Source organism: Alkalihalobacillus deserti (assembly GCF_020734105.1).
GTDB lineage: Bacteria > Bacillota > Bacilli > Bacillales > Bacillaceae_D > Halalkalibacter > Halalkalibacter deserti.
This window is the reverse complement of the sequence record NZ_JAJAFR010000007.1, coordinates 57,672-115,342: the sequence shown is the minus strand read 5'-3', so window position 1 is coordinate 115,342 and position 57,671 is coordinate 57,672. Positions and strand designations below refer to the sequence as shown.

Annotated in this window: 49 protein-coding genes, 1 tRNA gene and 5 pseudogenes (1 of these 55 only partly in view); 18 read left to right on the top strand and 37 right to left on the bottom strand. The window is 37.5% G+C overall.

All coding sequences use genetic code 11. From position 1 onward, the window contains the following. Window positions 1-365: 365 nt before the first annotated feature. The 3 genes from LDX58_RS14935 to LDX58_RS14925 form a co-directional block, all read right to left on the bottom strand. Window positions 366-836 carry a hypothetical protein gene (locus LDX58_RS14935; protein WP_227937623.1) on the bottom strand — a complete coding sequence of 157 codons (471 nt, stop codon included), beginning with the start codon at window positions 834-836 and terminating at the stop codon, window positions 366-368. 222 nt (window positions 837-1,058) lie between these two features. Next, window positions 1,059-2,165, bottom strand: coding sequence for a hypothetical protein (locus LDX58_RS14930; protein ID WP_227937622.1), 1,107 nt, complete (start codon window positions 2,163-2,165; stop codon window positions 1,059-1,061). Window positions 2,166-2,265: 100 nt separating this feature from the next. Further along, entirely contained in the window at window positions 2,266-2,892 is a 627-nt protein-coding gene (locus LDX58_RS14925; RefSeq protein WP_227937621.1) for a tripartite tricarboxylate transporter substrate-binding protein, read from the bottom strand. A gap of 608 nt (window positions 2,893-3,500) precedes the next feature. Here LDX58_RS14925 and LDX58_RS26735 point away from each other — a divergent pair. After that, window positions 3,501-3,713 (top strand): annotated as a pseudogene (locus LDX58_RS26735) (recombinase family protein); the annotation flags it as partial. Window positions 3,714-4,286: 573 nt separating this feature from the next. Here LDX58_RS26735 and LDX58_RS14915 read toward each other — a convergent pair. From LDX58_RS14915 to LDX58_RS26015, 13 genes and pseudogenes are all read right to left on the bottom strand, one after another. Beyond that, window positions 4,287-4,802, bottom strand: coding sequence for a transposase (locus LDX58_RS14915; RefSeq protein WP_308017526.1), 516 nt, complete (start codon window positions 4,800-4,802; stop codon window positions 4,287-4,289). Window positions 4,803-4,807: 5 nt separating this feature from the next. Continuing rightward, complete coding sequence (locus LDX58_RS26730; protein WP_372459199.1) at window positions 4,808-4,906, bottom strand: transposase; 99 nt, start codon at window positions 4,904-4,906, stop codon at window positions 4,808-4,810. Between the two features lie 92 nt (window positions 4,907-4,998). Next, window positions 4,999-5,344 (bottom strand): annotated as a pseudogene (locus tag LDX58_RS26020) (aminotransferase class V-fold PLP-dependent enzyme); the annotation flags it as partial. Window positions 5,345-5,828: 484 nt separating this feature from the next. Beyond that, a complete protein-coding gene (locus LDX58_RS14905; protein WP_227937620.1) occupies window positions 5,829-6,362 on the bottom strand; it encodes a chromate transporter in 534 nt (177 codons plus the stop codon). Window position 6,363: 1 nt separating this feature from the next. Continuing rightward, window positions 6,364-8,700, bottom strand: a complete 2,337-nt coding sequence (locus LDX58_RS14900; protein ID WP_227937619.1) for a molybdopterin-containing oxidoreductase family protein — start codon at window positions 8,698-8,700, stop codon at window positions 6,364-6,366. A gap of 1 nt (window position 8,701) precedes the next feature. Further along, window positions 8,702-9,304 (bottom strand): 4Fe-4S dicluster domain-containing protein, encoded by a 603-nt coding sequence (locus tag LDX58_RS14895; protein WP_227937618.1) that lies wholly within the window; start codon window positions 9,302-9,304, stop codon window positions 8,702-8,704. Next, window positions 9,297-10,388: an ABC transporter ATP-binding protein gene (locus LDX58_RS14890; protein ID WP_227937617.1), complete on the bottom strand. Its 1,092-nt coding sequence runs from the start codon at window positions 10,386-10,388 to the stop codon at window positions 9,297-9,299. Before LDX58_RS14890 ends, LDX58_RS14895 begins: the two co-directional genes overlap by 8 nt. Then, window positions 10,343-11,212 (bottom strand): ABC transporter permease, encoded by an 870-nt coding sequence (locus tag LDX58_RS14885; protein WP_227937616.1) that lies wholly within the window; start codon window positions 11,210-11,212, stop codon window positions 10,343-10,345. The genes LDX58_RS14890 and LDX58_RS14885 overlap by 46 nt, the downstream gene beginning before the upstream one ends. An 8-nt stretch (window positions 11,213-11,220) precedes the next feature. Further along, window positions 11,221-12,027 (bottom strand): molybdate ABC transporter substrate-binding protein, encoded by an 807-nt coding sequence (gene modA / locus LDX58_RS14880; protein WP_227937615.1) that lies wholly within the window; start codon window positions 12,025-12,027, stop codon window positions 11,221-11,223. 1,208 nt (window positions 12,028-13,235) lie between these two features. Further along, window positions 13,236-14,129: a selenium metabolism-associated LysR family transcriptional regulator gene (locus LDX58_RS14875; RefSeq protein WP_227937614.1), complete on the bottom strand. Its 894-nt coding sequence runs from the start codon at window positions 14,127-14,129 to the stop codon at window positions 13,236-13,238. Window positions 14,130-14,765: 636 nt separating this feature from the next. Further along, window positions 14,766-15,392, bottom strand: a complete 627-nt coding sequence (locus tag LDX58_RS14870) for an FAD-dependent monooxygenase (RefSeq protein ID WP_372459206.1) — start codon at window positions 15,390-15,392, stop codon at window positions 14,766-14,768. Continuing rightward, the gene (locus LDX58_RS14865; RefSeq protein WP_227937613.1) at window positions 15,299-15,739 is read right to left on the bottom strand and encodes an FAD-dependent oxidoreductase; all 441 of its coding nucleotides are present in this window, start codon (window positions 15,737-15,739) and stop codon (window positions 15,299-15,301) included. The genes LDX58_RS14870 and LDX58_RS14865 overlap by 94 nt, the downstream gene beginning before the upstream one ends. Before the next feature lie 23 nt (window positions 15,740-15,762). After that, a complete protein-coding gene (locus tag LDX58_RS26015; RefSeq protein ID WP_265416705.1) occupies window positions 15,763-15,885 on the bottom strand; it encodes a hypothetical protein in 123 nt (40 codons plus the stop codon). A 922-nt stretch (window positions 15,886-16,807) separates the two neighbouring features. Here LDX58_RS26015 and LDX58_RS14860 point away from each other — a divergent pair. Together LDX58_RS14860 and LDX58_RS14855 are read left to right on the top strand one after the other, a co-directional pair. Further along, on the top strand, window positions 16,808-17,743 hold the full coding sequence (locus LDX58_RS14860) for a LysR family transcriptional regulator (protein WP_227937612.1): 936 nt from the start codon (window positions 16,808-16,810) through the stop codon (window positions 17,741-17,743). A 586-nt stretch (window positions 17,744-18,329) separates the two neighbouring features. Next, on the top strand, window positions 18,330-19,532 hold the full coding sequence (locus LDX58_RS14855) for an MFS transporter (RefSeq protein ID WP_227937611.1): 1,203 nt from the start codon (window positions 18,330-18,332) through the stop codon (window positions 19,530-19,532). 493 nt (window positions 19,533-20,025) lie between these two features. Here LDX58_RS14855 and LDX58_RS14850 read toward each other — a convergent pair whose 3' ends face one another. Next, window positions 20,026-20,655 carry a DUF2397 family protein gene (locus tag LDX58_RS14850; protein WP_372459198.1) on the bottom strand — a complete coding sequence of 210 codons (630 nt, stop codon included), beginning with the start codon at window positions 20,653-20,655 and terminating at the stop codon, window positions 20,026-20,028. A 937-nt stretch (window positions 20,656-21,592) separates the two neighbouring features. On the opposite strand from LDX58_RS14850, the gene LDX58_RS14845 reads away from it, so the two are divergent. From LDX58_RS14845 to LDX58_RS14835, 3 genes are all read left to right on the top strand, one after another. Next, entirely contained in the window at window positions 21,593-22,828 is a 1,236-nt protein-coding gene (locus LDX58_RS14845; RefSeq protein WP_227937610.1) for a saccharopine dehydrogenase family protein, read from the top strand. Window position 22,829: 1 nt separating this feature from the next. Beyond that, window positions 22,830-23,957 (top strand): carboxynorspermidine decarboxylase, encoded by a 1,128-nt coding sequence (gene nspC, locus LDX58_RS14840; RefSeq protein WP_227937609.1) that lies wholly within the window; start codon window positions 22,830-22,832, stop codon window positions 23,955-23,957. A 235-nt stretch (window positions 23,958-24,192) separates the two neighbouring features. After that, window positions 24,193-24,438, top strand: coding sequence for a DUF2535 family protein (locus LDX58_RS14835; protein WP_227937608.1), 246 nt, complete (start codon window positions 24,193-24,195; stop codon window positions 24,436-24,438). A 515-nt stretch (window positions 24,439-24,953) separates the two neighbouring features. Here LDX58_RS14835 and LDX58_RS14830 read toward each other — a convergent pair. The 4 genes from LDX58_RS14830 to LDX58_RS14815 all read right to left on the bottom strand — a co-directional run bounded on the left by LDX58_RS14830 (window position 24,954) and on the right by LDX58_RS14815 (window position 34,342). After that, complete coding sequence (locus LDX58_RS14830) at window positions 24,954-28,169, bottom strand: DEAD/DEAH box helicase (RefSeq protein ID WP_227937607.1); 3,216 nt, start codon at window positions 28,167-28,169, stop codon at window positions 24,954-24,956. Between the two features lie 475 nt (window positions 28,170-28,644). Beyond that, window positions 28,645-29,292 carry an HAD-IA family hydrolase gene (locus tag LDX58_RS14825; protein ID WP_227937606.1) on the bottom strand — a complete coding sequence of 216 codons (648 nt, stop codon included), beginning with the start codon at window positions 29,290-29,292 and terminating at the stop codon, window positions 28,645-28,647. A 498-nt stretch (window positions 29,293-29,790) separates the two neighbouring features. After that, window positions 29,791-30,555 carry a hypothetical protein gene (locus tag LDX58_RS14820; protein ID WP_227937605.1) on the bottom strand — a complete coding sequence of 255 codons (765 nt, stop codon included), beginning with the start codon at window positions 30,553-30,555 and terminating at the stop codon, window positions 29,791-29,793. Then, complete coding sequence (locus tag LDX58_RS14815) at window positions 30,548-34,342, bottom strand: DEAD/DEAH box helicase (RefSeq protein WP_227937604.1); 3,795 nt, start codon at window positions 34,340-34,342, stop codon at window positions 30,548-30,550. Before LDX58_RS14815 ends, LDX58_RS14820 begins: the two co-directional genes overlap by 8 nt. A 398-nt stretch (window positions 34,343-34,740) precedes the next feature. On the opposite strand from LDX58_RS14815, the gene sstT (LDX58_RS14810) reads away from it, so the two are divergent. After that, entirely contained in the window at window positions 34,741-35,973 is a 1,233-nt protein-coding gene (sstT, locus tag LDX58_RS14810; protein WP_227937603.1) for a serine/threonine transporter SstT, read from the top strand. 94 nt (window positions 35,974-36,067) lie between these two features. On the opposite strand, the gene LDX58_RS14805 is transcribed toward sstT (LDX58_RS14810), so the two are convergent. Beyond that, on the bottom strand, window positions 36,068-38,191 hold the full coding sequence (locus LDX58_RS14805) for a glycoside hydrolase family 3 protein (protein WP_227937602.1): 2,124 nt from the start codon (window positions 38,189-38,191) through the stop codon (window positions 36,068-36,070). Window positions 38,192-38,477: 286 nt separating this feature from the next. On the opposite strand from LDX58_RS14805, the gene LDX58_RS14800 reads away from it, so the two are divergent. From LDX58_RS14800 to LDX58_RS14790, 3 genes are all read left to right on the top strand, one after another. Further along, entirely contained in the window at window positions 38,478-39,386 is a 909-nt protein-coding gene (locus tag LDX58_RS14800) for an AraC family transcriptional regulator (RefSeq protein WP_227937601.1), read from the top strand. Between the two features lie 277 nt (window positions 39,387-39,663). Next, complete coding sequence (locus LDX58_RS14795; protein WP_227937600.1) at window positions 39,664-39,927, top strand: hypothetical protein; 264 nt, start codon at window positions 39,664-39,666, stop codon at window positions 39,925-39,927. A 98-nt stretch (window positions 39,928-40,025) separates the two neighbouring features. Next, a tRNA-Gln gene (locus tag LDX58_RS14790) sits at window positions 40,026-40,100 on the top strand. Between the two features lie 258 nt (window positions 40,101-40,358). Here LDX58_RS14790 and LDX58_RS14785 read toward each other — a convergent pair. After that, window positions 40,359-40,538 (bottom strand): lipoprotein, encoded by a 180-nt coding sequence (locus tag LDX58_RS14785; RefSeq protein WP_227937599.1) that lies wholly within the window; start codon window positions 40,536-40,538, stop codon window positions 40,359-40,361. 380 nt (window positions 40,539-40,918) lie between these two features. Here LDX58_RS14785 and LDX58_RS26725 point away from each other — a divergent pair. Next, window positions 40,919-41,020, top strand: a pseudogene (locus tag LDX58_RS26725) (IS3 family transposase); the annotation flags it as partial. Window positions 41,021-41,093: 73 nt separating this feature from the next. Here LDX58_RS26725 and LDX58_RS14780 read toward each other — a convergent pair. The 6 genes from LDX58_RS14780 to LDX58_RS14755 all read right to left on the bottom strand — a co-directional run bounded on the left by LDX58_RS14780 (window position 41,094) and on the right by LDX58_RS14755 (window position 46,137). Next, a complete protein-coding gene (locus LDX58_RS14780; RefSeq protein WP_227937598.1) occupies window positions 41,094-42,617 on the bottom strand; it encodes a sodium:solute symporter family protein in 1,524 nt (507 codons plus the stop codon). 19 nt (window positions 42,618-42,636) lie between these two features. Further along, the gene (locus LDX58_RS14775; RefSeq protein ID WP_227937597.1) at window positions 42,637-42,867 is read right to left on the bottom strand and encodes a hypothetical protein; all 231 of its coding nucleotides are present in this window, start codon (window positions 42,865-42,867) and stop codon (window positions 42,637-42,639) included. A gap of 162 nt (window positions 42,868-43,029) precedes the next feature. Then, entirely contained in the window at window positions 43,030-44,121 is a 1,092-nt protein-coding gene (locus tag LDX58_RS14770; protein WP_227937596.1) for an LLM class flavin-dependent oxidoreductase, read from the bottom strand. A 182-nt stretch (window positions 44,122-44,303) separates the two neighbouring features. After that, a complete protein-coding gene (locus LDX58_RS14765) occupies window positions 44,304-44,759 on the bottom strand; it encodes a flavin reductase family protein (protein WP_227937702.1) in 456 nt (151 codons plus the stop codon). 57 nt (window positions 44,760-44,816) lie between these two features. Then, on the bottom strand, window positions 44,817-45,026 hold the full coding sequence (locus tag LDX58_RS14760) for a hypothetical protein (protein WP_227937595.1): 210 nt from the start codon (window positions 45,024-45,026) through the stop codon (window positions 44,817-44,819). Window positions 45,027-45,066: 40 nt separating this feature from the next. Continuing rightward, window positions 45,067-46,137: a 3,4-dihydroxy-2-butanone-4-phosphate synthase gene (locus LDX58_RS14755; protein ID WP_227937594.1), complete on the bottom strand. Its 1,071-nt coding sequence runs from the start codon at window positions 46,135-46,137 to the stop codon at window positions 45,067-45,069. A gap of 502 nt (window positions 46,138-46,639) precedes the next feature. On the opposite strand from LDX58_RS14755, the gene LDX58_RS14750 reads away from it, so the two are divergent. The 3 genes from LDX58_RS14750 (at window position 46,640) to yppF (ending at window position 48,983) form a co-directional block, all read left to right on the top strand. Further along, entirely contained in the window at window positions 46,640-47,404 is a 765-nt protein-coding gene (locus LDX58_RS14750) for an IclR family transcriptional regulator (protein WP_227937593.1), read from the top strand. 596 nt (window positions 47,405-48,000) lie between these two features. Then, window positions 48,001-48,165: a hypothetical protein gene (locus LDX58_RS14745; RefSeq protein ID WP_227937592.1), complete on the top strand. Its 165-nt coding sequence runs from the start codon at window positions 48,001-48,003 to the stop codon at window positions 48,163-48,165. A gap of 605 nt (window positions 48,166-48,770) precedes the next feature. Beyond that, complete coding sequence (yppF, locus tag LDX58_RS14740) at window positions 48,771-48,983, top strand: YppF family protein (protein WP_227937591.1); 213 nt, start codon at window positions 48,771-48,773, stop codon at window positions 48,981-48,983. A 195-nt stretch (window positions 48,984-49,178) separates the two neighbouring features. Here yppF and LDX58_RS14735 read toward each other — a convergent pair whose 3' ends face one another. Together LDX58_RS14735 and LDX58_RS26720 are read right to left on the bottom strand one after the other, a co-directional pair. Further along, window positions 49,179-49,403 (bottom strand): EAL domain-containing protein, encoded by a 225-nt coding sequence (locus tag LDX58_RS14735; protein ID WP_308017536.1) that lies wholly within the window; start codon window positions 49,401-49,403, stop codon window positions 49,179-49,181. A gap of 154 nt (window positions 49,404-49,557) precedes the next feature. Beyond that, entirely contained in the window at window positions 49,558-49,716 is a 159-nt protein-coding gene (locus tag LDX58_RS26720; RefSeq protein ID WP_227937701.1) for an EAL domain-containing protein, read from the bottom strand. Window positions 49,717-50,040: 324 nt separating this feature from the next. Between LDX58_RS26720 and LDX58_RS14725 the strand changes: the two genes are divergently transcribed. Beyond that, on the top strand, window positions 50,041-50,484 hold the full coding sequence (locus LDX58_RS14725) for a CHRD domain-containing protein (RefSeq protein ID WP_227937590.1): 444 nt from the start codon (window positions 50,041-50,043) through the stop codon (window positions 50,482-50,484). A gap of 124 nt (window positions 50,485-50,608) precedes the next feature. On the opposite strand, the gene LDX58_RS14720 is transcribed toward LDX58_RS14725, so the two are convergent. After that, a complete protein-coding gene (locus LDX58_RS14720) occupies window positions 50,609-50,767 on the bottom strand; it encodes a spore coat protein (protein ID WP_227937589.1) in 159 nt (52 codons plus the stop codon). Between the two features lie 17 nt (window positions 50,768-50,784). On the opposite strand from LDX58_RS14720, the pseudogene sstT (LDX58_RS14715) reads away from it, so the two are divergent. Then, a pseudogene (sstT, locus tag LDX58_RS14715) lies at window positions 50,785-51,317 on the top strand (serine/threonine transporter SstT); the annotation flags it as partial. Between the two features lie 146 nt (window positions 51,318-51,463). Here sstT (LDX58_RS14715) and LDX58_RS14710 read toward each other — a convergent pair. The 4 genes from LDX58_RS14710 to LDX58_RS14695 form a co-directional block, all read right to left on the bottom strand. Further along, complete coding sequence (locus LDX58_RS14710; RefSeq protein WP_227937588.1) at window positions 51,464-52,198, bottom strand: exonuclease domain-containing protein; 735 nt, start codon at window positions 52,196-52,198, stop codon at window positions 51,464-51,466. A 1-nt stretch (window position 52,199) separates the two neighbouring features. Continuing rightward, window positions 52,200-53,183: a DUF294 nucleotidyltransferase-like domain-containing protein gene (locus LDX58_RS14705; RefSeq protein ID WP_227937587.1), complete on the bottom strand. Its 984-nt coding sequence runs from the start codon at window positions 53,181-53,183 to the stop codon at window positions 52,200-52,202. A 32-nt stretch (window positions 53,184-53,215) separates the two neighbouring features. After that, entirely contained in the window at window positions 53,216-54,487 is a 1,272-nt protein-coding gene (locus tag LDX58_RS14700; RefSeq protein WP_227937586.1) for an ammonium transporter, read from the bottom strand. 712 nt (window positions 54,488-55,199) lie between these two features. After that, window positions 55,200-55,448 carry a hypothetical protein gene (locus tag LDX58_RS14695; protein WP_227937585.1) on the bottom strand — a complete coding sequence of 83 codons (249 nt, stop codon included), beginning with the start codon at window positions 55,446-55,448 and terminating at the stop codon, window positions 55,200-55,202. Between the two features lie 214 nt (window positions 55,449-55,662). Between LDX58_RS14695 and LDX58_RS14690 the strand changes: the two genes are divergently transcribed. Then, window positions 55,663-55,872, top strand: coding sequence for a hypothetical protein (locus tag LDX58_RS14690; RefSeq protein ID WP_227937584.1), 210 nt, complete (start codon window positions 55,663-55,665; stop codon window positions 55,870-55,872). An 84-nt stretch (window positions 55,873-55,956) separates the two neighbouring features. Here the strand turns inward: LDX58_RS14690 and LDX58_RS26715 are convergent. Further along, window positions 55,957-56,807, bottom strand: a pseudogene (locus LDX58_RS26715) (acyltransferase family protein). Between the two features lie 409 nt (window positions 56,808-57,216). On the opposite strand from LDX58_RS26715, the gene LDX58_RS14680 reads away from it, so the two are divergent. After that, a protein-coding gene (locus LDX58_RS14680) for a sigma-70 family RNA polymerase sigma factor (protein ID WP_227937582.1) crosses the window boundary here: on the top strand, window positions 57,217-57,671 show its 5' portion. The gene runs 49 nt beyond the window's last position; 455 of the gene's 504 nt are visible here — the first part of the coding sequence; its start codon is at window positions 57,217-57,219; its stop codon lies beyond the right edge, outside the window.

Sequence of the window (57,671 nt, the reverse complement as noted above, 5' to 3'; positions counted from 1 at the left end):
CAACCCACAAAAGAAACCGCTTACAAAATAAGTTAATTTACTAGTAGAACACTAATACGTGTTTTACTCCTACTAATGTATACCCCCAAAACACATAATATTACAAAAGTAGTTAAGCATATTCTCTCTTTAATTTTGAAAAATATGAGAAATGACTGAACTCTGTGATCTTATAGGTGAAAATATAGGAATTGTTCAAAGTTTGAGAATATAAAGACCTCTTGTAGTTTAAATAACATGATAATTTGTTCCAATAATCACTTAACTTCGAGGGTGAAAGTACCGTATCCGCAATAATGGCTAGTGCATTGAATGTAGGTATTTTTTAGAGGATTAGATGGCCAGAATAACCCATTAAAATATGATCATTCTGACTTATGATGAGTTGGATGTATATGATGACTATTCAATGTATTGTTACTTTCATAGAAAGATCCCACTATGATTGCCATAAAGATAGCAACCGTTACACATGGAATAAGGATCGATAATTTTTTAATTTGAGATCCATTCACTTTAAATTGCTTTAATATACCCGCTTCCTGTTTGACCATTCTTGTCAGCAAAAAGAACAAAAGAATGGTAATCATGATTAGGGCAAAGCTCAAGATGAATATGGAGTTTATTGGTAACATTTCTCCCATCATGGCTCCCATCAAACCGCCCATGACACCTCCCATAATTCCTTCGAGGATGGTCATCGTATTAAAAAGAATCCCGATAATGACGCCTGCACCAATCCCGATGATCATAGCAAGGAGAGAGCTAATCGTGTAACTCTGATTAATGGCAAGAATCATCCCGGATATTAAACCGGCCATAGAAGCGATAATCATGGTCGCCATCATACCCGTTGTACAGGATCTCGTAATGGCAAAATGAGTTGAAATGTTTTCAAAATAAGAAAGACAATAATAGCAAATACAAATACTTGTATGAGTAGATTCATAGTTATTTCCCCCTTCTTTTTGATAGATAAGCTAACCTGTTTTAGTCGTTTTATAAATCGGGTAGCTGATAAAGGCTACCCGATCCTATGCTAGATTCATAGAGTTTTATTAATTGTGATGGCCTCCGCAAGAGCATGCATCGTGAACATGCCAATGGCCAACAGGTATCCCCAATTTGGCAGCCTCACGTTCTACTGCACTCGAGATGATGGTTCCAAAACCTAAATGGATGACACCGCTACGCATACGCTCATAGAGGCAATTTAACCACCCATTTAAAAATCCTCTTCTTGGACGGTGAATATGAGGATTCGTACCAATTGACGCTTCCCACCAGCGAAATAGTCCTTTATCCGGGGAACCAGGATACTGTAAATGATCTGTCTCAGCTTTTAATTTACGAAGCTTATCTCCATATTCTCCACCTTCATTGATTTCAGTTATCTTTCCATTATCAACTTTCATTTGAATCCAAGGAACAGGACCGATGTGGTTACTTGTTCCTGCAATAACACCCGTTGCATCCTCTTTAGGAAGGTACATCCACGGTCTACCTAAAACGTGTCCAGGCAAGTAAGTTTTTCCAAATTCTTCATTCCCACCCCAAAATTTACTGACTAAATCTGGATGGAAGAACTCGCGATTTTCATCATAATACTCATCATGGTTTGTATAACTTAGATCTGTACCTTCTGGATCTGTGATACGGATTTTACTTGAATTTCGAATTTTATCCCATGTCCATTTATCAATAGCTTCGATAATTTCATATGGGATTGTATGAGCTGGTGAAGCGGTTAGTTCAGGTGTAATAAAAGGCATTCGTTGAATTTTGACACGATTAGCTCTTAATACAGGACCTCCATAACCCCAAAGAAGTTTATCAAACTTATTTTCTTTTTCTATTTTTTCCCACTCATCCATCCACTCTGCTAGCTCTTTCGTACGCGCTAAGTAATACTCTACTTCGTTATGTCCCTTCCACTTAACAATTGGTCCTTTATCAATGTATTTAACCTCGTACTTTGTATCATACTTTTCAAGAATGAGCTTAACTGCTTCGATAACCATAGGATCGTGCCAATTATCGACACGAAGCAATACACGTTCACCTGGTTGCAAATCCCACCCTGCATGTAAACCGTGATTATAAGGGCGTTTCGCCACTGCATCTAAATAAGGAATTAATTCTTCTGCACTATTAATATCAACCATTGGAGGACAGCGTGGAGGCTGTTTGTCAATTAACGGTGGGCTAGTAAATTGGGTAGACCTTTAGGAGCAATAAATAAATAGTTATGAATTAATGGATTTTCTACACCAAACTCACTGATTGTTGGACATCTCCTACTTGTTCTACGCTTTCTGAAGTAGTAAGAGCTAGAATACGCACATTTCCTGCTTCAAGATGTTCTTTTGCATCATTTAATGGCGTTACAACCACATCTGAATCCCCAGATAAAAGGCGTAACATTGCATCGTTTCCACCTGTTGAACTTAATAAGCCATAATCCTTTGCTCCAAAATGTTCAGCTACTAAATCCCACCAAAGATGAGTAATGCCACCTGTTCCCGATGGTGTAACCACGAGTTCACCTGGGTTTTCTGCCGCCCAGTTACCTAAATCCTCCAGTGTCTCCCATTCACTATCTGCACTTACACTAATTGTATTGATATACTCTCCCATTTGGGCAAGTACATCTAAATCCTCCAAGCCGGTAATGGCTGCTTCCGTTTGAGCTAACGTAATCTCTACGGCCAAAGCCCCTGTTCCAACTGTATATCCATCTGCTTCTGATTGTGCAACTTTCACATGACCGAGAACGGTTGCTCCACCAGGCAAATTGTCGACTACGATGGGTACGCCTAATTTTTTAGACATTTCTTCAGCTATTAATCTCGTACTTAGATCCGTTACAGAACCAGGGCCAAAAGGTACCACCCAGTTAATCGGCTTTTTAGGGAAATCTGATTGCTCACCACCAGCTTGAACTTGTTCATCTCCTCCACTTGGTTCAGATGTACTTTGATTACAGCCTACTAGTGCTTATAAAACTAAATGAGTACCAGCTTAATACCTATCGATCGTTTTTTCATCGTTCATTCCACCTTTTCTAATTAAGTTTTAGATTGGTTATAAGTTCATTGATCCTCTTGCGAATAAAATGATAGAATGGCTATCTAATATCGCCACAACCTCAAGAAACCGCTTTCAATAGTGACTCTATAAGAATAAAACTGAAACTTTCTTGTGTACTCTCCCTTCATTAGATTTGCACCATGAATATATTATCAATGTAGCGCATTTGTAATATTCTGAAAAATACTCTTTACATTCAGTATTTATATCTTAATCATATGAATTAATAAGCAGTTGATGTGTAGATGATAAGAATCCTAGCTTTAAATAACAAAGTAGAAAGACGTCAATCGTATGTTTGTTAAGCAGATTTTCAAGTGGTCTTTGGAAGGCAAGGGATTTGATGCAATGGACCGTTTGCTTTCAAATAAAGGGTACCAAACTCCCGCGAAAGTAGCTGGAAAAAGGATGCTGGGAAGTTTTGGCAAGGAAGCACTATACAGACTATACTCTCCAATCCACACTATACCGGAGACCTTGTTCAGCATCGAGAAACAGCAAGAAGTGTCACTGAAGAGTTAAGACAACCACTCCTACAAGTAGAACAAATTCAATCTTCGTTTCAGTTTATTTTTGTTTCTTATGCACCTTCAAATGAGGTTCCTTTATCATTGATAAGTTGATCTATTCGCATCATTGAGAACATTGTTGATTAAGAGTTGCTCTTTGACCACATGGTTGGTACACGCAATATTTCCGTGTCTAGCGTAACGTCTGCAAATATACCCTTTACGTTTTTGTCTAAATGCATGCCAAAGCCCCAGTCTGAACAATATAAAATATTTATAAACAGATGCCTTTTCCCTTTAGTTCTTTTCTTTGCTCTTCATCTAGGTATTAAAATTTATTGGCTGATGAAATAATTTCACATTCTGAGTAATGCGAAGTGGCTATTGAAGCCGAAGAAAAGATTGACGCTTTAAATGAAAAAGGAGTGAGCTAGAAGCATAAGTAGTTCCGATAATGTGGAGAAAAAGTAAAAGAACAGTATAAATAACGAATGAAATAACAAAACAAATTAGCACAACAAAAGCGCTTGGATTATTATTCTAATCCAAGCTTATATATTTTATTGTCTCTTCACCACTTTCTGTGGTACACGCACAATTCCAGAAATAAGTTAGCTAGATTAGGCACTAATCTAGTGTAACTCCTTCATCGGCTTAGCCACCATTAAGTTGGTAGAATGAAAGCGGTCAAGTGGTTTCATTGACGGGTTTCATTCTACCAACTACCCTAGGGCAAGCTGAAGAAGGAAGTTGGTAGGCCACTGGTTTTTTATTAGCTTTTCCAGTACACTCCAAAAATACACACAGGCGAAAATGATCTATATTTCGAAAACCATATGCTCTTCTTTTAATGTTTTTGATCTTATGATTTGTTCCTTCAATTCGACCGTTTGTGTTCGGAGTGAGAAAGTACTGGAGGATTGGAGCTTTCAACTTCTCTAGTGTTTTGGCAACCTCATGATAAACGGGCAATGGACTGGCTTTTGCTTGGTCAATCCATTCCTCCAGGAGTGCTTCACCAGTGTCATAATCCTTCGCATGATAGAATTCGCGAAAAACCTCTTTTAAGTAATAGGCCAAAGCCAGTTCGTCATGTTCATCTAGCCACTCTTCTAACCGCTGCTTTTGTCGTTCAGTTAGTTTTTCATAGCCTTTTAATAAGGCAAACCGACCCCTTTTAAGAGACGGAAATCTCTTTCTCACTTGGTCTAAGCCTGAGTCACTTTTTGAAAGACATGGTATTTATCGACGACTATACAAGCAGCTGGGAAAATGGTATGAACGGCTTTATGGAAAGGATTCCACATATCGACAACAACTGTTTCCACTACGTATGAGAGAGTACGTTCTTCGTTAGAAGTAGTTGAGTGGATTCATAGCTACGGTTCTGTTCCATACCTAGCACCCGGCCTGTCTTGGCATCCATAATGGAAGAAACACGAAATGAACCCCCAATTTCCACTAGTTCTCCTCTTGAAACGATAACTTCTTTCCCTTTAGCCAACTTTTAAAATAAGATAAACAGCCGCTGCATGATTATTTACAACCATTGCACCTTCAGCACCTGTAACTGTTTTCACGATGTCTTCAATCAGATCATGTCGTGAACCACGCTTTCCAGTTGAAATATTCTATTCCAAGTTAGAATAACTAGTAGCCGCCATGATCACCTGTTCAATCGCTTTGCGGCTTAATTTTGCTCTTCCTAAATTAGTATGTAAAATCGTACTTGTTGCATTGATAACTCATACTAACTAAAAACTGGGAAATTCTTCAATTTTCTCGGTTATTTTCTGTATTATCTCCTGCTCAAACGCTTTTGTAGATTTTTCGCCTTTCCATTTTCGGATACTATCTTGTCGTACTTCATTAACCGATTCCTTTATGAAAGTTGTAACTAGATTTGTAGCAAGTTAATTTTCCCCATGTTTCTGAATTAAGACCGGAGAATTTTTCAATTCATGAACCGCTGGTAAGTTTCTTACATCACTTTTCAAAAAGACACCTTCCATCTTTAAGAAGAAGCACCAACAGAGGTGCTTCTTCTATTTATTATCCATTTCTTCAGATAAAGCATAGACCAAAACCTATCGATACATCGAGTTATTGTATAATCGAAAGAGAATTCACAGTTTCATTAGCTACAGCCCCCCTTACAGTATCCAAAACAATTACTCGTTTTATTTGCTTAAATTGAGTGCTTAGGGTTGACCGCAAAAATCTCTTATTCTACAAAAAGATTAGAGCAAAAACAATTGCCAAGACTATAATTAGTAATGGGTGTAATTTAAAAACAAATATCGCTATAGTCGCTACAATAAAAATACAAATAGTTAATTTATCTGTAATTCCATTCTTACCTAACTCCCATGTTACCTGTAACAAAAGAACAACTACAACTATTTTTAATACATGAATGATTCCTTCTATTTTAGGAATATTTTTATGTTTCATATAAAGGTTTGTTAAAAGAACAACAAGTATTGCAGTAGGAACAACCATCCCGCTTATTGCTACTGTCATTCCTACGATGCCCCCGACCTTGTAGCCAACAATTGCTGCCAATTTTGTTGTGATAGGACCTGGTAACGAGTTACCTAAAGCAAGTGCTCCTAAAAATTCTTCATGTGTCATCCAGTTGTTTTTATCACACACTTCTTTTTGAATAAACGGGATCGAGGCAGGCCCTCCCCCAAAACCTAATAAACCAGGCTTAACAAAGGATATAAACAATTTCCAATAAAAGCTTATTTGTTCCAACATTTTATAATACCTGCTGCTTTTTTATCGTAACAATGGTATCGTTCCATGATTGCCCTCCGCCAACTGGATCCGTCTTACTCGGAATTAGAGGATTGGGGTTATATCCTATTTCATCCCACCACTTGTTTTCATTTATATCATTATCAACATACTTTGGATTAACTGCTTCTTTTGCTCCTTTGTCTAAATCCTCACCAGATGCTATCGGTCCGTACTTAAAATGTCCCATACTTGCTGAGATTGCAACAACCTTCGGGTGAATTCCTTCGGTAAGGTGTACCTTTATGTTCATCTTTGCTGAATTACTAGATACTTCTACTATGTCCCCATCTTTTATATGGAAAGAAGCCGCGGTGGCTGGATTTATCCACATTGGATTATCATGAACAATCTCTGCTAGCCATTTTTGATTCATTGTCCTTGATTGTGTATGTACGTTCCATTTAAATGTAGTTAAGATAAATTCATTTTCTTTCAGTTCCCTGCTCTTTATCGGAACATACATTGGCAACGGATTTGCCTCCGTTTCATGATTTTGATTCAACCTCTCTAATTCAGGTAAAAATATTTGAAACTTTCTAGATTCTGTCGCAAATCCTCGATAAGCTTTGCCATTTAACTGAAGTCCGATAGAAACCCCATCTCTTGTTTTGATAAGCCCTGTATCTTTTTCTATTAAAGCATCCTTCCATTCTTTTTCAGGTAAAACTTGTAAATAAGGTACGTAGTTTGGTTGCTTATTACTATCCCAATAGAATCCGTTTTCTTTTAGAAAAGGTAAGCCACCAGGTACACTTTTTGCCCATTCATGAACGTATTCCTCCGCTGAACAATATTTAAAGTATTTATCCATCCCACCCCCTATTGCATCAGCAATTAATTTTAAAATCTCGCGTATATCCCGGGATTGGCCTCTTGGTTGGACAACAGGTTGACGAAGCCCTACATAAGGAATTAGCTCATAGGAATTTCTAGCATCAAGATCCCACTTTTCAAGAAACGTGGCATCCGGAAGGATAATATCTGCTAAATGGGAGGACTCACTATAAAAGGCATCAATTGCCACATGAAACGGAATTTTTTCTTCATCTAAATATATTTCCTTAACAGTTGTCGAACCTTCAGGCCAACTCATCGGAGCATTTACATAGTATGTCAGTAATGCTCCAACTTTGACCTTACTTTCAGCTATATACGGATAAATTGTCGATGAAACCGCACGTGGATATATTTTATTTACAAAAGGAAACGCTGATGGATGTGAAAGTTCAGTCTTGACACTTGGTTTAGGTGGAATAGGTTTGGGCTGAGGAACAACTGTATCATCAAGTTTTCCAGCAATATAACACCATCCACCCTTTTTCCCAACGCTACCAACAATTGCATTTAATAAAATAATGGCTCTTTCATTATTAAACCCATTACTATGTGCTTGAGAGCCCCTATTAGAAACAGTCGTACAACGCGGTGCAGCCTTTGCAAATCCAATTGCAATACGACGAATTGTTGAGGCCGGTACCCCACTCTCCTTTTCAGCCCATTCTGGAGTATATAGTTCTAGATACTTTTTTAACTCTTCCGATGAATAGTTCGTCCATGTATCCAAAAATCCTTTATCATAAAGTCCTTCCTCCATGATTACATGCCCCATTGCTAGTGCAACTAATCCATCTGTTCCTGGGAAAATCGGCACCCACTCATCCGATTGTGCTGCTGTATTCGATAAACGCACATCAAAGGTTACTAGTTTTGCACCATTCTCAATTCGCCCTTCTACTACACGCTGTAAAAAAGGGACGTGACCTTGGTGTGCCTCATATAAATTACTTCCAAAATTTAATATATATCTCGTATGTGCGACATCATTAGTATCCCAATCGGTATCCCCAATTGTGGCTTTAATAGCCATTCGCTTATTTAAGGAACAAAGTCCACGATGACCGACTTTGTTCGGTGTTCCAAATGCATCTGTAAATCGATCTAATATACCATTCGTACAATCGCGTCCATATTGTAATACTAATTGTTCTGGCTTCCCTTGTTCACGAAGCGGCTTTAGGTGGCTTACGACCTCCTCGATCGCTTCCTCCCAGCTAATTCGTTTCCATTTTCCTTCTCCACGTTTTCCAACACGCTTTAAAGGATGAAGGATACGCGATGGATCATAAAGCATATTTATAGCAGCATGGCCTTTCGCACATATATGACCACGAGAGTTGGGGTCATTTGGATTTCCCTCTATCTTTGTTACATTCCCATTCTCGACATGTACAAGTAATCCACAAATCGTACTGCAATTAATACACATCGTGGGTATTCGTTTCTTTTTTTGTTCCATGTCACCCCTTCTTTCCCTTGCTGTTATTAATCCCACCGAGTAATGATTCTGTCATTTTATCCAACTGCAGATAAAACACATTCGGCTCTGTTGCAGCTTCTTCTTGTAATCTAAGTACATCATTGTCTTTAATCATAGAAGCGATTTTTGACGAGGAGTTATTAATGTCACCAAACACGAAAGCATCTGTTGGACATGTACTGACACAAGCCGGTTCTTCTCCTTCATTTAATCGATCCTTACAAAAATCACACTTACTTGCAATATTTGTTTGTGGGTGGAGGAAAATAGCCTCATAAGGGCAAGCTGGTACACAATCTGCTACTCCCGTACAAGATTCCTGATTAATTGTAATAATACCCATATTATCACGTTGAATTGATTTGGTGGGACATGCTGTAATGCAAGGTGCATTTGTACATTGATTACACATCATTGGGGTAAAATGACGCCTTACAGTTGGATAATGCCCTGTTTCGATCGACTCAACTCTTGTTCGAAAGGAACCAAGTGGTACATTATGCTCCGATTTACAAGCGACGGTGCAAGCATGACATCCTGCACAGCGCCGTAAATCAATTAGCATTCCATATTGCTTATGCATACACTTTCTCCGAATGAGAGAAAACTTGAACTGCTTCGTCCTCTAGAATTGCATAAACACTGTCCCCTTCCTGTAAATCAGAAAGTATATTCATCTGGTCCCTTGCAATTTCAGTTGTTAACGGTATTGGTCCTTCTACGTCCACTCTTAATCTATTTCCATATGATAGTATTCTAGTAACTTTACTAGGTAATATATTAACAAACTTTTCAACAGGTTTTTCTTTGCTTATCCGAATATCCCAAGGATGTATTAATATAGAAACTTCTTTTTCTTTATTATTTAGATTCTGCGTTTGTAGTATTGCATTCCCGTTAGATAAGCTATACTGGCCAATTCCATTTGTTTGACCAAGATAGGTAGCGTCAAAATAATTCGTCCCGCTAAAATCAGCAACAAATTCAGAACGAGGTTGAATAATTAATTCTTGTGGAGTTCCTTCCTGGATAACCCTTCCGCCTTCCATTACCATAATTCGATGTCCCAAGCTAATTGCATCCTCATAGTCGTGTGTGACAACAATCGCTGGTATTTTTAATTCGGCCAATGTTTTTTTCAATTCACGACGAACGCGATCCCTAGTTGTCACATCAAGTGCACTTAAAGGCTCATCCAGTAGTAATAATTTCGGTTTTAAAACAAGTGCTCTAGCCAAGGCCACGCGTTGCTGCTGTCCTCCAGACAATTCGTCTGGCATATTATCAGCATAAGCAAGAATATTTAATTGTTCTAATTGCTCTATAACTCGACGTTCAATTTCAATCTTTGATAGTTTACGAGCAGCTAACCCATAAGCAACATTTTCAAATATCGTCATATGTGGAAAAAGTGCATAGTTTTGAAATAAAAATCCAATCTGCCTATCTTCCGGTGAGAGATTTACCTTTTTATCGTGATCAAATAGCACCTTCTGATTAATAGATATATGTCCATTATCAGGAACAAGTAACCCGGATAACGCCTTTAATGTTGTACTTTTACCACAACCACTATGACCGACAATAACTAATGTCTCAGTATCCATAGAGAACGAAATATTTAATTCAAATTCTCGTAATTGCTTTTTGATGTTACATTGGACCATTTTGTATTCCCTCTTTTCTTTTTGTATTTTCGTTTTATATTAGGCCAATATTCTACTAGTTTTACACTTAATAAAAGGAAAAAGGCAACAAGGATCAATAAAGCCGATAAAGCAACAGCTATCCTTATATCCGACTCCATCGCCGAGAATATTGCCAGTGGCATTACTTGGGTTTTTCCAGGAAAATTACCAGCAAACATAATTGTTGCACCGAATTCACCTAGAGCGCGTCCCCAACTTAATGCAGCACCTGTAATAAGTCCTGGAAAAGCTAACGGCATTACTACTTTAAAGAACGTAAGTATCCTTGAACCTCCAAGTGTTCTAGAGACGTGGACCAAGTTATGATCCACACCAGAAAAGGCAGTACGTGCGTTCATAATATAAAATGGAGCCGAGATAAACACTTGGGACATGATAACCGCGACTGCAGTAAAGGCAATTTGGATCCCATACACGTCAAGGTGACTACCGAGCCAACCAAATCTGCCAAAAACCATAATTAAACCAACGCCCGCTACGGCAGGAGGAATAACAATTGGTAATTGAATAAGAACATCCAAGATGTTTTTCCCAGGAAAATTCTTTGTTGCCAAAAAGTACGCTAAAGGTGTACCAAATAACAAAATAATGACCAATGTAATAATGGTTGTATAAATACTAAGTTTTAATGATTCTAACGCAATAGGTGTCTGTAATTGCTCATATACCTCTTTCGGTGTCATGTCAAAAAAAACAGACAACATTGGTAAAAATAAAAATGCTAACGAAATTGCAATTAAAAGTGCAAATATCGGAATTTGTATCGAACGTAGTATTTTCATCTAATCACCTACTTCTGTACATTTTGTACTTTCATAAATTTGTGTTTTGCTAAAAGGTTTTGGCCTTCCTCTGACATAATAAAGTCAATCCATTGCTCTGCTAATTCCTTATTTTTGCTATCATTTACGATTGCCATTGTATTATTCGTAAGTACATTTAAATTATCTGGAATCTCAATCGTTATCACCTTATCTTCGATGCTTGGAATAACGTCCGTTACATAGACAATACCAGCATCTGCTTCACCTAATGTTACTTTACCAGCTACAGCTCTTGTATTCGTTTCCATTGAAACTACATTAGACATTACCTTTTCCTTATAACCTGAACCAAATGCAGCATTTGCATTATCTAAAAACTCTCGTGCATAAATTCCAATTGGAACAGCGTCAATTCCAATTACGAGGTTGTGTTTTACCTCGCTTAAGTCTTGTAAACTTGAAAGATTACCTGGATTTGATTTTGGCAAAAGAACAGTTAATGTGTTATGGGAAAAAGTTGTATCTTTCCCAACTAAGTTTTGGTCTTGAAGCGCTTCCATATGACTAAAATCTGCTGAGGCAAAAACATCGGCATATGCCCCTTGTTCTATTTGTGTTCGCACTACTTGACTACCAGCAAAGTTAATCATTACATTTGTTTCATATTTTTCTTCAAACACCTCTTCTGCTTCTGTATAAGCATCTTGCAATTGGGCAGCTGCAAACACCATAAGTTCTGGAGATTGACTGGAGCTTTCCTCAGCTGAACTAGTACATCCTGTTATTAATACTAAAATAAAGAATATTAAAGAAATCTTTAACCCAACTTTCATGATTCATTCTCCTTTTATTTTTACATTTTTATCAAACAATAAAGAGCCTGTCCGACGCGAAGCTTTTCTCCTGTCCACGTATTTAATTTTACTTCAACCTGTCTTGACAACGAAATGAGCTTTACTTTTACAATCAGTTAAGGTAACCAAAAATTTACAATCTTGGAAGTGCAAATATGAGCGTTAGCAGCTGAAATCACTACTCAAAGCATCGAAATACGGCAGCTTAGCAATGCGGAGGAAGTTCTTTACCTTTCCAAGCCAGCACTTAAGTACAAACCGACTCCCTACTCGTGTAAACACGCGATAGCATCTCACTGACATGCCTTGTTAGTTCAACTAAGTTTCTCCCAACTACCTTACATAAGCAGAAATACTGTTTTCCGATTTATTGATACTAATAGACTTTTTTCAGTTACCTCAACATTTTCTGTGCTGGTGAACAGTTGTATTTTCTGCCGAATTTTCACTACCACAACCAGTAATAATAAACACTAAAGTTACTAAATTAAAAAAGTAGTTTTTTCATTTTTTTCTCTCCTCTCCTCTTTGTATAATATTTTATAATATGAACAATAACAAAAAGTTATAATTAAGTAAAGAAAATTTAACCAATTCTTATAAATTATCCTTTTATTCTAGATTTCACACACTTTTTTAATAATTCGTGGATTGAGCCACTAAATAATTTCTTCCACCAATATAAATTAGCGTCTTGTTGTAAAATGGCTCCACGAGTTGGATAAAAATGAATTACTTTTGAGGCTGACTCCTGACAGTCAGCAGATGCTCACACATCTACTTACGACAAAGGTGTCACTACTTTTTCAGACCTCCTAGGGTAAGTACACATTCTTCCTCTCCGTGTCCTCTCCACAATTACTCGATGCACCCTTCGGCAGTTTGGACTTTGACTTGCTTGCAGTCTCATCCAAAGTGCACCTAGCCTCGGATGAAGTTCGGTTCCTAGAGGCGGAGATTTGCGCCGACTTCCTTCAGATTATGGGTCACCCCAGACACCTTGGCTTAAGCTAACCATTACTACTTCCTTCGTGGATCGGGACTATAATCCTAGAGATGAGAACTTGCCTGGCGCACCAAAAAAAGAGATACTAATATCTATTCGAATTAGTATCTCATATAAAGTACTTTCTATGTTTTCTACTCTACTACCAAACTTGTTTTGCCGTTCTCCTTTTTCCCTTACTTTAGTTCATTTCATTTTCAAAGATAATCGAAGAGAATTCTTTGATAAAAGGATAATTCTCACTACCTTTCAAACAAACAAAAAAGAATGTCTGCTCGAAGTCTTCAGAAAGTGGTACTATTTTGACCTTGCCTGCTTTAATTGCACGCGTTGCTGCTAAATTGGAAACAAAACTGATTCCTAAACCTTCTTCCACTGCACCAATAATTGCTTCTGTACTACCAAACTGAGCTACATATTTTAATTTATTTATGTCAATCTGATATTTGTTTAACCAATTTTCTAACGCTTTTCTAGTGCCTGAGCCAGGTTCTCTTACGACAAATTCATATTTGAGCAGCTCTTCTAAAGTCATTTCTGATATCTGCTCCAAAGGGTGACCTGTTGGTACAATTAATGTAAGTCTATCTGTTGCAACCACTTCTGTAAGAATACTTAATGATTCTGGCTTAGATCCTACTATTCCTAGGTCCAGTTTTCTATCTAAAAGACGTCCAATTATCTCATCAGAATCTCTAGTTTCAATTGTCACATTCACTTTTGGAAACAATCGTTTAAAATTTCCTATCCAACGAGGAATTAAATATGTTCCTGGTATGGTACTTGCTCCAATGTTTAACGTACCCGTTAATGTTCCTTGATACGCCTTTACCCCTTCGGACATTTCCTGCCATTTCTCGAGAATGTTTTTACCAACACTATAAACATAATTTCCAGCTGGAGTTATTGTTATCTGAGTATTTGTTCGGATTAAAAGTTGCACTCCTAAGTCTTCTTCCAAACCTCGTATCGCTTGACTGATACTTGGTTGAGATACACCTGCTGTTTCGGCTGCTAAAGAAAAGCTACCTTTTTCAATTACTAATATAAAAGCTTGAATTTTCTTTAGTTTCATTATATTTTATCCCTCTAAAAAGAATTTTAAATTGATTATTAAGCTATTATATCATTTAAGAAAACGGTCTTTAAACAAGGCAATTTCATATGTTAAAAATGAATAATCATTAACTCAACTTCCGCAGTATAGAATCTATCTAAATCCCTTTCTGTGCAAGGGATTGTCATAAATATTCATCTAAATAAACAGAAAAAGACATCCTTTTTGGTAAAATAGAGTCACCACAACACTAACCCAAAGAAAGGATGTCTTTTATGGCTTCTATTTTACCAAAGTTAAACGAAAATGAACAGTCTGACTCTTATGTGAAACGTTTTTTCAAAGAATCTAAAATTAGTTCTTTCCTTCATAAATATAAAAAGGATTGTAAAAACCCAATCACTATGCATTTTGGGCTTTTAATTGATATGTTATTTCTTGTGTTTCTCCACAAAAACAGAACTACTTACTAGAAGCATCACGCCTTTTTGATGTATTCTGGAAAAACCGCAATGTTAAAGGGAATCCTTCCCGCCTCTTACCATTGATCAAGGTGACAAATGAAGAATGGGAATAACAGCATAATTATTTGGAAATATACGAAAAACCCATTTCGATAGTTTGATAAGCTATGATGCAATAAGACTGATTATTTTACCCATTCAGCCGATCAGCCTCAGCTTTTTCGAAGTGGTCTTTTTCTGGGAAAGCAGTTTCAGATTCTAGCGATGGTTCCTGACGAGATAATTCTTGATATTTATCTGTTATTGGTTTTCTTCGTGACTGAAAGTTTTGTAACGCTTCCGGAATTGAATCAGCTTCACGTAAAGCTTCAGCCAAAACTCCAGCATCTTGTATAGCATTATTTGCACCTTGACCTGTATGATGAAGCATTGCATGTGCAGCATCGCCAAGCAGGGTTATACAATTAGTATGCCAACGTTCTATCGAATCTATGTCATGTATGGATCGGCAGGTATACTCTTCTACATTTTCTGCTATCTTCTGGATTTTAGGGTCAAAGTTTTTTAAGTGTTTTAAGATGTCTTTTTTCTCTACGATTGGCCTCCATGATGGGTCTTGAGATTGTAGAGTAACATCAAATGAAACTTGCTTTCTATGGTGTAGCGGTAATATATAGATTTGAATACCACCATCTACGAAAACTTTAAATGTGTTATCAGGAACTAATTCAAATGCCTCTTTGTCATTGACAACAGCTCGGTAAGCATGGGTTCCAGAATAAACAGGCTTTGTATCGCTAAATAACTTCGAACGAATAGTGGAAGAATCCCATCTGCTCCAATAACTAAATCCGCTTCAATCGAATGACCGTTTTCAAAATGAATTTCAGCATGATTTCCATGATTGGTTATCGACTCTAACCTGTGACTCAAATGGATGGAATCGGATGGTAATTGTTTCAGAAAAGTCTCGATTAAGTCTGCTCGATGAATTAATCTTGCCCATTTTCCATCTGGGTTATCAGTTAAAAGAGGCCATCTTTCACTTACTAAGATATCCCCATTACACGCTACCACTTGCATAAAATCACTCTTCGAACTCTTACTCTCTATTTCTTCATAAATCCCCCATTTTTTGAAAAAGTGCACCGATGGCGGACGCATACCAACACCAGCACCAACCTCTTTTATAATTGGGGCTTGCTCATAAATTTCTGCACGAATGCCTTCCGTTGTAAAGCAACCGCAGTTGCCGCACCACCAATGCCGCCTCCAATAATGGCAACTCTTAATTCAGACTTTGATTTCATCAATATTCCCCCCTCATTTTTTTGTGATAGAGCTTGTTCAAAAAGGGAAGACCGCCCTTTTTGAACCTTTAATATCCTCTCTCCTAATGCGGAGTTGCAATGGCTTCACTCACTGCGCGTCTATCCGAGAAAACCACTCGGATCTACTTAAAACATTGCAGTGGCTTCGCTCATTGCTTCGAGCTTATTCAAAAAGGGAAGACCGCCCTTTTTGAACAAGCTCTGATAAATAAGTTTTAAATGAACAATTGAAAATCCAATAGCGCTATATTACCTGGGACGCAAACGTAAGCGAATTCATTTGTATTGATAGATTAAGTCTAATTGCATTAGATTAATGCAATAATATAATATTGTTATACTAAAATAAATTGTATTATTCGACTATTTTTTATAATCAAAATAATTTAAAAAACTGACCGCAAATAAGTTACGAAAATATTCAAGTCTTATTCAATAAAAGGAGCTATGAACACTGATACTTTTCAGGAGCCTCTGCGAGTGTAGTTTCATACGGTGAGCGAAAAAGGGAAATCATTTTTCCCGCATGGCGTTTGTCGTCATTCCATCTTTTCTAATTAAGTTTTAGATTGGTTAAAAGTTCGTTGACCCTCTTGCGAATAAAATGATAGAATGGCTATCTAATATCGCCACAACCTAAGAAACCGCTTTCAATAGTGACTCTATAAGAATAAAACTGAGAACTTTCTTGTGTACTCTCCCTTCTTTAGATTTGCACCATGAATATATTATCAATGTAGCACATTTGTAATATTCTGAAAAATACTCTTTACATTCAATATTTATATCCTTATCATATGAATTAATAAGCAGCTAAAGTGTGAAGGATAAGAATCCTAGTCTTAAATAATGAAGACATTATAATAGTATGTATTTATTTTACATAGGAAAGGATGTTCAAATGAATATTCGACACCTACGGTACTTCACTACCATAGTAGAAGAAGGTAAAATTTCACAAGCAGCTAAACGCTTACATATGGCTCAACCACCGTTAAGTCAACAATTAAAGTTATTAGAAAGCGAATTAGGTGTAACTCTATTTGAGAGACACACTCGAAAGTTAATTATCACAGAAGAAGGTAAATTACTATATAGTCGTGCTAAACAAATATTAGAGTTAATGTCTGGTACTTTGGAAGAAATGAAGGAACTTTCTGAAGGGACGAAGGGGACCTTATCCATTGGCACGATTGCTTCACTCGGAGCCAAACTTCTACCAGAGAGGATCCGTGACTTTCAAAAACATTATCACGAAGTCCAATTTCAAGTCTGGGAGGGTGACCCTAACAGAATCATGGAGTTGTTAGAAAATCGAATTATCGAATTAGGTATCGTTAGGTTTCCTATTGATACGAGTATTTTCAATATGATTCATTTACCTGATGAACCTTTGGTTGTTGCGATGAGTAGTAAGTGGAATCATGGAGACGATCCAAATACTATTACGCTATCAGAACTAGAAGACAAGCCTCTAATGTTACTAAGAAGACAAAAAGGCACTTCTATGTATAACCAAGATATATACACAGTTGACATCCTTCAGAATGCATGTCTAAATAACGGATTTGAACCTAAGATCATCTGCGAAAGCAGTGACATTATGACTTTATTAATTTGGGCTAATCATGATATAGGCATTACCATTGTCCCGAAATCAGCGATAAACCTCATACCCAACACAGACCTTATATTTAAAGAGATCATAAATCCAACTATCATGGCGAGACCTTCTGCATTAATTTGGTTGAAAGAACGTTATCTCTCTTCCACATCAAGAAAATTTATGGAGTATTTCCCTATGGATAAATCCACCATAAAACCTTCATCCAATTGAATAATTGTATGGCAACACTAGTCATGCACGACTTGAAAATAATGCCTTAATTCCAAATGTTAGTATTTACAGACATAACTATAAGAGCGTGTTCAAAACCCCCATGTTTTAGCAAACACCACGATGAATGAAAACTAGGACTTACGCCTTAGCTTTCGTATAAAAAGGTACTCTATAAGACTTGCAATGGCTCCGTTCGCTACATCTTTAAAAGTCTAACTGCTGGCATTTCAAGTTGTCGAAAATTTAGCTTCTCGACAGCTTGAAATGCCGGTAGACCTTTGTTTCCTCCCCTTTTCCTCAATTGATTTATTTCTTCCTCCCCAACAAAAAGAAAAAGATGCGCTATCACTTCTCGAATACAACAAGTAACAGATTTTTCTGATTAACAGAATACTCCTTCTATAAGTTACTATCCCTTAAATCGTGATATAATTTCTGTAGTTGAAATACTTTATATAACGTTACCCTGAGGACTAGCACCTCAAAGATTTTCATTCATTTTATACTTGAATAGTCTTTTTAGAAATTGCTAGAAGTCAGATTTATTCATTCAGTTAAAAACAAGAGTACTGGGGTCCTTAGCATGCAAACTTCTAAACCACGATTGTGGACTAAAGATTTTATTATCATTTGGCAGACTACTTTCTTACTTGCTTTACTGTATTTTTTAACGATGACAACGATAACAGGATATGTGTTGGAAAATTTCGATGCCTCGCAAAGTAAGGCAGGGCTGGCGGCTAGTATTTTCGTTATCGGGGTCCTTACTGCCCGCTTTATTACAGGAAAGTATCTTGACATCATTGGACGGAAAAAACTGCTGTATATTGGACTCGTTTTAAGCTTTGTTGTTTCTCTGCTTTTCTTTTCAATCGAAAACTTGAACGCCTTAATCTTAATCCGTTTTGTTCAAGGTTTGGTAATGGGGATCGCGATATCTGTGCTGCAAATCAGTATTATGAACATTATCCCCGTCGATCGACAAGGAGAAGGAATTAGTTATTATTCATTAAGTTTAATTCTGGCAACGGCAATCGGACCGTTTATCGGCGTTTTCATTATGCAAATGGGAAATATGAGCATGATTTTTATCGTTTGTACGTTTTTGTGTTTTATTTGTATCCTATTATCCTTATTTACTTCCATCCCTAAAGTGGAGTTAACAAGCGAGCAACGCGAAGACGTGAAAGGGTTTCAGTTAAAAAACTTCATCGATAAAAGAGCGCTTCCGATTGCTGCTATGGCAGGGATCTTGGCGATCTGCTATTCTGGTATTCTATCTTTTCTCGCGTCCTATTCAATGGAGATTAATTTATTATCTGCGGCAAGTTACTTTTTTATTGTGTATTCTGTCTTTATTCTCATGTCAAGACCGTTCACTGGCAGAATACTTGATACAAAGGGAGATAACATTGTCATGTTCCCCGCTTTTATTTTATTTATAGCAGGCTTACTTGTTTTAAGTCAGGCGGAGAACGAGATTACTTTACTAATAGCCGGAGCATTAGCAGGACTTGGATTTGGTAATTTGCAATCAGCGTCACAAGCGATCGCAGTCAAGAGGGCTTCTCGTCATCGGGTTGGAATTGCCACTTCAACTTTCTGGATTTGTTTTGATTTAGGCATGGGTATTGGACCTTTCCTACTTGGGAGTCTCATTCCATTCATCGGTTACCGAAATCTATATGTGACATTAGCGATTGTCGTGTTGATTTGCACCAGTTTGTACTATTTTCTGCACGGGAAAAAGAAATCATTCAATAAAGAGCTTACGCCGGGAGTGTAAACCATTCGCTTTCAGCAAAAAAAGGGGCCTGACATGTGTCGAATAAACGATTATTAAATGAAATGGCCCCGCAAATTTTTTTCAAGCTCTTTAATTACCCAAACATAGATGGATAAGATTTCAATAAGTTTTCCCGATTTTTATCGGAGTACTCAACCAACAAGCGTCCTTTTGGAACAGTTCTCCTAATCCTGACCGTTTCATTGCCATTTCTCCGCTAATCATCTTGTAACTTTTGATAATACTCTTACAAACCCTTTTGAACCTTGAAGAATTTCTGCTATATAGTGTTTAGGTCGTCCGCCTCTTCTTCTTTCTCAATCCTAACAATGTTAATACATGACTGTACTGCACTCCGTCGATGATCACTTCTATGAAAGCAGGCCGATAGATGTTAGCTTTACTTCTTCTCTTCTAAACAACTAATTTAGTGTATGATGTTTGATTTGATATACTTTGCCTTCAACCACCCCACCTGACTCGCACGTCCCTATCATGAGACCTCCCTGTATAGGCTTGAATGATTATTCGCAATTCCACGCCCTCTCACTCTAGCAAACTGCTGTGCCACTCTAACCTCAGAAAATGGTGCCTGACCCCAGTTAATTTGCCGAAAATACGTTAACACATCATTCCTTATTTGCGCACACTCTTCGTCGGATTCAACAGACGTTCGGTTGACAATCCCTTCGACACGAAGAAGCACTTGATACAGTCTTTCAAATTGCTTTTTCTCTAATGAACCTCCAAACGATTCCCCTACATCCTCTAATTGAATTAACATCCGTTCAAACTCAACCGTGTATGGGGTGCATTGGTAGCGAAATCGCTTTTTTTTGAATTCCTCAATCGTCTTCGATTTTCCTAATTCTTGACGTGCAATTAGGTTCCCCCATCTCACTAATGCATCCAAATCCTGATGAAGCTCGTCCATCTCATAGGAATGAAAAGCATAATCGTTCCGTAAAAAAGCTAAGATTTCCTCTGGAAACAAAAACTCGCGCATTCGTGCATGCTGTATGTAAAAATAACGTAAAATCGCCCGATAACTCCAAGCCTTTTCCGCCGTTAAATACGTTGCTTCTTTGACACGTTTTGATGGATACCGCTCCACATTGATCACCTTTTCCTTCTAAGGTGCCTGCTCTTGACACTGTTAAAAAATTATCATAAATAGATATTTCAGCACGAAAAAAGTCAAATCAATACTATTGTATCAAATAATAAGCGAAAAATAGATTGTTAGGTTTAGACATTTAACTAATTTGACCCTTGTATTCATAATGGGTAACTTCAGGTAAAGTACTAGTCTGCTGACCCCTAATGCTTGTTTTTAACGCGGCGGGGGTCAGACACCTCAAACAAGGATAATCTAGAACCTCTTTTCAAGAAATAACCATTCCATAAAGTAGTGATTCTACGAATTATTTTTCTTGTCATACTTTTTTCAGTTTTTTTTCTATATGCCTATTGATATTTTAATTATATGTTGATAATCTAGAGAAGCATTAATTGGAAAGCTAATATTTACTACAGCAGGTCTTTCCAAGCAGATAATTTTGACCACTTACTTATGTAAGTTAAAGCCATACGGACAGCTGGGTCAAATGCCGACTGGCAACTTAAGTTGCCTTATTGATTGAGTTAAAAGCTCAAATTTTATAAGTTGGTTACTTTACAACCAAGTGCATTTGCACATCAACTTGTGAAACGGTCAATAAGAGTGCTAAAAAGTAATTATTTGCTATATAGACTCTGATCCTATTAAGATATTTTAAATATAAAAGAGCTTTCTATCATAATGGTTTAGACTTTTTTATGACTAGATACCATACATATAATTTTTGGTCATGGAATTATTCCTGCTTTTTTAATATTGATAATGATATCTTAGCAAGTGTTGTGCGCAATGGTGCGTTTTACACTTGCTTTTTTGTTGTGGAAAATCTTTTGAGCCGTTCTTTTGCTAAAGACATCCTCAGCAGATAAGCTATTACTATGTCAGGTTGTACGGACTTCTCTTTTATTTGCAAAATCTATTTAGTTAGGAGATATGGAAAATGGGAAAAGCACTTGTTATTGGTTGTGGTGGGGTGGCGTCAGTAGCCATTCATAAATGTGTACAAAACAGCGAGGTATTTGAAGAGATTTGTATTGCTAGTCGTACAAAATCGAAATGTGATGACTTAAAAGCGAAACTAGATGGCGGGAAAACGAAAATTACAACGGCACAGGTCGATGCAAATAATGTGGATGAGTTAATTGCTTTAATTGTAGAGGTAAAACCAGATATCGTGATGAATTTAGCATTGCCGTATCAAGATTTAACGATTATGGATGCGTGCCTTGCCACAAAAACGAATTATATGGATACAGCCAATTATGAGCCGGAAGATACGGCGAAATTTGAATATAAGTGGCAGTGGGATTATCGTGAGCGTTTTGAAAAGGCTGGGATTACAGCCCTTTTAGGCAGTGGCTTTGATCCTGGTGTGACAGGTGTATTTTCTGCCCATGCCGTAAAGCATCACTTTGATGAAATTGAATATATTGATATTCTTGACTGCAACGCAGGAGATCATGGCTATCCTTTTGCTACAAATTTCAATCCTGAGATCAATATCCGTGAAGTTTCTGCCAACGGAAGCTATTGGGAGAATGGTGAATGGATCGAAACGAAACCGATGGAAATTAAGCGAGTTTATAACTTCCCTGAAATCGGCGAAAAAGATATGTATTTATTACATCACGAAGAACTTGAGTCTCTTGCCTTAAATATTCCTGGTATTAAACGAATTCGTTTCTTTATGACATTTGGTGAAAGTTATTTAACTCATTTAAAATGTCTTGAAAATGTCGGTATGACTTCTATTGAGCCAATTGAATATGAAGGAAAACAAATCGTTCCGCTGCAATTCTTGAAAGCCATGTTACCGGATCCATCTTCACTTGGCCCACGTACAAAGGGTAAAACGAACATCGGTTGTATCTTTAAAGGGAAAAAGGATGGAAAAGAGAAAACGTATTATGTCTACAATGTATGTGACCATGAAGCATGCTATCAAGAAGTAGGCTCACAGGCAGTCGCTTACACAACTGGTGTTCCTGCGATGATTGGTGCGATGATGCTGATGACTGGAACATGGAATAAAGCAGGCGTATTCAATATCGAAGAATTCGATCCAGATCCGTTTATGGATGCATTGAACAAATGGGGATTGCCATGGAAAGAAAGCTTTAACCCAGAGCTTGTCGATTCTGAGCCGATCAAGCGTCAACTGGAGACTGTACGTTAATATGCGTTTTGAAGAACTACCAACACCTTGTTATGTAGTAGATGAAAGTCTGCTAGAAAAGAATCTTAAGGTCCTATGCGGGGTCATGGAACGGACAGATTCGAAAATTATCCTCGCACAAAAGGCATTTTCGATGTCGACGATGTATCCACTAATTGGGAAGTATTTAAGTGGTACAGCATCAAGCGGGTTATATGAGGCACGGCTTGGTCATGAGGAAATGGGCAAAGAAAATCATTGCTTTGCCCCTGCTTATCGAGATGATGAGATTGATGAAATTATCTCCTATTGTGATCATATTATCTTTAATTCTTTTTCACAGATTGAAAAGTTTAAAGACAAAGTGCTTCAAGCTGGAAAAAAAGTAGGCTTGCGTATCAATCCTGAGCACTCTACGCAGGTTGGGCATTCGATCTATGATCCATGCTCACCTGGTTCTCGTTTTGGTGTAACGATCAAGCATTTCCGTCCAGATTTGCTTAATGGTGTGTCAGGGCTTCATTTCCATACACTTTGCGAGCAAAACTCTGACGACTTAGAAACAACTTTGAATGCAATTGAAGAGAAGTTTGGACCTTGGTTAACACAGATGGAATGGATCAACTTTGGCGGCGGTCATCACATTACAAGAGAAGATTATGACATTGCATTACTCGAAAAATGTATTAAGAGAATGCAAGATAAGTACAATTTGGAAGTGTATCTTGAACCAGGAGAAGCGATTGCTCTAAATGCCGGCTTTCTCGTCACGACGGTTCTTGATCAACTAGAAAACGATATGGAGATTGCGATCCTTGACACTTCTGCAACCTGCCATATGCCGGATGTGTTAGAAATGCCTTACCGCCCTCCCCTTCTTGGATCAGGGGAAGCAAACGAGAAGCCATTCACGTATCGACTTGGCGGGCAAACTTGTCTTGCAGGCGATGTCATTGGAGAATATTCATTTGATCAGCCATTAAAAAATGGAGATCGATTAGTGTTTGGTGATATGGCCATCTACACGATGGTCAAAAACACCACGTTTAACGGCATGCCATTACCAGCTATCGCCGTTAAAGATAAAGATGGAGATTATCGTATCGTGCGTGAATTTGGCTACCAAGATTTTAAGATGAGACTTGCGTAATATAATAATAGGCATTCTGTGATGGTAACATCCCACAGATGACGCCCTTTAACGAGGCCACTGAAAAAAGTAAAAGTCAACTATTTTTCAGTGGCCTCCTTTTAGCTTAACCAGATTCTAAAACATGAATCTGTTTTTTTTGTTTTAGAAAGACGTAGAATCTAAGATTACTTTAGACATGTTCTAAGGTGATTGGTTATAATATAAATAAAACGGGTAAAAAGAGGCTGATACTGTGTTTTATAAGAGAATTGAGTTCAGAAATGTGACGGGGCAGAAAGTAAAAGTTACTGAAATCCCTGTAGTAGGATCAACTGATCGTTATTATTTTATGATTCAAGCTCGTTTGCAAATCTTTATCTCATCCCTTTACAATAACCCTCAGGAAAAAAGTAGCTATTCCTTTCGAGAGTATTTAAAACGAAAAATAAGATGGTCTGATTTCGAGGATTTATTTTATGAAGTTAGAAATAATACATGAGTGGGTGCCTGGTTTGATTTGGTTCCTGTCCTCTAGCGCTTTAAAGTGCTGGAGGCAGGAACCTTCTCGGTCCTTCTCAAAGTAACAACAAGAAATTAGATTTAAATATGGGCTAAGATAAAACCCCTATTATCATACATCTAGTAAGTACTAGGGGTTTTGTACTAGACCTTCCCAAAACATTTGATAAAATATAATAGCAGACATGATATAGTATCTTTAATCAATTAACACTACAATCAGCATACGAAAACGGTCTGATAAGTTAATATTGATTTGGGGGGTCAGGGGACTCAGAGGCCGTTATTCTCATAAAACTGGCTTCTTTCGCGGTACAAGCGGACACAGGTTCCTCTATTTTCCTAATAGAGGAACCTGTGTCCGCTAAATTTAGAAATGAACGTTATTTTGTGAAATAAGGTCTCCTGTGTCCGTTACGCGTTATACTATCCACACAGAAAAGGTTCCTGAACTTCCAGTGCCTTAAGCACTGGGGGTCAGAAACCTTGATCTTATTATCTCATCAGAATCTCACGAATATCCTCTTCTGTTAATGATACTGATGCTTGTTCTTCTGAATCCACAATCTCTGCAATGAGATCTCTCTTTTTTTCTTGGAGCTCATTCATCTTTTCTTCAATGGTGCCACGGGCCACGAGCTTGATCACTTTCACATTTTTTTTCTGCCCCATTCTGTGAGCTCGGTCTGCAGCTTGCTCCTCGACCGCCGGGTTCCACCAGATATCATATAAGATGACCGTATCTGCACCTGTTAGGTTCAGTCCTGTTCCTCCTGCTTTTAAGGAAATAAGGAACAACTCTCTCTCCCCATCATTAAATCGATTACAGAGATCCAATCGTTCCTCTGAAGGTGTTTGTCCATCCAGATAGAAATAGGTTTGACCTCGCATTGTGAGCTCTCTCCCTATCAGCTCAAGCATTTTCGTGAATTGGGAGAATATCAGCACTCTTCTTCCAGAAATTCTTGATTCCTCAGCGATTTGTAAAAGTTGCTCAAACTTTGCTGAGCTTCCCTTATAGCCGTCTACAAACAGGGAAGGGTGACAACAAATTTGTCGCAACCTGGTCAATCCTGCTAATATTTTTATCCGATTTTTTCTTAGTGTATCCTTATCAAGATGCTTTAATGTCTCGTGTCGTAACTTTGCTAAATAGGCCATATAGAGCTTCTTTTGTTCAGGTAGCAACTCTGCTGATACAAGTGACTCCACTTTCTCAGGCAACTCGGAAAGCACATCCTCTTTGATTCTTCGAAGTAAAAAGGGGCGAACTCGGCGAGCAATTTTTTTTCTGGATAATTGGCTGTATTCCTTTAATCCAAGGAATAGCTGCGGAAAGACTACATGATAAATCGACCAAAGTTCTTCAAGTGAATTTTCCACCGGTGTTCCTGTGAGCCCAAAACGATGTTCTGCCTTGATCCTTTTAACAGCTCGAGCTGTTTGGGTCACTGGGTTTTTAAACGCCTGAGCCTCATCAAAGAAAATAGTATGAAACGTTTGCTTCTCATACCATTTGATATCACGACGAAGTAAAGGATAGGACGTAATCATTACATCTAATTCTTTCGTATTGTTTAGTAGTTGTTCTCTATCCAATTTATTGCCATCTATCACTACTGCTTGAAGCTCAGGAGCAAATCTCATGATTTCATGTAACCAGTTATACGTTAAGGAGGACGGGCAAACTATTAAGACCGACTCACTTCTTTTTCGAATACGTGAAAGCTCAGAAACAATGAATGTAATGCTTTGTAACGTTTTACCTAGACCCATATCATCGGCTAGAACGCCACCAAAACCATAACTTGCAAGTGTCTTCATCCATTTATATCCTCGCTTTTGGTAGTCCAGTAATACAGGATCTAAGTCTTGTGGCACCTCAAATTCCAGATTTCCTGGGTTAAGTAGATGATCAAAAAATTGATGAAACGATTCCTCTGCCTTAAAGACTTGGCTATCATCAACAGAATCAAGAAATTTTAGCCCTTGAATCATAGGCATATTGAGACTAGCTTCTAAATCTTGATCCTGAAGCGGAACAGCATTCAAAAAACGGTGAATTTCTTCCATCTCCTTCGTCTCAAGAGATAGGAGTGACCCATTTTGAAGACGATAATATTTTCGCTTCTCTTCTAGTGCCGCTAAAATCTCCTTAACCTGTTTGTCGGCAATCCCGTCCATTTCAAATTTAAATACCAGCCAATTCGTTCTTTCTTTTTCATTGACCTTAACTCTAATTCTTGGATGGGCATTCTTTTTCAAGATACGATTTCGGACAGCTGTTGTTGCATAGATTTGGACGATTGGCTGAAGCTTTGGAACGACATGGTATAAAAATTCATACTCAAGTGCTTCATTTTGCATAAGATAACCGCCATCTGTTTTAAAAAAACCACTTTCCTCAATCAGTTGAAGGATTTCCTCTTCTCTTTCCAAATCCCTTATAATCATTGGACCAGTTGGAATGTATCGGCTTTCCAATGGTTGAATAATGACATTTTCATATTGAAACTCTAGTCCTACGAGCAGTCGGTTTTTAAGACGATCCAAATATAGCTTGGCAATAAGTGGGGGTTTCAAAATCTCACGCGATAATGCTTTCGACAGTTGGACCTCACCCATTTTTTTCAGACCTGGTACAATTTTTTCCAGAAAAAAATTGATTTGTTCATGTGGAATAGGAATGTGATTCTTACTAGGAGACGTAAGCATTTGCTTTAGTTCGTATAATCGTTCACAATCCTGTCCTTCTAGCTGAAAGACTTTTCCGTCACACAGCACAGCACTATAGAAGTTTAAAACAACCATTCGTTCAAAGCCTTTGATCGTCAATTGATAATCAGCGCTCTCGGTTTCTTCGAATGTAAACTGTATCGGAGGAGTTCCCTCCACCAGTTGGAATCTCTCAAAAAAATGACCATCATGCATTAGCGAAACGAATGAGGCTTTGGTAAGTAAAGGGACGAGGTCCTCCCAAGAGGAGGATGGAATTAGTAATATCTGATTCGTAGCTGTATCGTCAGAAGCGTAAGGCATTGCTTCTAGAAAGGCCTTTTCATCATGAATGACCCGAATGAGTTGGTGAATAACTGCATCTGTTTCAATTGCAAAGCAATGAATGTTTGGATCATAGGTAAATGCAGGGGATACCTCACTAGGTTTCCCTTGTTTTACGTTTCGGAGAAAATCTCGTATGTTTTGTACTTTTGTATTACCGATCTCCACTTCCATTCCAAGCAAATACTGATCCTTTCCGATCAAGACTGGTTTACTGGTAAACCTGACAGTAAGAACTTTTCTTTTTTCAAAATAAAGTTGATGTCCACTTGTTCGTGTTGGTCTGTCTTTAAAAAGAGACATGAAGTCTTCTGTTAGCTCACCATAATTAGATGGTTCAACTTGTACAGTTGAAAGTGACGTTCCTTGTCGTTGCAGTCCATAAATGGCTAATAAAACGGCCGCAATATGTTGGCAACTTTTTTGAAAATTGGCTAATGTAGGACAGCTACATTTCATCTGAATGTCTTCTGTTTCCCCTTTTACAATTGTGACATAAAAGTCAACATTTCCACTAACGGTGGCTTCACAGGAATCAGGGCTATACTGATTAAATGTCACTTTATTAGAGCGATAAAAAGAGTCCCCTCTTTTAAAGGAGACAGTACCGCAAATTTCTTTAATCATCTTGTGATTTATTTTTATCTCCATGTACTTCCGCTCTTTCCTTTTTATTTATTGAGACCAAATTCCTCGTATTTATTCCTTTATTAAAGTAAATTTGTTACTGTCATACTGCTCAATTAAACCCTAACACAAATTATATTAACAATAAAGGCACCTACTTTTCCATCCATTTCTCCCGCCATTGCACTCGTTCTTGCTCTTCTATTTGCTTTTCATTTCAGCGTTCAAGCCACGTATTCCAAACGCATGCGTAGAAAATGTTCTGTTCTTTATTGTACAATCGAAATTCTAAAACATGGAGCATGTTGACCATCCGTTGATTAATGTAAATTTCACGTGAGAATGGAATTTGCCTTATACCCATTTCCCGATTTTCATGGTTGATTACGTGCTCACACTTGATGACGGTGGTGAGTCGAACAATCTTCACCAAAATGAACAACGTTGTCATACACTAAAAAAGACGCTCTCCACTTAATGGATTGCGTCTAATGTTTAACTATAAATTTGATCTGCCATGTTTTTGAGAAACAACCTCGAGTATCTCATCCGGTGAATCCACAAGGTAGTCTGGCTTTTGTGCCTGCACAAGCTCTTTAGCGTCATACCCCCAACTCACCCATATGATCTTGACTCCTGTTGTCTTACAGGACAAGATATCCCGTTGCTCATCACCCACATATATAACTTCCGATGGCCCTAGGTGATGTTCCTTAAGAAATCTGCGAATCAATTGATCTTTGCCGGAAATAAGATTTGAACTCAAGATCTCTGATATATTTCTTACATTATTTCGCCGTAATACCTCTTTAATCACATCCTCAGAGTTAGAGGAAATAATCGCGATTTTGTGACCTTTTTTCTCTAGCGTATCCAGTATTTCTTTCATTCCAGGATACAATTTGATCTCCTTTGCATATTTTCGATAGAAACGGTAGAAGTCTGGAATGATGAGTGGCGTTTTAAAGATTGGGAAGTTTAATTGTTTGATTCTCTCAAGGATTGGTAGCTTTCTTAGTATATTCCATTTTGCACGGTTAATTTTTTGATACCGGTGTTTGTCTGCCAAGCTGTTCCATGCAGAGATGAAAACATTTCTGGAGTCGGCAAGCGTTCCGTCAAAATCGAAAATAATATATTTATACATTTGTTGTCTCCTCGTCTTTCAGCCAGTAATGTTAATACATTAGATATAGATTAATATAAACATTAGTCACCGTTCTCCAATGCGTCTGTAAAATGAGTGCTTCTGATTGTGAACTGGAACTAATGTAGCCTTTAATCCCGTTCAACCCACCTTTCAACCTATTATTTAAAAGTTGGTTTTCTTATAGCTTATGTATGATATTACTTCTAGCTCAAAAATGTACTTACTTAAGCTGGAAATGAGCGAGTGCTGAGGACAGGATGGTATGGTTTATAGGCATCTATTTATCATCCTGAGTTAGAGAGGGGTTTAACTTGTTAATCTCTAAGAAATGAACTTAAATTGTGGAACATGTAGTGGATTTCCATAAAAAACACAATCGTAAAAATCCACCCGAACTTCTACATTCGGGTGGATTTCCTTTAGTAATATAACCTTTATTTTAATCGACAGGTCCTAGACCTGTCGATCATAGAAGACCAGAGAATGTTCAGGGGATCATTCAGAAATCTTAACTTCCGACGCCCACTTCTCCCGCCATTCCACCCGTTCCTGCTCTTCTATTTGATTTTCGAGCGTATCATCCCAGCGTTCGAGCCACGTATTCCAGACACGTGCGTAGAAAATGTCCTGTTCTTTATTGTACATTCGAAATTCTAAACATGGAACTTGTTCGACTATCCGTTGATTAAAGCTCAATACGTCAGCTATTACCGTTTGAAAGCCGTTTTCCTCCAGCCCGTTTTCTCTCTCGGAAAGCACCTGCAGGATTCGGTCGACATTGATAAAATCCTGATCATTCGCATACCGGTAAAGCATCCATTCTTCGTCTGTTTCGGGCACAGATCGAGTCATCTCTGGCCAAAATTCATCATGATCGGGACTGTAAAAGAGCTCTGTCCACTCTTCTTCCATTTCTTCCTCAATGATGCCTGTTTTCAGCTGCTCATGCCCTTTCGTTGTTAACTTGTAAATTTCTTTTTCCATCCGGATCAAGCCTGTTCGCTGCATTTTTGCAATTAAATCGGCAATGAACAGCTCCTCAACCAGCAGCATTTCAGATAAATTGGCTGCCCGCCGGATATCAGCTTCCTCAAAAGCGAGCAGCATCATTTTCATGAGGATATCCATTTTAGACCGCTTTACTCGCTTAAATTCCACATCAAAGGTCACGACCGGCAAATGCCACATAGCCGACTCTTTGATTTCGACAGCTGGATTTTCAAGCAAGCTGGCGCGTAAACGTTTCGTTAATTTATCCATGCTGTACCACCTCTTCAAGCATTCGCAGTCCATTTTGTTTTTTAGTGGCTTCTAATACGTGCGTGTACATCTGTCTTGTGTCTCTTTGTTTCGTACGCTCGGTAAACATCTTTGTACTTCCGATTAAAACAAGTAGCTCTCTCGCTCTTGACAAGGCCACATTCAGTCGACGATAGTCTTTTGCGAAGCCGATATCGTCCTGCTTATTATCATGATTGCGCACCATGCTTAACAGAATGACATCCATTTCCATCCCCTGGAACCGGTCCACAGTCCCGGTACGAATCGTCAAGTGCTGCAAGCGAAGATCCTGCTGAATCAAGCGGTCGATCCTTTTTACTTGTTCCCCGTAAAAACTGATGACGCCGATGCTTTTTTTCTCATCCTTTTTCATTCTTCCAGCTTGCTTCGCCTGTTCCGCCGCTTCATCCAATTCCGTTAGCAAATCACCGATCCTTTTCAACTCAGCCGAGTTAAACAAGCTTTTTCCGCCTTTCATTCTTTCTTCAAAAAAAGCGGGCTCGTTTGGCATATCAAGCCATAATAGATGATTGTCCCGCTGTATCAGCGGTGATTCTAGCAAGTGATCTCGTTCCGAATCAGAATCGGTCAAGCCACATTGGAGCCGTTCGTTTTCCTGCTCATAAAACGGCGTGATGGCTTCCATAATGTTATCATGCATCCGGTACTGGATGGCGAGCATCGTTTTATTGCTTTTCGGCAAGTTTTTAAACAACCGTTCAAAGAGCGATTCTTTTAAAAGCTTATTTAATTCCGCTTTCCCTTCAAAGTCGTCACTTCCATCCGCCATTTCCTGTAGCGTCTCTTCTAGCGTATCGTTTCCTAAAAGAGGCGGCAGTTGGTGATGGTCGCCAACTAAAATGATTTTTTTTCCTTTTAGCATCGGCAAAAGTAGCTCCGGCGGGGTTGCTTTTGATACTTCATCAATAATCACTACATCAAACGCAGGGTAGCTGTCGATAAAATCTTTTCGTGCGGATGCTACACATGTCGTTCCAATGACGTTAGCATGCTTCACATAAAGCTTGCGAATTTCGTCCAAGTCGTGGTCATTTGCTTCTTCTAGCATAGAAAGCCACCTCCCTTGGATGGACTGGAATAGCGGAAGTCTCCGCTTTTCCTCCTTCAATGACTCCCGTTTCAGAGAAAGACTCGCCAATTGCGTTAATACCTTTTCATGCTCCTGTTCCGGTTCTGTAGACAAAATTTCATTTAAAGGTACCTGTTCTTCTTCCTTTTCGTGGATCATGTGATGAAACTGTGCTAAGCGGTCTTCGATTTCTGCGAGTTTCTGCTCCGCTTCCTGTAGCTGATTGGCTTCTTTTTCTTGTTTATCGCCATGTTCTTCAATTCGCTTCTTAACTTGTTCAAGCCGCTCTTTCTGTTTCTGCAGTTCAAGCACTTTTGCTTCTTTTTGCTGAAGCACTTCTTTAGCGTTCGGAATGTTTTCCGCTAACGCCATCATGTGCTCATGCTTGTTTTGAAGAGAATGGAGCTCAGCGCGCTCCTCCTCCATCGTCTGCACCCATTTTTGTTGCAACAACTTGTTATCACGTTGCTTATTTGTAAGTTCCTCTAACACTTCCTGCTTCAGCAACCGAAATGCTTCTAGCGCCATGTTTTTATAAGTGTCAAACGGCTTTAACCGTTCTTCTTTTTGCCTTATAAAGTGTCTCCTTCCATATAATCCTTTAAGATAGGTGACAAGCATCTGTGGGTACACGGTTGAATTTCCTTGCAATCTGCTTCTTAGCTCGTCTAAATATTGGTCAATTTCCGCGGCGGTAAAAACGGCGGAACCCTTCATCATGCGCTGCTTCATTTGGCCGGTCGATATGCGATGCCTTTGTAAAAGCTGCTCAATATATGAAATCGCTTTGTTCAATTTGTCATGATATACTTTTAGCTTTTTCAGCTGGTTTATTTCTCCGCGAATGTCCTCCAGCTCCTCGAGTAACTGCTGAACCGTTAACGACCGTTTCATATTTTGTTCAAGCATGATCCATCTTAAGCCATCAATTTGTTTGACGTCTGTTACTTTTGCCGTTAAAGCATCCATCTGCTTTGTTAACTCAGCCCATTTTTCAACTTCAGCAGACGTTTGCTTGATCTTTTGTTTTTTTTCATCGAACTCGCTTTCAAGTTGCTGAAAGGCGATGCTGTTTTTCACCTGCTGTATTACTTGCTGGTTAGCATCCCATTCTTTTTTTATCGCGCCACTGTCCGGCTCACCACGAAGAAAGGTTTCGTCTTTTTCAATGGAGGTATTTAATAAATCAAGAGACTGTCTAATCTCCTGCACGTGCTGTTGTGCCGTTTGCTGCTCCTGTTTGGCCACATGTACGATCTTTTTTTGCTCATCAATCCTAGACTGGATTTCGCTAAACTGTTTTTCCGCTTTCTGTTTGGCTTCGAGTTCGGCCTCCACTCGTGCAAGCACCGGCTGCAGCAGTTCTTGATCCCGTTCATTTGCTGCCCATTCCGCTTCTATTTCCATTTTTCGTTTTTGGTGCGCTTCAAATTGAGTAGAAACTTCTTTTAACGTATGGTCTTTCCAATACTGCCCTACATTTTCTTCAATGAACTTTTTGCCTTCTTCTTCAATGCTTTCCGTGCGCCCAACCCGAAGAATGCGAATGTCTTTATTCGCCAGCAACCGGCCAAGGGCGTTGTCGACTGCCAAATTCGACTGCGAAGCAACCAGTGTGCGCAGTCCCGCTTTTGCATTTTGCAGGCAAATTTCAGAAATAACCGTTGTTTTTCCGGTTCCAGGAGGCCCTTGAATGACGTATAAGTCTTCCGCAGACATCGCACCTGTCACCGCTTCCCGCTGGAACTCGTTCAATCGATTGTGAAACTGGAGCTCAACTTGCTTTTTCGGGGTTTGGACCGGTGGCTTGTTTTCAAATAAAAGGCGTTCAAGCTCTGGATTCACAGCGAGGCCGTTTTCTAAATGCTTAAACCCTTGCCGCAGTCTTTTCACCTGGCTTAATGTCGCAAAATTGCTAAAAACAACTTCTTTTGGATTCACGTTAAGCTTCTGCTGGCGGGCCCGTTCCTCTATATAACCGTGCAACTCTACTTCAACTGTAAGAGCGGAACGATTCGCTTTCAACACTTTCCCAATATCCAGATCAATCCCTTTGAGTTTGACGCTCAAACCTTTGAGTGACTTCCATTCCTTTTCACCGAGCTGGCAACCCGTGATCGTCACCCGGCTAAAATCACCATTGAATACTAGCCCCGAATAGCGCGACGTCATGTCTGGAATGTCCGCAGACTGCTCCTGGATTTTCAAATAGCCTTCCCAGCTCGCAATCCGCTTTTTCACATACATCGAACTTTCCTGCGCAACCGGCATTTCATGAATCAAGTTCAGCAAATCAAGCGGGATCCGCTCCCCGTGCTGTACGTTCAAATCAAACATGAGATCTACCGGACGGCGCCAATTAGTCTGCACCGGTGTTTGCAACGCTCTCGTCGTCACATTCGTCGCAATGAACCGATCAACCTCGACCACACAATGCAAAACGACCATAAACTTATTGTACTTATCATTCATCCGCGCATTCGCCTCATTGTCAAAGAACAATGCGGCCGACATAAGGCGATCTGGCACCGGCGGATATTTTTCTATATAAACGTGAAACGATTTCTGCAACGAAAAAAACGAGCGCTCATCAAGCCTGAGCTCCCGCATCTTGTCCTTCGCCTTATTCGTCAAAGTTACCGGACAACGATATGGCGTTATCTGTTTCTTTATCATATGTCCACCTGCTTTAGTCATCAACAAGAAGTATTTGAATAGTTATCATCCAATTGAATTATAGCATAATGTCCATAAGATTTTAGTAAGATTGAGCTTTTTGGTGTAACTTAACACTTGTTTAATCGACCTTTACAAACGTGTAACGAATAACGCTCCACTAAGGATTAGCAGTCTTTCTTTAAATTATATTGCGAATACACTCCACATTTTTAAATGAAGTAGAGCTTACCGTCGATTTAACCTTATCCTATCTCCATATTCCTTTACTATTTTAGATTTTAAATTTTATCCACAATCGACAATATTCGTGTTAAACTTACATTTGTTAAATTTCTTAGTAAATAAAGGCGCTGTTCTTTTTATTATGTTGCAATATTAAAATCGGAGGGAAACAAATGAAAAATTCAATTCATAAATGGAACGAATTAAGCCTAGTAAAACGAATTCTTGTCGGTATTATCATTGGTGCTATCTTGGCTGTATCAATCCCTAATGCCGCAGGTTGGGTCACCGTTTTCGGTTCTTTATTTGTAGGTGCACTAAAGGCTGTTGCACCAATATTAGTTTTATTTTTAGTGATGCATGCCATCTCAAAGCATAAAAGTGGTCATCAAACGAATATAAAATCGATTATTGCTCTTTATGGTATAAGTACATTCCTAGCTTCATTAGTGGCCGTTGTTGCAAGCTTTCTATTTCCGGTAAGCTTATCACTTGTAACAGGCGCCGAAGGTTTGACTCCTCCTGGTGGTCTTGTAGAAGTTCTTCAAACATTGCTCTTTAACATTGTTGACAATCCAGTAAATGCACTATTGACTTCTAACTATATAGGCATACTAACCTGGGCTGTCCTTCTTGGCATTGCGTTAAGAAAGGCTCCTGACACAACAAAAAACATGTTGGCTAATTTTTCAGATGCCATATCTCAATTAGTGAAATGGATTATAAATTTAGCACCATTAGGAATTATGGGGCTTGTCTTTGAAGCTATTGCAACAAATGGGCTTTCAGCGTTACTTGATTACGTAAAATTACTTATCGTTCTAGTCGGATGTATGCTTTTCATAGCTCTTGTCATTAATCCAATTATAGTATTTATAAGTATTCGTAAAAATCCATATCCACTTGTCTTTAAATGCTTAAGGGAAAGTGGTATTACAGCATTCTTTACTCGGAGCTCAGCAGCAAACATTCCAGTAAATATGAGGTTATGTGAAAAACTAGATTTAGATAAAGATACGTATTCAGTATCAATCCCGTTAGGTGCTACCATCAATATGGCTGGTGCTGCTGTGACTATTTCTGTCTTAACCCTTGCTGCCGTTAATACTCTTGGCATTCAAGTGGATATTGGTACTGCGCTAATTCTTAGCGTTCTAGCAGCTATATCCGCTTGTGGTGCTTCGGGTGTTGCCGGTGGGTCGCTTTTACTCATTCCTTTAGCATGTAGCTTATTTGGAATTCCAAGTGAAATTGCTATGCAAGTCGTTGGTGTGGGTTTCATCGTAGGTGTTTTACAGGATTCTTGTGAGACTGCACTTAATTCATCATCAGACGTACTTTATACGGCAACAGCTGAATACGCTAATATGCGTAAAGAAGGTAAGGAAATGATAATCAACTCCTAAAAATAGGTTTATACGTTTGTAGATTTACTTCCAGTTAAAAAGGTGCCTGTCCCTTGTCGAATTCAACAAGAGACAGGCACCTTTAATATTGTTACTAATAAGTTAGTCCATGACCAAGTTTATAGATATTACCATCACTATCCTGATAGGCATAGTTGAGTCCTTCAGGCATATATTTGTCCTTGTCATAGCCCGGTACATCATTTCTCGATACACAATCACCATTTTCATCAACCGCAATAACTGCTTCACTTGCTGGTAATGTTAATGGTAATACACCTACTGGTTGGCTATTACCCGACATAACCTCAAACTGTGCTTTATAGAATGTATCGTATCCAGCAATCAGTGCATCTGCTAATGGTTCAACATTTCCTAGTATCCACGGCATAATGACATTCACACTTATGATTACTTTTCCTCCACGACTATGGATGCTGTCTGCCACTTCCTTTAAATGATCCATGCCAGTTAAAGTCGTTTCTTGATATGAAGAACCATCCAAAGCTGTTACTGTTTTGTCCTCACATATCTCAAGATCTAAAAGTCCCGGTGTCGCAGAAAAATAAGCTCCAGATTTTGGATTTAAGAACAAAATAGCTATGTCAGCTTCTTCATAGTTATCAGTCAAAGTAAATTGTCCAAGTTCTTCGCAGTCTTTCCTTGCGTCCTCCGTGTAAGAAGTTGCTCGTTCTGATTCCTTATGAAAAACTTCCACATAAACCTTCTTATTAGTAAGCTTTTCAACTGCCAAAGGTAAGGTCGCATTTTGATTTTTAAGGACGGTTACCGATTTTTTATGCGCTTCATAAGCAGCTTCCCAGTTAGCTGGATTACTAACTACTGATGTAGCTTGATCTGTTGAAACATACGTACGATCATCAAATATTCCTAATGCAAACATTTCAGTGAGTAGTCGTACATTCGCTTCATCAATACGTTTTTCACTTATCCAGCCATTGTTGATCGCTGCTTTGAGATTTTCAACATCATTTGTATCAGCAACGATATCTGTACCTGCATTGATTGCTTTTGCAAAACGTTCGGCCTCGCTCAACTCTTCAACGCCCCAGCTCATTTTACTAGTGATGCCACTGTCGCTATTTACATAGCCTTTGAACCCAAGTTTTTCTCTAAGGATATGATTTAGGAAATAATGATTAAATGTAAATCCAACCTCTTCGAAAGGAATGTCTTCACCCTCGAATTCTTGAACGACACTTTTTTTGATGCTTGGTATCGAATAGTACGGCATAATGGATGACGTTCCATGTTCTACCGCGGCCCTAAATGGTGGGAGGTGATACTTTTCTAAGCTTCCTGGCGTTGGGTATAAATTCCACTTACCCTCTTTGTAATGAGGATCAAATCCATTTTCTCTTGCTCCTCCACCTGGAAAGTGCTTCGTCGTCATCGCAATACTATGATTCCCTACGCTCTCCCCTTGGAATTCGTCGATGATACGACCAATAGCTTCGGAAATAAATTCTGGATCTTCACCAAACGTGCCATACGTCCGTTGCCATCTAGGGTCTGTGACCGTATCAGCCATATACATATACCCTTTTCTTATTCCAGTAGCATCCCACTCATCATGTGCTATTTTCGCAAATTGGCTAATGAGAGATCCATCACCGCCATTTTTAATATCACCTTTAGCAGCTGCCGCAAGTCCTAAAGTTCCTGGCCAAGTGGAAAAAATTCCAGCTGCGTCATTCATACCAAAGACGAATTCTGTGTTTTCGTTTCTTGAATTAGATGTTATTAAGCACGGAATCCCTAGGCGTGTTCCCTCACACACTTCATTCATCGCGTTAACCCATTCGGCCATTTGAGCGGGACTCCAGTTGTCTCTTAAGATGAAGTGACGCAAATTCATTTTTTCAATGGTATGTGTGGTTCCATATATTTTTGTAATAGCGAAAATACTTTCACCCTTTTCAACAATCCCTTCATCTAACACACCATCGTGACTAGTCTGACTCTTATCTTTTTGAGAAAGCCCCATCTGACGGGTATTAATAAGCATCATACCCACTTTTTCATCGATATTCATTAATGTCACTAAGTTCTCTGCGCGTTCTTTCGGACTCAAACGCCAATCCTCGTATGGGTCTAGTTTCCCATCGTTATTCAAATCTTTAAAGTTTAATCCATCAACTTCAATGAGGTTCTTAGTTCTTACTTCTAAATCTGGTTGTTTATGGCTAAATCCCACTTTAGCGCCTCCTAATATTTGTCTCCTAATTGAGACATATCTATTGTTTTTTCTAATGTCAGATGATTATACATATGGCTCCCACTAAAATTGATAATGGGGTGAATCAAGAGTATATCAAGTATGTTATAAGCAGCTATTTAAAATATAGTCATTCTCCCTTCATGTATAATGAATTATTTGCCGCTTTCTTTTACAATGTTATAATAACAACAAAAAGCTAATAATAAATGACACTTATTGCTTAAAAGATTGTAAATATTGCTACATGAGAGAGGCTACCATTATGAAGCAATCTGTTTTAATTCCAGTAAAAAGTCAAGATTTTGAAATTTATGACTTCAGAAAAAAAAATAAATTCGCTGATTTGCTCAAGAAACATAACGAATCCGCAGAAAGTTTCGCCAAATTAGAGACTTTATTCCGATTACACAGTCACGATGTGATGGAGGTTCTAGTATTTTCAGGTGGGGAGTGTGAATTTTTTTGTGAAGGAAAGACCTATTCCCTAAGGAAAGGGGATGTTGTGGTTGTCCCTCCTTATGCTGTTCATAAAGCTACTGTTACGAATATTGATAACTATGAGCGCACAATTATTAAGGTCAGTGGGCATTTGATGAGAGACTTTTTATCTAGTTCACCATCTATGAAAGAGAATATTGTTTATCAAAAGACACAAGGTTCTTATGTGTTACATCTGGATCCAAAAAACTTTCAAGATATCATTTCTTTACTTCACGAAATAACTTATAAAATAAAGAATGGCGAAGAAAATTACTCCTTTACATTACATTACCTATTATTTCAAGTGCTTCAAGACATTTTCAATCCTGCTAGTAGTATGCCAAACCTCAGTCAAAAGGATGAACTAGACCAAAGGTTAGTATCTATACTAGACTACATTGAATCACATCTGACAGAGCCGGATTTAAGTTTGGACAAGGTATCCAATTACTTCCATTTAAATAAATACTATTTTTCTCATTATTTTAAAAAAAACATGAACCTACCCTTTTACCGTTACGTATCATTAAAGCGTTTATCTTTTGCTGTAACTATGATTAAACAAAATCAGATCTCGATAGAGACAATTGCCTTGAAATGCGGTTTTCCTGATTATTCGAGTTTTTATAGACTCTTCAAAAAAGAATATAATCTTTCTCCAAAAAATTTACAAAAAGAATATAACAATTAACAGTAAGAGCTTGTAACTTAGCACTCATTTAGATACACTTATACGTCCTTGTTAAGGATAAAGGATAATCATGTCTGATTGTTGAGGAGCATTTACAATATTTCTATTTATTCCCTCAATCTTTTTAAGTGTTATATCATCCGTCTTTAGTACAAAATCTATACCTGTTTATAATTAGAATAAAAAGGTTTGAATTTCTTTGAATTATTTTTCTAACTCTCCTTATAATAACTACTGCCATACACGGCAAACACAAATTTACTAGGGGGTTTTTTCCATGCCAAATAACCAACAATTACAGCAAGCTCAACAAGCAGTGCAACAAGCTCAACAGCAAATTCAACAAGCTACTCAACAAGCTAATCCACAACAAATGCAACAAGCTCAGCAACAGTTGCTACAAGCTCAACAACAAGTACAACAAGCTGCTCAACAGGCTACTCCACAAGAGCAACAACAGTTACAACAAGTTCAACAACAACTTCAACAAGCTACTCAGCAAGTACAACAAACTCAACAACAAAAAAATCAACAACAATAATTCTTTCAATCGCGAAGCTGACCATAAAGGTCAGCTTCTAAATAAAAGAATTTTAAATGAATAATTAGTTTTAAAAAAATCCATTATAAGAATGTTGTTGGGCTATAGCCAAGCGGTAAGGCAACGGACTTTGACTCCGTCATGCGTAGGTTCGAATCCTGCTAGCCCAGCCATTTATTTTTAAAGACATACATAATATAAGTTGTGCTTACGATATCTTCCCACTGCAATTTAGTATACAAACACTATGCTGACTTTGTTCTTTCATCGCATTTCAACATACGTACCCGTTAAATAGGAAAAGCGATTCTTTATTAAAAGAATCGCGCCTGATTGTTTAACTTATGGTACGATCTCCGGATGAATTTAAGTGGGATTTTATTTTTAGCAAAAGTGCCTAATATAGGCACTTTTTTTGCTATTAAACGGTTTTAATTATCAACTATCTCACGGTCAAAAATTTCACCCTCTTCTTCTACTTCTAATTCTTCAATTTGTCCATTCTCTTCTTCTACTTCTATCTCTTCAATTGGTTCACCTTGTTCATTTCCACAACCCACTAACGTAAAAACAGAAAAAATTAAGAAAAATATTACATAGAACTTTTTCATTTATTGTAACCTCCTTTTTTTTATTGTTTTCCAACCTTATTATAATTATTCTTTTGAATTAACTAAAAAGTTACCTCATTTTAATTGGCTAATTATTATGATCTTCTTTCCCTTATCCCGTTAACACCCCTGCCCACTTTCCTATATACACTGATTAGATTATCATAAACTTTATTTAAAATTGAGGTAGGGATTATTTCCAGTTATGAAGTTTCCAGTTTGAAAAAGGGCTTCTAATTAGATCTATTAGACATCATCATCGCAACGAAAGTTTCTCCTTGAAAAAATGGTGCCTGCCCCGGCCTTTAGACAAAACTACGATAAGAACAAATAAATCTCCCATAAAACCCTTGTGAAACTTTGAGCGAATTAAAGAGTGAATTAGGGAATATATGACTTACTATAACAATCACAGGTACCAATGGAATTAAAAAGAGATGACCCCTGTTCAATACAGAAATCATCTTTTAAATGTAGCATAGTTATTTTATTCTAAAATGTCCTTTACAAAGGACTGTGGCATGGATTACTTCGTTATGTGGAGCTAATTGAATTTTATTGAGCCTTTTTCTCCTGCTTGACTTGCTTATTTTCAGGATTCTTATTGAAATACTTTTTGAAAATATCCAGGTGTTTATCTGCTTTTTCATACTCTGGTTTTGTCAATAAACTAACCACAATCATCACAATCGTTGAAACGACCATGACAGGAACAATTGGTAAGAATCCAAAAGATGGAAGCCAATCTGTAAAAAAGTAAATAGGTACTAATAATCCACCGATAACCAAACTAGAGATCGCTCCTGCCTTCGTTAACCTTCTCCAATACAAGGCGGCAACCATTACAGGGACCATTGCTGTTGTTCCAGTAAACGATACATTCGCAATTTCAAATACACTTGCAGGTCTGAGAAGTGATACTACATATGAAATGGCTAGTAGTATAACAACAAATAAGCGGCCATAGAAAACCGTTTTTTCTTCATTCTTTAGGTTGAAGTATTTTTTCACAATATCATTAGTAAATAAGTTACTCATTGTTAGAAGCTGTGCATCCATAGTCGACATAACCATCGAAAATAAACCAACCAATGCTAGTCCACCCATCCATAAAGGAAGATACTCAAATGTCAACAAAAAGACGATATTATCAGAAGCACTACCTACTAATCCAGGAATTAGGACAGCACCCCATACCCCTAGAGTTACCGCTAGTATATAAATGAATGACATACCTAAAGGATAGAGAATACTATTTTGGCGTAATACATGACTACTTTTACTTGCTAATAATCTCACAAAAACATGTGGAAAACTGAATACAACAAACGTAAATAATAGCCATTGACTAAACCAAACTTGCCATGAAAAGGCTGGGCTCGCGTCTCTTTGTAACAAATGTGGTTGTTCTTGTAGAACTCTTTCTGTTAATCCTCTAAAACCTCCACCTTCGTTCGCTATCATGATAACAGCCAGAAGAAGAAATACAGTGAATATTAAAACCTGCGCTGTATTCGTTAATACTGTACCTCTCATTCCGCCTCCCCACACATAATATCCTACTACAACTGTAATGATTAGTGACCCTAACCAATAAGGAATAACCCCGTTTGTAAATGTTTCAAATCCTGCCCCTGCCCCAATTTGCCCAGTCACGACATAGGGTAAAGTATAGATGGCAAATATGACAAACATAATTAATGAAATTGAATTACTATGAAAACGCTCTCCATAAAATTCACTAGGAGTACTATAGCCGTATTTTTTCCCTAAAATCCAGACTCTCACTCCGAAATAATAAGTTGTAAACCCTATCATGAAAGATCCGGCACCCATTATTAAACCATACATGCCAAAACCATTATGATAGGCTGCTCCAGGCATTCCCATCATAACAAACGCGGATAAATTAGCGCCTATAATCGCACAAAACAAATAAAAACTTGAAATGGACCGATTGGCTAAAAAATAGTCTTCTCCTGTATTCTTTGTCTGTCTTTGAGCTTTCCACCCCATCAAGATAATAAACAACATATAAATGGCAGCTACAATAAAAACTAGCAGAACTCTATTATCCAATTCAACTCCTCCTAATCATTCAATCTTCATCTTCAAAGTTTTCTGGAACATGAGGCCAGATAACTTTATAAGCAAAAAATAGGTAAATCGATGCAAGGATTCCGCCAACTAATACTTGAAACCATAATGCAATTGGCATAAAACCGAATAAGATTGGATTAACTTGATCAAACCACCAAAAGTCAAAGTGCAGAAATATCATCACTAACAAGCCGATAAGGACAAGAGTTCTTTTTAGTCTATGGCTCAATATGGTTACCTCCTACTAGTTTATAAATTTGTGTTTCTTCATTATAAATGTGAAAGTTCGGCTCCCCCCACTATAAAAGACAATAAATTCTTGTACCATTATAGTTGTTAAAAGGGAGTTGACTTATGATTTCAGTCCACTCCCTTAATTGTTTAAATCTCTTTATGAGTTAACTTTTGTTTTAACATTGATATTACTGTTATCGAAATGCGGCATAACCTGCGTCGCAAAACGCTCCATTGCTTTTAACGTTTCAGCATGTGATAGGCCTCCAAAGTCAAAGTAGATAATGACTTCTTCAATACCCGCGTCTTCAAGTTCTTTTAGTTTAGCAGTTACATATTCTCCATCACCAACAATGATACTAGCTTCACTTAAGTCATCTGTTTTCATATTCTTAAGCTTTTCTACAATATCTACGAAGTAACGGATATGAGGTGGTGCTGTTGATGGATCATCCGGGAACGCTGGAACTAGACCCGTAAAGTATTTAAGCATACGCTCTTTTGTTGCTTCTGTTTCTTCTTGAGTTTCAGTTACATTTAAGAAGAACGAACATTTTGCTTGTTTTCCTGAGAACCCGTGTTTCGCTGATTCATCTTTGAAGCGATTAACGGCATTTGCTACGCTACCAAAAACCATCGTTGCTGCAAATGGAGCAAAAATTACATGTTCGCCCATTTCGGCAGCTTTCAAAATACTTGGCTCAGAAAATGCTGCTACATAGATAGGTGGAGCTGGTTTTTGTACTGGCTTTGGCGTTATTTCAATCTCAGGAAACTTATAATACTTTCCGTCGTAAGAAAGTTTAGAATCTTGCGTCCATGCTTTCTTCATGATGTCTAACTGTTCAAAGAAGATCTCTCTACTATCATCAAAGTCGACTTGGAATACGTCATATTCACGCTTATCATACCCTCTTCCTGCCGAGAAAATGGCTCTTCCGTTACTAAGTAAATCAAGTAATGCATATTCTTCAACCATACGAATAGGATGACTTGCTGGTAGTAAGACCGTTGCTGGTGCTAGTTGGATTTTGCTCGTTTTAGCAGCTACGTGCGATAAGAACACTGACGGTGAAGGTAACACGCCTAATGCACTAAAATGATGTTCAGGAACCCAAACTGAGTTAAATCCTAATTCCTCAGCATACACACTTTGATCAACAAGATCTAAAATCATTTGATTCGCATCTTTTCGTGAGTCACCATATTCAACCGGATTGTCTGTAAGTGTAAAATAACCAAATTTCATTTGTATCTCTCCTCTTTGTTTAACTATGGTTAACTTAGTTAACTATAGGTTTCTAATTTAATTATATGCACCGATGTAAGCGCCGTCAATATAAATTTAAACTTTTCTGATAAAATAGTGTTAACTCAGAATATTACGACTAAAAATACTTACCTTTTCATCCCATGACTATTATTTGCTTTTCAACTATGAAACTCTGCAGGGATTGGGCCAAATTTTCTATTATGATATAACATCGCTTCTTTATCATCTAACTGAATATCTAAAACCTCTCCGATTAAAATCGTATGGTCTCCAGCTTCTACTTGCTTAAAGGTCTTACATTGTAAAACCGCAAATGCACCTGAGACAACCGGAAGGCCATATTCAGAAGAATTCCATTCACAGTTACTAAAGCGATCCATATCCTTACTTGCAAACAATTTACAAAGATCTTGTTGATCACCTGCTAGCACATGAACAGCAAATTTACCAGCATTTTTAAATATATCTAAACTAGAAACCTTATGATCAATCGACCATAACACTAGCAACGGATCTAAAGATACCGACGCAAAGGAATTGACAGTTAACCCCACTGGCACCCCTTGTTCATCACTCGTAGTCACAACGGTTACACCCGTTGGATAGTTTCCCATTACTTCCTTGAAATTTTGTACTTGATCAGTAACTTGGTTCACTTTGCAATCACTCCTTTATTTAATTACATACCATGAGTTCCCTTTATTGATTACCTTTCTGTTTTTCCTTAATATTCTTAAGTTTTTAAAGATATATGATTTAGAATGATCCCCCCCTATGCTTGATAGTTCTTTATTAACTAAATTACAAAATTTCAACACTCGATTTGAACTTGCACCAGGATGCTTTTCTAAGCATTCAAGTATCACTTTTTCATAGTTCAATTCAAAATCCCCCTATTTTACAAATGGATTCTAATTTGAATTACACAACATCTCTTCTCATACCCCTACCACTCGCCACAATGGCTGCGCTTTCAAATGAATGTATCTTTATATCCTTTAGTAGGCTGTGGTCTAATGCATAATTATTCTGTAAACTAATTTCACTAACGCCAATCGCAAGCAAGATTTGTCTAATAATCAAAGTTTGATGGCTTTCACCAAAGAGCGTTAATACTGAATTTTCTTCAGCTCTGTCTTTCAGAAAAATACAAACTCCTCCACCTAACCTCTTAATCTCAGTTAATGCCTTGTCTAAATTCAATTGACAATCACATAATTTAAGTTGACATTGGTCACATGGTTCATGAATATAAACAGGTGTAATCTCTTTAGAGTAAGCTGAGTGATGAATTAAAATTTGGTCACACAATGGATCGAACTTGTTCGAAAAGGAAATTAAATCAAATTCTCCATTACGGGTTTTAACTTTTGATTTTTTTTTAACGGTAAAAGCTGGTTGAGATTGTATGAAATCATGTAAGAAATCGTTTATTTGCATGATTTCTAATTCAAACCTCGAAGAAAATTCTTCCATTTCTTTTAAACTTGAGAGTTCTCCCTTTTCATTAAGGAGATCACACATCACGACCGCTGGATATGATCCACTCCTTTTCGCGAGTTCCAAACTTACTTCTGTATGACTTTGTTTCCCATAGATCCCATTCTCGTGAGCAAGTACTGGAAAAACATGACCGGGTCTTTTAAACTCTTCTGATTTTCTATTAGGATCGATTAATGCCTTTATGGTGTCATGTCTTTCAAATGCTGAAATACCGGTAGTTGTTCCTTCTACGTCAACTGAAACAGTAAAAGTGTGGTAGTTATAATGTTCAACACCATTTTGACTTGTGAAATCTAGCTGATTAGCTCGACTATTTTCCATTGCTACACTCAAAAATCCTTTTGCATGAGTGACCATGAAGTTGATATCCTCGGGGGTAACCTTCTCAACTAAACTAATAAGCTTTCCATGTTCATTCTTATCGATTAAAATAACTAACTTCCCCTTTGATAGAGCATTCACTACTTTCTTCCCTCTTATAGATCCCATTGAAATCATCCTTTACTATTAGGTTTTCTATCACCCTTTTGCAATCGGTTACATATTTCAAATAAGAAAAATACGTTTGTCTCTCCTGTTAACATATAGATCTTTTTTTAACGTTTTACCAACGATACATCTCAATGCTTATTTACAATTCGTTAATGTACTTTTTATTTTATGCCTTCGTAAAGTTTAACAATGGTTAACCATGTTGTTCTATGGTTGTTGATTTGAATTATATATACTTAAAAATGGAATGTCAACACAATTTTCTGATTAATTTAAAAATAAAAAATTAAAGGTTAATCTCTCTTTTTAAATTGTTTAACTATTAGTTAACTAATGGTTAAACAATTTATGACGTGTTATTCTACTGCCAACTCAAAGTTTAAAAACATTCGTTTGAATACTTAAAATAATGTACTTTAGATTACTGGAGTTTACCAATGGTTAACTTTCTGATAAGATAGTGAATAATATTAAGTTAACATTTAGTGGAGGTAGAAGAATGACTACTGAAGATACACAAAAAAAGGGGATTCAATCGATCGAAATAGGTTTTTCAATATTGAAGGTGATTTCAAATTCTGTGGAACCTCTAACAATTACCGAAATCTCTAAGGTATGCGATATGCCAAAAAGTCAACTATATAGATATTTAATAAGTTTGTGTAGGATTGGTTTTCTCGAAAAGAGTGAGGAACTCCGTTATTCACTTGGAAGTGAACTAACATTAATTGGTTTGCGTGGTATGGAGAAAGTGGATATACGAATTAAAGCATTACCATATATTAAGCGATTAAATGAATTACTTGATGAAACTGTGTCTCTTGCTATATGGGTAGAAAATGAAGGTCCGATTTTTATTAGCTGGGAAGAGAGTAAAAAGCCAATTAATGTTAATGTCCGTGTGGGGTCTGCGGTACCTCTAACGACTAGTGCTACTGGTAGAATTTTTGCAGCATATTACCCACAAGAAAAAATAAACGACTTTATCACTGATGAAATAGAAAAATACTCAATTGTTCTTGATGAATATAACGATACGATTAAAACTGTAAAAAAATACGGTTATGCCTTCACGGAACAGTATATTCCTGGTATAACAGCTATTTCTGCACCTATATTCGATCAAAAAAATGAATTAGTTGCTGCAATAAGCGTCATCGGATTATCTGGAGTGTTAGATATATCTCCTGACTCTCACTTAACAGAAGAAGTTTTAAAAACTGCTCGGGAATTATCAAATAGTCTAGGTTACGTTTATTTGTAATAATTTCTCAGTTGTTTTGAGATTGTTAAAATGATCAAGATTACTCCATCCATATTGCCTGAACCGTAACCCATAAGATTAAGAGTCTAAAAAAGACCATCTGCATAAGCAGCAATAGATGACTCCGGTGTTGTCATTTGAGATCCCCTTCTGGCAAACAGTTAAAGAAAGATGTTGAAGCACTCTATCAAAGACAAATTGTAGAAGTCTATGTTATTGGAGAAGCTACTGATCAAATAGCTATACATAGATAGATAAAAACTCAAGAAGAATTTGATCTTTACTACATAAATGACATATTTAATGTGAGCAAACTCTTAAAAAGTGGCTAAACTTTTATTAAATACAAATATTATTGGTTTTCGTCATAAAAATAACCGAACCATAATTACCCCAGTTATAAACCTGATACCAACAATCGTATGAAGTTGTTTAAATTAGGAAAACAAGGGCAGAATATGAAGTGTAAGTTTTGGGAACTCAGTTTTGAACCATCAAATAAGGAAATGAACAACAAAGCATGCGGATAGAAATAAATGAACAACAAGAGGGTTGGACTGGTAACGATTAGCGTTCCAAAAAAGGAGTTTTTAAATATGTTTTTTAGTGTGGATGGCTTCTTTTCCTATAGTTATTTAAGGAGAAATGGTTTTGAGGAAAGTATCTTAAAATCCATGCCGGAAGAAGAAGTAATAAAGTTAAATCATCTATATTGCAACGATAAAGATGCTGCGAAGGAGTATTTTGAACAATATTATTAATCATCACAAGCTAAGGAAATGAGGGCCTCCTCTTCCTTTGTTTTTTTCTGGCGAACAGTGCCTGGCATTGTTCGCTTCCTGAAGTCAGGTTGATCGACTTCAGATTTTTTCTTTTCCTATTTGTCACGTTTAATACACCCCCATCTGGTTATTCACATCCTCTAAAGTTTCAATGAGATTTTTTTATGGAGCTTATAAAAAAGGATTTACTCCAAATCAATGTCACAGTAGAAAATGCTTACCAATTATCATAAAAACGCTCAGAGAAATCTAAACGTTTATTTTTATTACTGCGTTTTTTGCACTAACACTTATTAGCCGAAAAAATACTTTTATTTTTCAATTAAAGCTCAGAAGCATCGAAAAGAAATGATACCATTATAAAACCAACAATTACTACCCCGTAACATTGTTTCAGTCTTCCTTTTTCGCTAAATAAGCGATACCTTCTTAAGCATCACACTCATTGGCTTCAAGAAAAATCTACTCAATATATTTTAATACCCACTTCATGAAATAAGAATTTTCTAAAAATAAAGATTGAACGGTAATTTATGTTATTATTATTGTAAGCGCTATCATAAGATGGAAAGGGGTACTAATTTATGTCTATGGAAGAATTGATAAACTGCTTCAAACTTTATAGAAAAGAAAAGCCCTCAAATGTTAATGAGCTATTAGATTACGTTCAACTAAATTACATTCATGGTAAGTTATCATTCCCTCAATATCGTAAATTATTTCAAGAACTACATGCTCGTGGCGCAGTAAAGCCTAATTATTATATAGAAAACGAAAACCAGAAGCTTTATGATTAAATTGAAACATCTCACTTTGAACCTTCCAAAAACGGAAGGTTCAAAGTGAGAAGAAAGCCCACTGGTTGATAAATACATATCCATACGAAAAAGGGTTCAAATAAAAGAAGTTATCCCGCTAAAAAATAATCCTTTGATAAATGGATTATTTTAAACTTTTAGCAAGCGTTATGATTGTAGTAATGATTTCAGCAACTATTGGTCGACTGAAAGGTCTCTAACAAATTGTTTATCTACTTTTAATGTTGAAATTGGAAGACGTTTTAAGTAGCTTAGTGAAGAATAGCCTGTTCCGAAATCATCTAATGATATTGAAATACCAAGAAGTTGTAATTCCGCTAATACATCAATTATATTTTCCCCATTTTGCATAATACTTTCTGTAATTTCATGTTCTAGATATTGTGGATCTAGTTTTATTACTCTAGTACCCTCTTAACTGTTTTTGTAAAATCAATGTGTTCAAACTGATGTAATGAAATATTAACTGCAGTATAAAGGCTTTCAAATCCACTTTCATGCATTCTTTGCATTGTTTACATGCTTCGTAAAGTACCGATTCACCAATGGCACACTAAATCCACTTTCCTCGGCTATTGGAATAAAATCTTCGGGCGATATGTACCCTCCCTCTGGAAAAATTCCATCGTAGTAAGGCTTCGACACCCGTTATTTTCTTAGATTTAAAGTCAACTTTAGGTTGATAGAATAGTGAAAATCCTTTATTTTCTATCGCATCTTGTAATCCTTGGATAAGTTTGATATTACGTACTGCTGCTATTTCTAATTTCCTCTTCTGCTTTCTTAAGATCTGTCATATCGGTAATAATACCATTTAATTTAACAATATTCCCATTAAAAAGAGGTGTACCATAGGGACGACCAACACCCTAGTGCGTTAAAGCACTGGAGGTCAGGAGCACTAGCCTATGATCCCACTTAATTTAGGCTTTTTTTGCCTTATTCTAACTATTTCAACTTGTATTAGATTCAAAACTATACAGACTAATAGAACCTTACATACACTATAGAAATTACACGAAAGGAAGGTGATAACATGCTAAAATTATTTGGCGCTAGATTGAGAGGAGAAAACGAAGTCCCTCCGGTTAAAACTGATGCTTTTGGTGTTGCAAAATTTGTGGCAAATAAAAGTCGAACTGAATTAAAGTTTTTCCTAGAAGTTAATAACATTCAAAATTTTATTCAGGCACACATCCACTTTGGGGAACGTAATGAAAATGGACCCGTAGTAGTATTTCTATTTGGGGCTGACCTTGAAACACTTGAGGAACAAAATGGCATTACGACTCAGAGAGGATTTATTACTGGCAGAATTACTAATGATGACATTGTACCAAATGAGGTCGGAATAGAGACTGTAGAAGATTTAATAAATTTCATGGAACAAAAGCTAACATATGTAAATGCTCATACTGAACAAAATCCTGCAGGGGAGATTAGAGGTCAAATTGTACCACTTAAAATCCCACAATATTAGTCATTTAATAAAGCGTCATAAAGTTCCTTACCCCCAGTGCTTTAAAGCTCTGGGGGTAAGGAATACTGCTCAAAAAAAGTTCTAATTCTGAATATATAAAGACTAAATGATTAGTGACACCCTTTTAATCCTTCGATAAAGTTAATGCTGTTTTTGCGGTTTTTAAATCGATTTGTAATTGTTTGTCTGTATCATGTGGATTGTAATATTCTTTCTTTATCATATAATCTAAAATTTGCTCATGGAACTCAATCGCTTCCTCTAAATGCTGCTTTAATGTCACCTATTAAAGGTTAGCGCCTGTTCGCTAATATTCGTAAAAATCCATATCCCCTTGTCTTTAAATGCTTAAGGGAAAGTGGTATTACAGCATTTTTTACTCGGAGCTCAGCAGCAAATATTCCAGTAAATATGAGTTTATGTGAAAAATTAGATTTAGATAAAGATACGTATTCAGTATCAATCCCACTAGGTGCAACCATCAATATGGCTGGTGCAGCTGTGACTATTTCTGTCTTAACCCTTGCAGCCGTTAACACTCTTGGCATTCAAGTGGTATTGGTACTGCGCTTATTCTTAGCGTTCTAGCAGCTATATCCGCTTGTGGTGCTTCAGGTGTTGCCGGTGGGTCGCTTTTACTCATTCCTTTAGCTTGTAGCTTATTTAGAATTCCAAATGAAATAGCTATGCAAGTCGTTGGTGTAGGGTTCATCGTAGGTGTTTTACAGGACTCTTGTGAAACTGCACTTAATTCATCATCGGACGTACTTTATGCAACAGCTGAATATGCTAATATGCGTAAAGAAAGTAAGGAAATTATTTTCTACTCGTAAAAAGATAAGTTTGTTAATCTGCTTCCATTTATCTATTAAGCTAAGACAATATTTTCTATATGCTTCATATGTAAGATGCCTGTTAAATTTGACAAGTGACAGGCATCTTACATATGAATTAGCACAACCCCTCACAACCTTTATACTTATCCCAACTTTGCCAGAGATCGATATAAATCCCTTAAATTTTCGCAACCTAACATCTGAACTTTTTTTAAATAAATAATCCACAACTGTGCTGCCATCTTTGCATCCCCTAGTGCATGATGGCGATATTGAACCTCAATACCGCAAGCTTCACAATAATCTTCCAAACGTGTGAGCTTATTGCATGGTTCGGCAACCCGAACTAAAAAAGACGTATCAAGAATTCGATGTTTAAAATTGGAACGTAATAGCTTCCAAGTGGCAAATTCAAAAAAACTTTTTTCGTGATTGGCATGATGGGCTACGAGAATACTTTGTCCTACAAATTCCAAAAATTGAACGAGCACTTCTGAAAGCGGTGGAGCACCGTTTACTTCTTTTTCTGTGATACCAGTTAATTTCTTAATTTCAGACGGAATTTCCCTATCATATTGGACGAACGAATAGAAGGTTTGGTTTTCTAAAACCTCCTCACCCTTTACTTTAACCGCACCAATCGATAAAATTTGATCACCCTGATCTGGAAAAAAGCCGGTTGTTTCAATATCAACAACAACTACATTTAAATTCTTCAAAGGAACCGTTAAAATCTGTTTTTCCTGTATCTCTTTTTGCATTTGCTTTAGAAGAGCTATATGATGAGGATTTGTTTGAGCTTCTATTGAAGCCAAAGACGCTGAACCAACTTTTCCTTGTAACTGTTTCATAAATAGAGCAATTTGAGAAAAATTCATTCTAACTTCCTTTTAGAATACAGTTCTGAATGTACTGTTGAAACACAACTGCATCTTTTAAAATCTGTTTTAATTCCTTTTGTTGTTTCCGATTCATTTCTTTAATATGGAGATAATGAATATCTTCATAATTATCTTTTTCTTGACCACTCATTAGACGATAGTCCAACAGCTTTTTAAAATTCAATTGGTGTCTGTTCAATTCTTGTTTATAACTCGGAAGCTGAGATAGTTGATGTAAGCGAGATAATGTTGAGGTGACATTAATATTTTCTTTAATGGCTAAGAGGCGTACGGCATTAACATATGGAAAAAAACCATAATTCTTAATATGAATGGAACCAGTATGAATACCATGCGTTTCCGTCAAAATCTGTCCAAAAAAACCAATCCCCTTTTGAATACGCATTGTATTATTTAACAGTCGGATTAAAAAGTAAGGATACTCTCTTATATATTGGTAAATCATTTGCTTCAAACCTTGAACAAATTCAACATTCCCTATTAAAGACCTTGCATCATGAAAAATAAGTAAGTAACGTATCGACTCCCAGCTTTCTTCTTCCATCCAATCACTAATCTGTTCTTCCCATTCCTCCATTGACTTGCACCATAAAGGATTTGAACACATCACATTACCATCACAATAAGGATAACCTGTTAAGTACAGACCTTTTGTAATCTCTTTCCCTAAAGCTTGAAAGTACGTATCCGACCGGTTATCTTTTCTTTCATACACCAAACCGTGATCTTGGTCACTGACGATTGCTTGTTCCATTCTCCCTCCACTTCCCATCACAAACCAAGAAAAGTCAGAGGGAGGGTCTCCAAACTTTTCCTTTAATTCATCCATCGCAATATCCAACACTTTCATCATAATTTTATGATGAAAGTGATTTAATTCATCGTTACTTGATAGATGGTTACCAATTTGATCATCCCGCCATTGTCTTACCTTTTTATACTTGCAATTGTTTTCGCCCATCAAACTTCCCCCAGACAAAATGAAGTAGTTCGTTACTCATTGTCTCTGTTTTGTTGTTGGAATACCTCTGGATATCCGTACGCACCGTGTTCACTTATGTCCAAACCCATAATCTCTTCTTCCTCTGTAACACGTAGTCCACTCAATACTTTTTGTATAATCAACAATAGAATGAAAGAAACGGTAAATGCATAAAGCCCTGAAGCAGACACACCAAGCGCTTGAACGCCAAGTTGTCTCAGGCCTCCTCCGTAAAACAATCCTGGTAATCCTCCATATAATTCTGCTAATTGAGGAGTCGCAAAGAATCCGGTTGACAATGTCCCCCATATACCAGCAACACCGTGAACTGATAAGGCAAAGATCGGATCATCGACCTTTATTCTATCGAAAAACTTAATACTATAGAAAACGAGTAAGCCTGCAATTAATCCAACTATAACGGCACTTCCAGGAGTTACATAGGCACAAGAAGCTGTAATGGCCACCAAACCTGCCAAAGCTCCATTTAACATCGTTGGTATATTTGCTTTTCCAACAATCATCCAGGAAATTAACAGCGCAGCAATAGCCCCAGCTGAAGCTGCTAAGTTTGTGTTTAAAGCAACATACCCAAAAAATCCATCTGCTACTTCTAATGTGCTTCCTGCATTAAACCCAAACCATCCAACCCATAAAAGCAAAACGCCTAATGCTGTAAACACTTGATTATGTCCGTGAAGATGATTAACCGTCCCATCTTCATTGTACTTTCCCATTCGCGGCTTTAAAAGAATGGTGGCCGCAAATGCTGCCATGGCCCCTGTTAAATGAACAACGGTCGAGCCAGCAAAATCTTGTTTCCCATGTCCTGTTAACCATCCACCGCCCCAGATCCAATGGGCAACTACTGGATATACAAGGGAGGTGAACAACACGGAAAAAATGAGGTAAGATGCTAGCTTTGCCCGCTCTGCAAATCCTCCAAATGCGACCGTTAATGAAATTCCAGCAAATGCCATCTGGAATACAAAGAAAACCGAAGTTGCTAGCCCCATACCCTCTATTTCATAACCCGAATAAAAAAAATCAGATAGTCCAACAAAAAAATTATTTCCCTCTCCAAAGATAAATCCAAATCCTACTGCCCAAAATACAATGGAAGCAATTCCAAACGTGAATATTTTTTTCCCGGCAATATGTCCAGCATTTTTCATACGAGTCGAACCTACTTCAAGTAAAATAAACCCACCGACCATTAATATAACTAAAATCGCTGCAAACATGACCCATAAACTATTCAATAAATAAATGGTTTGATCCATGATACAGGCCCCCCTCCGCTTCGTTTCCATTTAGTTTGTATAGAAATTTTCAGTATATGCGTGTACTTGAAATGCTCTGTAATAAGTTTCCCCTCAAAAAAGTTAACTATATAAAAATTACTTCTGAATTATGAGTCAGGTAATCGACGCAAAAAATAAACCTCTTTTGGATAGAGAAGTGGAAGGGGACTAGAAAAAACACCTAATAATTGAAGAAATAAAAGGGAGGTGAAGGAGTTACACTAGATTATCCTAATCTAGCTAACTTATTTCTGAAAATGTGCTTGTATCACAGAATATGGTGAAGAGACAAAAAAAAGTTCCTGCCCCCTAAAGCGCTAGCGAAGAAGGTGGAATTTATAACCGCTTTGGGATGTTAAATCAGTAGAGTGGCGAGAATCGCTTGCAATGTGGCTATAACAAGGGCACTTCCTAACATTCACTTTCACCGATAGCTTATTTAAATATCTTATCTAAGAGAACCATTTTACGAACTCTTACTAGCTCTAGCACCTAGCATTATTACTTCGTTTGTTACATCAGCTCTTTCACCCTACGTAAAAGGTGCCTCTACCCATATCCCATCGCTAAACGTCTTCGTCATTCTAAACTCTAATCCTGTTTTTTTCATATACTCTTCCCTAATTTGCGAAAGGGCACAAATAAGGTAGGGATCATAAATCCTACCTTTACTAATCTTATCGATTTGCAATCAACTAAACTCGCCTGCATTATACTTATTCAACAAAATCTCTCGAACAAATTCTCTACATTCAAAAGATAAGGAAGACCTTTCAGGGTTAATGACATCTCCAAATGGCATACCACCAACAAATTTAACTTCCCCTTCAAATTTTTCTCCTAAAACGGCATCATATCCATTGAATTTCACAAAACTTGTATGATGTTCGGTTGTTGCGAAATCAATTACCCTTAAAGCGTGATGATGTTCTAGATACATTTCGTACTCCCCTTTACTTGGTGTATAACTACATCAAAAGCTGTTTATGAGAATATGTCAAGTATCCGTTTTTGTCCAAACCTTCTTTGTGAGAAACAATGATGAAATATCTAAAATGGTTTAATTAACAATATGAAAGAAATAATAGTATAATCTAGGTTAAACGTTCATTTACTTTTTACTAGTATGCTTAAAACGAAGGAGAGTGAGACAAGTGTCTGTAACAGATCTCAAAGCTATTAAGAAATGGAAACAGATCCCAAAGAACATCCAAGAAAAACTTTTAGGAAATGTATTCTGTTCCACCTGCGGGGTTACAACGATCGTAAATTATTCTATTCATGATGACGTCACTGGTATTGTACTTAAAGGGGAATGCACAAAGTGTGGAGCCAATGTTGCAAGGTTTATTGAGGACCTATAATAAAGTCTATAAAAAAAGTAAAAGACACTTACCCCTCCTAAAGATAAGTGTCTAACGACAAACTTCCGAATCAACTATAAGCATTTATGCAGTTTTGGGCTTTTCTGTTTCTTTGAAGACCTTCTTAAGAACTCGAGTAGTTGTTTTCCCAACAATAAATGCTCCAAACGGCAATTTAGATAGGATGTAGACCAGAACCATTGGAACAAGAACCCCAGCTATAAATTGGATAATCAAATATTGAAATTCTGTTATCTCTGTAAATGGAACCCTTCTGCTAACCATTGTTTGAACAAAGGGATGAAGCAAATAGACCCCGTATGAATATCCACTAATGGAGATGACCCATCTTGGAATTCGCTTTACTTTCGATACTAATAATAAAAAGAGGAAGAACAACAAAACCGTATAAGGAATCACGTCAAAACGAGCTGACGTCACTCGCATCAGGATGCCCGTATGATAAATATATTGGACCAGCCCGACCGAAGCAACAACACCGAACATAATGACCATCCAATTTCGGTTCAACATTTCGATAAAACGTTGATAGTTTCTCCCACAATAGTAGGCGACAACATAATAGAAAAACCAGCCAACAAACAAAATTCTAGAAAAATGAAGTTGTATCCAAACTCCCTAGTAAAATCACTTATGGTCCAATCAAATCGATAGTATTTATCTCCAGCATAAAACGCCGCCATGACGAGATAAGGTACTAAAATGTACTTGATTCTCTTTTTTAGAAAGCCCTTTGGAAGATTATCTTTATAAGCATGCGTCACAACCATGGTCGAAATTAACACAAACATCGGCGTTCCGTACAGCAAGATCATTTGAAGCGTCCGGTAAACTACGCGTTCATCCCCGGTTATAGAGAAGTCTGTTAGTACTTTACTGAAAGCGTGTGTGAGGACAACACTAAAAACAAGCAATGACCCGGAGCCAATATATTTCTTTCATTTCTTTTAAACTCACGTAATCAACGCCCCTCTACAATCAACTAATGAACACACTTCTTCCTATTGTCTTCGATCTCTTACTTTTTCTCAATTTAAAAAAACACCCTTTTCCGGATGTATTTTCCTTTATTTGAAAGTCTATGAAGGCAGATGCATCTGTTCCTTTTTCTCAATCCATCTACATATTCTTACCCTTTTACCCAAAACCCTCCCCTCCTCCCTCTCCATTTTGCCAAAATGCTCTTATCCAAACTTCAAAAATCACCCTCTTTCCCCCTACCAAAATTCGTTTTTCACGATATGACGGATCACCTCATGCTCCGTTATGGTAGACCTACCGACGGAATACAAAAGAAAACGCGTTTTCTAAAAGGAAGAAAAAGTGAATATTAAAGCTAAGCCATTTGATGAAGTATTACGAATGTACGAACCAGCAATTAAGAAGCAATTAGTCTCTTTACGCTTATACAAAGATTATGACGAGTTTTATCAAATTGGCTGTATCGCTCTTTGGAATGCGTATCAACAGTTCAATCCGGATAAAGGACATTTTCCAACTTACGCGATTTCCTTTATCCGCGGGCGAATGCTGTCTCATCTAAGTAAAGAAAACAAATATAGTGAGAGACATGCTTTTGTAGCTGAAGATGTGATGGAATTCGTGCCTAGTGTTAGTGATCAAATCCCTCTTGAAGCAGAGTTACTAGAGGCTTATCTTTGGAACTTAACAGCTAAGGAAAAAGCTTGGGTATATGAAGCTATTTTTCTGCAAAAGAAACCGTCAGAAATTCAGGATATATTTTGTATCTCTAGGAACTCGATCTATACTTTGAGAAA

What these genes read in the sequence shown, in the direction of transcription:
- LDX58_RS14875 (WP_227937614.1), bottom strand. Translation starts at nt 14,129, where the DNA reads ATGAAACTAAAGAAAATTCAAGCTTTTATATTAGTAATTGAAAAAGGT.
- LDX58_RS14785 (WP_227937599.1), bottom strand. Translation starts at nt 40,538, where the DNA reads ATGAAAAAGTTCTATGTAATATTTTTCTTAATTTTTTCTGTTTTTACG.
- LDX58_RS14830 (WP_227937607.1), bottom strand. Translation starts at nt 28,169, where the DNA reads ATGGAGATAAAAATAAATCACAAGATGATTAAAGAAATTTGCGGTACT.
- nspC (WP_227937609.1), top strand. Translation starts at nt 22,830, where the DNA reads ATGCGTTTTGAAGAACTACCAACACCTTGTTATGTAGTAGATGAAAGT.
- LDX58_RS14755 (WP_227937594.1), bottom strand. Translation starts at nt 46,137, where the DNA reads ATGGGATCTATAAGAGGGAAGAAAGTAGTGAATGCTCTATCAAAGGGG.
- LDX58_RS14710 (WP_227937588.1), bottom strand. Translation starts at nt 52,198, where the DNA reads ATGAATTTTTCTCAAATTGCTCTATTTATGAAACAGTTACAAGGAAAA.
- LDX58_RS14745 (WP_227937592.1), top strand. Translation starts at nt 48,001, where the DNA reads ATGTTTTTTAGTGTGGATGGCTTCTTTTCCTATAGTTATTTAAGGAGA.
- LDX58_RS26015 (WP_265416705.1), bottom strand. Translation starts at nt 15,885, where the DNA reads ATGAAATCAAAGTCTGAATTAAGAGTTGCCATTATTGGAGGCGGCATT.
- LDX58_RS14865 (WP_227937613.1), bottom strand. Translation starts at nt 15,739, where the DNA reads ATGCGTCCGCCATCGGTGCACTTTTTCAAAAAATGGGGGATTTATGAA.
- LDX58_RS14825 (WP_227937606.1), bottom strand. Translation starts at nt 29,292, where the DNA reads ATGTATAAATATATTATTTTCGATTTTGACGGAACGCTTGCCGACTCC.
- LDX58_RS14935 (WP_227937623.1), bottom strand. Translation starts at nt 836, where the DNA reads ATGATTATCGCTTCTATGGCCGGTTTAATATCCGGGATGATTCTTGCC.
- yppF (WP_227937591.1), top strand. Translation starts at nt 48,771, where the DNA reads ATGTCTATGGAAGAATTGATAAACTGCTTCAAACTTTATAGAAAAGAA.
- LDX58_RS14860 (WP_227937612.1), top strand. Translation starts at nt 16,808, where the DNA reads ATGAATATTCGACACCTACGGTACTTCACTACCATAGTAGAAGAAGGT.
- LDX58_RS14845 (WP_227937610.1), top strand. Translation starts at nt 21,593, where the DNA reads ATGGGAAAAGCACTTGTTATTGGTTGTGGTGGGGTGGCGTCAGTAGCC.
- LDX58_RS14725 (WP_227937590.1), top strand. Translation starts at nt 50,041, where the DNA reads ATGCTAAAATTATTTGGCGCTAGATTGAGAGGAGAAAACGAAGTCCCT.
- LDX58_RS14815 (WP_227937604.1), bottom strand. Translation starts at nt 34,342, where the DNA reads ATGATAAAGAAACAGATAACGCCATATCGTTGTCCGGTAACTTTGACG.
- LDX58_RS14895 (WP_227937618.1), bottom strand. Translation starts at nt 9,304, where the DNA reads ATGCATAAGCAATATGGAATGCTAATTGATTTACGGCGCTGTGCAGGA.
- LDX58_RS14800 (WP_227937601.1), top strand. Translation starts at nt 38,478, where the DNA reads ATGAAGCAATCTGTTTTAATTCCAGTAAAAAGTCAAGATTTTGAAATT.
- LDX58_RS14885 (WP_227937616.1), bottom strand. Translation starts at nt 11,212, where the DNA reads ATGAAAATACTACGTTCGATACAAATTCCGATATTTGCACTTTTAATT.
- LDX58_RS14930 (WP_227937622.1), bottom strand. Translation starts at nt 2,165, where the DNA reads ATGGTTGATATTAATAGTGCAGAAGAATTAATTCCTTATTTAGATGCA.
- LDX58_RS14900 (WP_227937619.1), bottom strand. Translation starts at nt 8,700, where the DNA reads ATGGAACAAAAAAAGAAACGAATACCCACGATGTGTATTAATTGCAGT.
- LDX58_RS14750 (WP_227937593.1), top strand. Translation starts at nt 46,640, where the DNA reads ATGACTACTGAAGATACACAAAAAAAGGGGATTCAATCGATCGAAATA.
- LDX58_RS14905 (WP_227937620.1), bottom strand. Translation starts at nt 6,362, where the DNA reads ATGTTGGAACAAATAAGCTTTTATTGGAAATTGTTTATATCCTTTGTT.
- LDX58_RS14820 (WP_227937605.1), bottom strand. Translation starts at nt 30,555, where the DNA reads ATGGATAAATTAACGAAACGTTTACGCGCCAGCTTGCTTGAAAATCCA.
- modA (WP_227937615.1), bottom strand. Translation starts at nt 12,027, where the DNA reads ATGAAAGTTGGGTTAAAGATTTCTTTAATATTCTTTATTTTAGTATTA.
- LDX58_RS14770 (WP_227937596.1), bottom strand. Translation starts at nt 44,121, where the DNA reads ATGAAATTTGGTTATTTTACACTTACAGACAATCCGGTTGAATATGGT.
- LDX58_RS14855 (WP_227937611.1), top strand. Translation starts at nt 18,330, where the DNA reads ATGCAAACTTCTAAACCACGATTGTGGACTAAAGATTTTATTATCATT.
- LDX58_RS14890 (WP_227937617.1), bottom strand. Translation starts at nt 10,388, where the DNA reads ATGGTCCAATGTAACATCAAAAAGCAATTACGAGAATTTGAATTAAAT.
- LDX58_RS14695 (WP_227937585.1), bottom strand. Translation starts at nt 55,448, where the DNA reads ATGTATCTAGAACATCATCACGCTTTAAGGGTAATTGATTTCGCAACA.
- LDX58_RS14700 (WP_227937586.1), bottom strand. Translation starts at nt 54,487, where the DNA reads ATGGATCAAACCATTTATTTATTGAATAGTTTATGGGTCATGTTTGCA.
- LDX58_RS14705 (WP_227937587.1), bottom strand. Translation starts at nt 53,183, where the DNA reads ATGGGCGAAAACAATTGCAAGTATAAAAAGGTAAGACAATGGCGGGAT.
- LDX58_RS14795 (WP_227937600.1), top strand. Translation starts at nt 39,664, where the DNA reads ATGCCAAATAACCAACAATTACAGCAAGCTCAACAAGCAGTGCAACAA.
- LDX58_RS26730 (WP_372459199.1), bottom strand. Translation starts at nt 4,906, where the DNA reads ATGTGGAATCCTTTCCATAAAGCCGTTCATACCATTTTCCCAGCTGCT.
- LDX58_RS14765 (WP_227937702.1), bottom strand. Translation starts at nt 44,759, where the DNA reads ATGGGAAACTATCCAACGGGTGTAACCGTTGTGACTACGAGTGATGAA.
- sstT (WP_227937603.1), top strand. Translation starts at nt 34,741, where the DNA reads ATGAAAAATTCAATTCATAAATGGAACGAATTAAGCCTAGTAAAACGA.